Here is a 49,783-nt window from a genome sequence, read left to right on the forward strand (position 1 = left end):
CCGCACTCCGGCCTGCGCATGCTCTCGCCCCGAGAGTACCTCTGCCGGACTGCCTAAACCCACCCCGCTGCCTGTCCGGTCAAACAGGGTGCACTCCACATGCGCTCAAGACGATGGGCGTGACGGTGGCGTCGAGTCACCTGTCAGCCTGACCCAAACGTCACGTTTGGCCTAGCAATGATTATTTTTCGTGCATAAAAATTCCGGATTATGGTTGTTTCATGGGTGATCGGGCATTATATCGACAAAATCTGGTTTTACTGATGTGCTGTAGAGAAAAGCCAAGCTTTCAACAGCGTTGAACTGCGCGCGAACGCAAGGAGCGCGATCATGCATTGGTCTGCTGTTCTTCTCGCCGTCTACGCTGCCGGTCTCGTCGAGTTCTGGCGCCTCTGCAGGACCGCGCCACTCGTGTGGCACGAAGACAGCTTTCCCCTACCTGAGGCGCCTCAACGCGACTCAGGACCGGCGTCGCTCTTACCCTCTGGCAACACGCCGGCCCGCCGCTGCCCAGGACCAGAGTCGGTCCGGTAGCCAGTACATCCGGATCGCTGTTGTCGCGGTGCTCACCATGACGCAGAACAGGTGGGCAGCACCAGTAGGGTTCGACTAGGCGTCTCCTCAGGCTTGGCGTAGTCGTACCAGAGTGGGTTGTCGTCCTGCATGACGGTGCCCATTGAAGCTAAGGCGCTCACTTGCTTCCGCGTTGTGCGAGAACGGCAGGGACGGTGCGGAGCATGATGGCGAGATCCCAGCGCAGGCTCCAGCGGCTGGCGTAGTCCAGATCCAGAGCGACGCGCTCGGCATAGGTCGTGTCAGAGCGGCCCGAGACCTGCCACAGCCCGGTCACACCCGGCGGCACGGCGAAACAGGTCGGGAAGGCCCCCCCGTAGCGGGCGACTTCGGCCGGCACGATCGGGCGCGGGCCGACCAAGCTCATCTCGCCGCGCAGCACATTCCAGAGCTGCGGCAGCTCGTCCAGCGAAGTCTTGCGCAGTACGTAGCCGATGGCGGTCACACGCGGGTCGTCACTGAGCTTGTGCGTGGCCTCCCACTCAGCCCGGGCCTGAGGATTGGCGGCCAGATGCGCCGTCAAAACGGCGTCGCCATTCGTCACCATCGAGCGGAACTTCAGGCACCCGAAACGACGTCCATTGCGACCGAGCCGCATGTGATGGAAGATCGGCGACTCGAAGTCCCCCGCATAGATGAGTGCGGCGATTAACAGCATGGCCGGCAGGAGCAAAAACAGCGCGGTGGCCGCCACCGCGATATCGAGCCCGCGCTTAGCCGCCCAGCTCAGCCGTCTGTCTTGTGGGAGCGCACAAATCGCAGGCACGAAAGCTTCGGTTGCTTGACTAACCTGTCCGGTGAATTGGACTGCAATCCGTTCGGCTATGGCGGAAACGTCTTGCGCCGCACCCACAGTGGCGGAGCCAGGAAGAACAGCCTGAGGTTCCATAATCCGCCCCCTCAAGATGGATAACGGATGATCGGGAATAGGTGCCCTGCGCGTTCGTTAACAGAATATTGCGCATAAAACAACGCTCTAATTATTGTTTCCGCCTCCATTATCAGCATTCGCGAGCGAAACCTTAGGTTGTAAAACTGGCGAAATCAAAATATCGCCGCTCAATGCCCGAATGGATTTACAAGGTTGCGAGCATATGCTGACTTAGATAGGAACCAGCGCACGAGGTGCAGCGGTGTTTATCCTGCTCTTGTGCGCTGCATTCGTGATTGGTGCGATTGGCTTAGCAATTGGCTTCAACTGGGATTGGGTTGGCGCCTTGACAGGTGCTCAACTTGGCGCAACGCTGGGTATCGTCGTTGCGGCAGTACTTAGTACGCGATGGTAAGCGTACAGCGCGTCAGCCTGATAGAGCCTGTAGAGTCTAACGCTACGCTTTCGGCTCGACCGGTGGCACAGTGCCGCCACCATGCCGATCCGGCCCGAGCACCGCTTCTTCTACCCCATCGACTGGGCGCAGCTCTCCGCCCTGATCCGGTTCGGCCGGGCGAAAGGTTGCTGTGAGGGGTGCGGGCGGCCGCATGGGCGAATGGTCTACTACCTCGGAGACGGCCGCTGGTGGGACGCAGACGCGGGTCGATGGCGGGATGGTTGGGGTCGCCGGATCCGGATCGCGGCAGAGGTTGAGGTCCTCGGTCTAGCCCGTCGGACGCGGGTTATTCTCGCCGCTGCCCATCGGGATCACGACACCTCGAACAACGCAGATGCCAACCTCGCAGCGTTCTGCCAGCGCTGTCACATGATCCACGACCGGCCGGAGCATCAGAGGCGGCGGCGGCGCACGTTGTTCCGGCGGAAGGCGCTGGGTGACCTGTTTGGTGGCCCCTACACCTGAACAGGCCACCGTGAGGGCGCCCTGAGTGTTCCTCAACACATCGGGCCAGAGAGCTTGAGCATAGATCTCCCTCAACGACGGCAGCTGCCGCCCATCCACTGGAGATCGTCATGCCCCTCTCATCCCGCCTCGTCCTCCTCAGCGGTATTGTCGTTCCGGCGGGTGCCCTGCTCGTCGGAGCGTATGTCGCTCTCGTCAGCCTCGCGCTGCCGATGCATTTCGCTTAAACCACTAGGTGGCAGCTGATCCGGAGCAGTGCCGCCCTGGGGTATGCTGGCCGATTGAGGTAGCCCTGGAACGTCAAAGGCCGCGTTACGATCGTCCGACCGTCGAGCGTGGGGGAGTCGATGAAGGTGTTCCAAATCCGTCAGAGTACTACAGGCACGATCCTCTGGACCGGCTCAGCGGCCGATCCGTTCGCTGCCCTCGATGCCATGGCCCACGCGGCGGGCTATTACGATCACAGCGATATACCCGACCACTTGCGGGACGGCGGCCTGCACGTCGAGGAGATGCGCACCTAGCACGTCGAGACCGCGCCCAGCTGCCTTATCGGCCAACCGCCAAGGCATCCGTCACCGGGCGATTGACCAAGGCATGCCGCTTCGCTTGATGCAGAATGATGCGGGCCGCAGCACGTGCGTTGGCCGCGCGTAGGACACCTTGGGGGCTGCCATCGCGCAAGGCGCGCCACGCCATCGTGCGGAACCACCGGATATTGGCGATGGCCACAGTGCGATGACGCGTGTTCGGCCCGCGCTGCCGTGGGCCGGCTGAGTCTGTAATCGGCATAAGATTTATCCTGGACGGCAATGATACGCCTGCCCGCGAACTGATTACGTGTTCGCACGTCCGATTGTGATAATCAATACTTTGTTCGAGATGAATGCAAAATAATCAGCACGCCTATCGGTGTGCGATTACATCCGACATTAGTGCGGTGGCATGGGCCGCACGAGCCACGTCACGGACCCGAAGGCCCCCAACCACGACCCTAGGGCCGCGAAGGCCACGTACACCGCATTCTCCGTGTAGCTGATCACAGCGAACGCGGAGAGCAGATACCAGCATGCCGACCAGTTTGCGGCCGGGATGCGCCTACGGGCGGTCACGGCCGCGTTGAAGAAAACATAGGCTGCATCTGTGACGGCGGTGGCGCCGACGACGCCTACCGCGATCAGGGGATCGATGTTCAGCATAAGGCGCTCCCAGGGCTTCCCAGGGGATCTCAGCTACATCGGCAAAATCCGGCAAGCGCTAGGCTGGCAAGACCTGCTCGCTCCCTCGATCTGCGGACTGGGCGGGGGAGGGTCTGAGCTCACCAGCGGTGGGCCGATACGCTACGTGGCCCACGAGCCTGGTGCCTGGGCTCGGTTAGGGAGCCGTCATCAACGGCGGCGCACCAGCAGCCCAGGCCACGGCCGCCGACATCATCAAGGGCATCTGACTATTCGCGTCCCAATAACCTGATGAATGGGTCGGGGCATACGCCCGAAACTGCATTCACCCAGCGCATGCCACTCATCCGGCATCTGTTATGCCGGAGAGCGCCGTGCGCACCCACATAACCCTCATCCAATGGTGTTCTGTAATGACTTTCTTCCTCGCCGCCGCTGGCACACTGAGCCCCAATGCGCGGGGTGACAGTCTCCAGCCCCCGACCGCGTGCGCTAGGGCTTCGCGGTCATTCTGAACCGAGCAACGACTTGGGAGGTGGCCATCGACGGCATGTGCTCCTGACCGTACCTCGATCACGGAGCAATGACGTGGAAATCTTCGACCCTAGGACTGGGCGCATCGTGCGCATTCCGGTCCCAAAGCCACCGCCGCCGAAGCCGGACACAACCCGACCGCAGATACGAGGCGGTAACTTGGCCGCCGAATGATCGCCCTTGGCCGGCGGTAAGCACTCGCGCTTCCGCAACTCACCGGAGCGAGAGAATGACGCCAGCTGACCAGAACCAGCGCGCCGAGCTGACCATCTGGCAGAGCCGGCATCCGGCTTAAGCCGAAGACGGCCGTACCCACACGACCCTGCGCGAGGCGCTTGTCGCTGAAGCCCAGGTCATTGAAGTCTAGGACGGGCAGGCCTGGATCAGCACCGAGTGCGGCAAGATCCTGTCGCCGCGCTGGATCCGGGCGACGGTGGCCTCGGGGCGCCTGCAGTAATCCCGGGCAGCCTCACGCGACCAGTGTCCCGCGGTTGCGCACTGCGTCGGGCAAACGATGCGTTCGTTTCACCCGGGCTGCTACGCGCAGGAAGGTCAGGAAGTTCTCAGCCTCATCGAGGCTCATGCCGCTGACTACGGGGTCGCGGTCCTGCACGACCATGTGCGTGCCGTCGCCGGCGAGCTTCACACTGATCCTGGACATAGAGCTTCTCCTTGTAGGAGGCCCATGAGCGCGCCGGATAAAATGGGTGCCTCAACTGCACAACCATACGGCCAGCGTTTTGTTCGCAGCCGCGATTTCCATTGCCGGGGGCGTGGTGGCCCTGGCGCTCTATCCCGATCGGATTGTAGATGTAGGGCGCCTGAGCGGGCTCAGGATCGCAAGGCTGAAGTCCGCGCAGCGCGCCGCGCCGGTCGCGATCGACGGACCCGCGTAAACACGAAGTAGGCAGCCAGGGCTACGCCGTTGATGCAGAGCGCCCATCCGTAGCTGTTGAGCGCTTGCCCGTACATCGGCCGGCCAATGGTGCCAAAGCCGACGCATGCGCCGAACACGGCGAGACCCGCGAATAGGAGAGCGAAGAACAGCATAACCATCCTCCACCAAGACAAGGTGAAGCACCTACAGGTCGAAGCGGCGGACGAACTCACACGGCGCGTACTGCACGCCCTCGTCGTCCGCGATCAGCACGTTAGTATAGCCGTTGCGGATCAGCTCGGCCACCTTTTCCAACGCGCCGATAGCTGTGTCGCAGTCGATGAGGATCGGCCCCCTCATGTTTAAGCCGATGATGATGAAGGTCATATCGACCTCCGTCCGCTTGGTGCGCCCCGCGGCTCAAGATACGCCTCTCCGCGGGCTTTCGCCATCGCGTTTGGCTGCAGTCGACTAGGGGCGATGGCAGCGGTCTATCGCGAGACATCGCCTAAGCTTGGCTTCCAGCCCGTCCAGCTCGTGCACACCCCATGAAGCGGATTGCCATGCGCCCGAGGTACCATGTGTCTCCATTCCGGCTTCGATAAAGTTCTCGTCGCTCGGTCATGGACATGCACCTGCTTCCGCTTGGCGCAAGGTACGCCAACGAGAAGAATTGCGGGAGTGTCCGCATCTCGAACAGCGCATATTGGTTGGGCGACTGGGCCCAGACAACATCTTCTGTGGGGCAGTGATGACCGAGCTTGAGCGGGTCGAACGCGAGATCGCCACCCTGCAGGAAAGCGTCCGAACTTCGACCCGGGCGCTCAGCGACCCGAACCTGTCAGTTGAAGGCGCGAACCGCGAACGAGCGAGCATCGAGCTTTATCAGCGGCATCTCGGCTATCTGCTCACGAAGCGCGACGATCTGCAGGCCCTGAGTGAGGATTAGGGGCTGTTGCTCGTCGGCTCCGTGGCATCGCCTCCGACTGGACGTTACTCCGCGCTTTCGAGCGCCTGCGACAGGCCCAGCCACCCCTTCACCTTCGCGGACAGGAAGCCAGAGCGCTTCCTCACCCGTTCGACCGGACCGCGAGCTGCATCAAGCCGGCTCGCCGCCTCATCCACGCCGAGCGGATCCGCTTGTCGCCCGATGGCGAGCGCGCCCTCAAGGGCTGCGAGTCCTTGATCGAACGGGAATTCGATCGTGAAAGCGTCACTCTGCTTGAGGTGATCGTCAATGTAGCGCTCCCGTTCGCGCTCGACCTTAGGTGTGTCCACGCAGGCCAGCCGCGTCACAAATGGCAATAGGCGTTGCCGCTGCGTCTCTGTCGCATTGTCGTTCAACTGCATCGCTAGCCCACAGATCGGGCGCGAGAAGCAGGCTGGCATAGCTTTGATTGAACCGACACGCTGATAGGGGAAGCCGCATGCCACGATTGCGGCTTCGTTGATGCAGGTGCCCCCGTCCGGTCCAGGGAAGCGATGTGATCCCGGAAGAAGCTTCCAATTCAGGATGTGATCGAAGTTGCTCATGGTGGCTAACTCCGTAGCCGCCCCCGCACCGAGCCTCCTCTTGTGTGATTATACCGTCAACCGCGTCCGTTGTTCGGGCGCTGCCGAGCTTGCCGGCCTATCAGATCCGCATGGCCAAGGGCGTGAAGCAATCCCCCCAGGATCGGGGTACTGTCCTATTCGACATTGTCTTCGAGGATGGCACCCGCGCCTCGAACCGGCGCGTGCCGATGGAGATCCTGGGCGGCTTGGACGGCGATCAACCGGCCCGTGAACTTATCGAGCAGCAAGAAGCCGAGATCGCCCAGAAGGCTGGTCGGCCGGCGCGAGCGATCCAGAGCCTGACGCGGGCCGCCAAACCAGAGCCGAAGCTCGTGCGAGATTAGCGCGTCGCCGAGCCGACGGAATACGGCTAAGCTTACTTTCCGTGCGCGCGTGACGTGGATCACATAAATATTCGACCAGACCTTTATCTATCCAATTATCGAAGCGGATAGGCCGCTCGGCGATACATTGGAGAGCATGATGATCAGTAAGACATTCAAGTCGGTGCTCGCTGCCGCGGTTATCGCGGCTCCAGTCGGCATCTTCGCGGCGACCGATGCGTCCGCCTTTGGCGGCCATTTCGGTGGCGGGGGGCACTTTGGCGGAGGCAGCCACTTCGGTGGCGGTCACTTCGGTGGCGGCGGTCACTTCGGTAGCCGGGGCTTCGGAGGCCGTCATTTCGGCGGTGGCTTCGGCGGCTATGGCTGGGGACCCCGTCGCCTCATCTACGTGGGTAGCACCTGCGGCTATGGCGCTCACTACAGCAACTACTGGGGCGGCTGCGTTCCGAACGACTGAGCACAGACCTCGCAGTCGTGCGACATGATCGAGCCGAGCGTTTCGTGAGAGCGCTCGGCCTACTCGCCCGCGGATCCCGACCGCCTCAGGATTGCCGTGCCAGCTTAGGCTGGCCCTCCACGCCCGTCGCAAGCTCGCCCCCACAACAGCCCGGCCGGGCGTGGGGTTTGTGTCATTCACGGTCCCGTTACCGGGGTATACATCAGCAGCGTCGGCGGTGGGATGGATCGCTGACCTTCCACGCTCGCCCGGAGATATGCCCCTCAGCTGTCGGGGCGGGCGTGGGTGCATAGTTTTTGCTTTTGCTTCGCGTCGGGGCTCCCCCTCGGCCGCCACGCCCGCCCAGACGTTCCCCCCACCGAAGGGCGGGCGTGGATGCTGAGGACCATCTTGGCGAGACGAAAATCGCTAGGGTCAGGACAGAACGCGCAGCTCGGGTTCGCGGTTGGGCAAAGCGGCCGGCATCAGCGAACCCCTGCCAAGTCGAGGAGGGCAGCGCCGGCCGCCGCGATTATATTGCCGCGACCGCCCCAGCGCATCGGGGGAACCTGGATCACGGTTGCGGCAGGCTGCTCGGCCGGCACCTCGGGCGGGGTGGTCTCGGCGGCTTCGGCCTCGCGGTCCTGGTCGCCACCGCGCATGTAGACAACTTGCGAGTAGGTGACGTTTTCGGGCGAGGCCAGCGAGGGCTTTGAGCCGCCGGTCTCGTCGTGGTCGACGCCACCGTCCATGCGATCCAGCACGGCGATGATCCGGTCCGCCGCATCCAGGGCGGTCTGTGCCGCCTCCTCAAGGCTGGCGCGTAGTTCGGCCCCGGCCAGCGGTGGCAGAGCTTCCGGGGCGGTCCGTTTCGGACGCGGGGTGAATTGGAGCACGTCGCCCATGGAGTCAGGTCTCAGGGTGTGAAGGGAAAGGCCCGGCGGGGACCGGCCGGGGCGGTACGCACGGAAGGGGAGAGCTGGGACGGCAGTCAGACTTGAGCCTGATTGTTTGGGTCCACGGCCGCGAGCAGAGCCAAGAGGTAGTCGCCGCAGAATTCCTCCTGCACCTTTGCCCGCCAGTCGGCGCCGAAGGTGAGTTCGGCCTGAAGCACCACGTAGCGGGCGAGCGCGGCCCGCCCTTCGGCAGTGGTCGGCACGGCTGCCCAGACAGCCGCGCGGGTGGCCCGTTGCTCCCGCTCGATGGCCGCCTCGCGGGCCTGCTCCGCGTCCGACAAGCGGCGGCCTTCCACGCTGGCGGCGAAAGCAGTCATGGCGGCCTCGGCGCGGCGGCTGGCGTCGATGGCCGACAGCACCGGGTCGGGGGCCGTCTTCACAGGGTATTCGTCGGCGTAGGCCAGCGCGAACAGACCGGCGGTGTTCAATTCGTGCTCGATCTCGGCCATGCGCAACTCGCGCTCGGTCGCCAGCGGGTAGAGGCGGGCGCATTCGGCCGGGGACAGCTCTCCGGTTTCCAGCGCCTTGCTGATGCTGTCGAACGTCCACCATTCCAGCGGCGTGCGCTTAAGCTCGGGGTACTCATTGGCGAATTGGGTTCGGATGGTGTGCTCATGGCAGGCAGCGAGCCATGCGGCCTTCGCCTCGTCACTTCCTGGCGCGAGCAACGGGACGGCCGAGCGATCGGGTGCACTGAGGCTGGCGCGGAGGCCGGCGGCCCGGTCCTTGAGGGCGTGGCGGCCGGAGTTGCGTCGGAACAAGTTAGACAGCTTGAGAGAGGGCATGTGCCCCTCCTTCCTGATGTTGGAGAACGAGAGGGGCGGTCAGGCGCGAGCGAACCGCGGATCCGTGGCGCGGGGCTCAAGCCACAGGTGGATGGCGCTGCTGTTGGTGATCTTCTCGTTGTAGAGCCCTCGAATGCGGTCGCGCGTCTCGGTGGAGGCGCCGTCCGTGGCCGGGTGGATGAAGGCCCATTCCGCCCGCTCGGCGTGGTACTCGACCCGGCCGCCGGCCTCCTCCCACGCGGACAGCCATGCCGGCACGTCGAAGCCGGACTCGCGCAGAGCTACGCCCGTGATGGCCGCCGCGCTCTGCAACAGAACCGTGAAGGGGGAGCCACCCTCGTACCAAGCCGTTGCGCCCAGGGCACGCGTGTGGACGGCCAGCCCTTCAACGGTTTGGGCCGGAGTGCGCCACAGGAGCGTGCGAGCGCGGCCTGCGGTTTGCCTCGCACCATCCCACTCGTCGCGCAGGGCTCGGATCCGGAACTGCCGTTCCAACTCAGCGTGCCGGGCATCGTAGGCGGCGGCAGCCGGCAGGAGCGAGCGCCAGCGACGAATGCGATGCGGGGTCTGCCCGCCTTGGCCGAACAGGGCGACGGCGAGCTTGATTGCACGATGCAGCCCCTCGGCGGTCCACCCATGGTCGGGGTTCAGGCGCGTATCGCGATGCACGAGATGCGTCGGGAGCCGAACGCCACGGCCGATAGGCGAGAACATGCCGAACCGATGGGCTTCCCATGGCGTCATCAGCAGTTCAGGCGGGAACGGGCCGAGCGCTGCACGGAAGGCGGCATGCGCGGCCGTACTAGCATCCTCGACAGCCTTCTCGGCGGCATCGGCGCGGGCGCACAGCGCCTCGATGTCGAACAGGTCTTGGTTGGGGTGCAGCGCCGCAGCGGGGTTCGGAGGAGCCAGGGCGAGCGCCGGCAGGGGCGCGGCCGCTGCGACGGTCCCGGAGACGACGGCTCGGCGGCTCAGACTGGCGCGGAGGTCGGCAGCGCGGTCGCGCAGGCTCGGGGCCTCGGGGTCGCGGCGGATCAGCTTCTTGAGGGACAGGCGGAAGGGCATTGCGGGATCCTCAGGTGAGGGCGCGGGCTCCCGGCCCGCTCGGGTTGCGGGCGGGTCAGAGCAGCGAGGCGAGGCCGGTCAGGACCATGCAGCCGCCGATGATGGCGGTCGCGGCCAGCAGCTCACCGGCGGCGTCGAGGAAGCGCAGGGACCGGCTGTGCGCGGTGTCCGGCCGGACCGGGGCGACGGCCTCCCACGGCTCGATCGCGCCAGGCTGGGCCTCATCGGGAAGCTGGCGATAACGGCGGTCGACCGGGACGCGGACCGGCTTGCTGCCGACCGTGAGGCGGACTGGGGCCGGCTGGCTGAAATCGGGGATACGGACGTGCTTCATCGTTCGGGCTCCGGTGAGGGCTCGTGGCTGTGGGGCGGTGGTGGCGAGGGGAGAGGCGGGCGGCGTCTACCCGGGCGAGGCGCGGGCGAGCTGCGTCACGTCGAGGGCGACGGCGCCGGGACGCTGGGCGACCTTGCGGAGTCGACGGCGTGCCGCACGGAAGGCGCACGGGTCGTCGGATGCCTCGGCGCGCTGGCGGTAGTAGGCGACGAGCGCCACCCCCGCCTCGGGCGTCGTGGGCGTGAGGGCATGCAGCTCGGCCCTGGCAGCGGTGCGGGCCAAGGTCAGTCCGATCCGGTAGGCGCGCCAGTCGGCGGGCAGCGGCAGGCCGGCAGCCTGGATCTCGCGGGCGAAGCGTCCGGCCTCGCGGTGGGCGGCATCTGCGGACTGCGCCCGGCGGATGGCAGCCGGGAACGGATCAGCGGCGGCAGGGGTGGCGCGGTAGGCGGCGAGCGCCAGGGCGGCGCCGAGCGCTGAGCGGCGGGTGAGAGCGGCGGTCACGACGCGAGCCCACTATCGAGAGCCCAGCGCGGATGATCGCCGTCCTGCCCGTACAGGTCGGGCAGAAGCACCCACAACCGATCATCAATCCGGTTCAGAAGGTCATCGGCCACGTTGTATGCTGCGGACCGCAGGGCCTCGTCGGTGAACTGGTCGGCATCGGCGCGGCCGTCTCCATAGACGTAGTTTGCCAGCGCCATCCCGAGCACCGCGCCGCCGATCTCGGCCTGCGTGGCGGGCGACAGCATGTGCCACGCATCCGTCAGGGAGAACGGTAGCGGCAGGCGGGACCAGAACGCGGCGTGATCGGGCAGCCGGGCGGTGTCGTCGCCGCGAAGGGCAGGAGTGGCAAACTTCGCCACTCCTCCGGTCTGGGTCGCGGTGGCGGCAAGGAGGCCGGCAGCGAGTGCGCGGCGGTTGATGCGAGCGGACATCAGACCGCCTCGCCGAGGTAGCGCCGCACAATGGGGAGGTCCCGCACGAGCATGATGCTGCTGGCGCCGAGAAAGACGGGCGTGAGCCACGCGAGGAACACGACCTGATCGGGGGTGAGGTTGGAGAGCATGGCGGCAGGCCTCAGTGCGCAGCGGCGCGGTGGGCGGCCTTGGCGACCTGCCAAGTGGCCTTGAGGGCGGAGGATATGGCCTCGACGCGGGAGACGCCGCAGCGCTCTTGAATGCCAGCGGCGGCCTTGCAGGCGGCGGCCATAATGGCGGCGCGGTCGTAGCGGCCGGAGACGACGAGGGGGCGGGTGCGGGTGCCGAATTGGATCAGCGCGCGGGCACCGAGCATGCCGGCCGGGATGGTCGGGCGGCTGTCGCGGCCGGCGCGGTCAATGCGGGTCCAAGAGACGGTGCGGTGGGACATCGGGTGTCGTCCACGTTGTAGCGGTTGCTACCACCTGTGGACTTGTTATAATACCCATGCCTTGGTGTAGTCAACAGGGCACTGGGTATAAAACCAACTGAGGGTGTGATGCTTTCGACCGGCAATCAGCTCCGCGCGGCTCGGAGCCTCGTTGCGATGGATCAAGTCACGCTCGCGGAACGCTCTGGCGTGAGTGCCAACACCATCCGGTCAATGGAGGGGAAGGGCGCGAACATGCTGACAAGCGGGCTCGACACAGTGAGGGCCGTCCAGTCCGCGCTTGAGGCAGCCGGCGTCGAGTTCCTGAACCACGGGCGACCTGGCGTGCGTCTGCGCGGCGCGGATCAGCCGTGAGCGACGATGCCGAGGCGCGCGACAAGCTCGTCGCGAACGAGCGCCGGAAGCTGTCAGCGACCTACCTGAATGGCCTCGCGGTGGCGGTCTTCGCCGTCGGCGGCTTCGCGCCGTTCATCTCAACGGTTCTGGCGTCGGGCGGCGGCGCGCAGAGCCCGCTTCTCGTCCTGGCGGTGATGGCGGTTTGCTGGATCGTCAGTGGCGCCATACATTCAGCCGCTCGGGTCTCATTGAAGGGTCTTCAGCCATGACGACCGCCCAACTGCTGCTGCTGCTCTCCGTGCCGGCCGGCGCCGCCGCCCTCGCCGGGTGGGTGCTGTGGCTCAATCGTGGCGTCGCGACATTGCGGGCGTCTGAACCCGCGGACCGCGCAAACGTGCGGGTCGACGTCCGGTAAGGGGCGGCTTGCCAACAGGGCCATACCGCCCGGCATGCCCCATACCTTCAAAGGGGGTCGCGGTTCGCTACTCCCCTAGCGTCGGCCGGGCGGCCACATCATTGCAGCGCGCCCGGCCTGACGCTACTCGGCGGCGACGGCTATTTTGGACGAGCTGAGCGGTAGCGAACGTTCATCGAGCCAAGCCCCGAGCCGGCGGGTGAGAGCGCTCAACGGGGTGCTGACGCCCACCCGCGCGTCCTGATGCGCAAGGTCGATCTGTTCTTGGTAGTCGATGCTATCGAAAGCGCGGAACAGCACGTCCCCGGACTCACGCCACATGGGCCGCTGAGACAGAACTTCGGCCAGGGCCCGGATGAGGACGCCCTTCAACATGTGCGCGTTGCCGTCGCCGGTCTCGGTCACGCACTGAAGCGCGGAGATCGTCACCTCGTCGCCGTAGGTTGTGATTACAGCCTTCAGGGACGACACGGCGTTTACAGCGTTCGGCGGCAGGTCCTTCTTCGACATCTTGTTGCGAGGGATCTTCACACCTGCGCGCTCGGCTACTTCCGCGACTCGCTTCGCAAAGCTGCTCCCGGCCTGTAGCTCGGCGTGAAAGATGTTGTTCTGGTAGAGCCGCGCGATCTTAGAGTTGATTGCTGCGAAAGCCGCAGCCTGCTTGGCCCGATCGGCCTGGACGATGCAGCAGGGCACCTTCTTGATGTTGTGCAGGAAGGCGGCCGTGGTGCGGTGCTGCCCGTCGATTATGGCGTAGAACCCACCCTCGACGGGGGCGACGATCACCGGGGTGAACTTCGACCAGTCGAAAGCATCCGCGATGGCGATGATGTGCCGCCATGCGAGGCTGCCCATCGCGCGCTGGTAGCTGTCATCGACAACCAGCAGGTGCGTCTCGACCCAGCTCATCATCGGCGCCGGCCCTGGGTTGAGCGGCGACAGCTTCAGCCTCTCGTGGTTCGGGATAGCCTTGGCCGAGATCGAGCGGAAGTCGGCCTCGCCGGTCGCATCGGACGGCAGGACGGAGGTGTACTGTTCCATGTGCGCTCCTGACGGGAGCGGTGGTAAAGCCACGGCCGCTGGGGAACGCTGCGGTCAACTCGGCTCCGCTCCCAGGCAGAGCTTCCTTCGAGCCTGGCTACATGCCAAATCCGGATCCAGCTGAAATGGGCACGGTAGGATCCCTGCTTTTACACCGGAGTGATCACTGCCTACTCCACGGTGCGCCACTTCACGGGCGGTAGGGCCTTGCCAGGCGTCGTCGCGTCCCGCTGGTAGAAGGCCCTACGGTCGCTGGTCACGACCTCGGCGACATCGTCAATAGCGTCGATGATCTTCTCGGTAGCCTTGTAGAGCGGCCCCTGCGGCTTGGCGCGGGTCAGGACCAAGATGCAGTGCTGGCGCCAGCGTCGGACCTCCTCCAGGAAGGCGACCTCCTCGGCCCGCACGAAGACGCCTCGTCTCGCCATAGCCCATCCTGTGATCCACGGGCAGGATCTGGAACGGGCGCAGAACATAGCGAGGTGGGTGGCCGAGAACGCCGGCATCAACCGGCTATGTGTCATGGGCAGGCGCGAACAGAGCAACACCCGTTGACGGACCGTTAACTATCCGGGGTCACGCTGCCGGCAGCGATCCGTCTAGGGCCGAGCGACGGCAGAGTAGCACCAACCTACACGCCCCTGGTCTGGGTGCGGCCTCGCCGTCGCAGTCGCGCTCGCCTAGCGCGGGCCGCTACTCTCGGATCTGACGCCGTGCATGAGGGTCGCCAGATAGATGGCGGATGCGATCACGGCGCAGGCTATGACGCCGAGGGCTTGAGCTGTTGGTAAGGTCATACCGCCAACCATACCGTCCGGTTGTGGCGAGCATGTTGCCGGATATGAGCAGGGCATTCACGAGCTAGCGATATGGCATGCCGGGCTCCACGACGGGCCTCTAGGTAACTGCCATGCTTTGGTCCTGCCTAATCCTCATCACCGAACAGACGTTCGTCCCCGCGCAGTGGGAGCGCGCCTCCGTGCGGAAGGAGGCGCTCTTCGAGTGGTTCTTGCTCGGTGTCGTGGGCGTCATCGTCGGCACGGGGGCTCTCGTGTTTTCGATGGGAGCAATCGAGATCAGCGGCATAACCCACTGCGTGGACTGGCAGCGAAGGCACGACCTGGTGAGGCCGGACGATGGGCCGCTACCGCCCCTTGCCCCTGAGCGCCCCAGCCCTCAGCTGCTCAAGCACCATGCTGCCGCTCCCGGTCGAACGGCCAGGATGTAGAACGATGGGGAGTGCCAGTCCGTCCAATCTGGGCCTGGACGCACTGGCATTACCGACTGGCATCCCGATCCGAGACCCAGCCGAGGACCGCCGTTGAGGCACAACTAACCGCCATCCCCGAGGCTTCGTCCCGGGCCGCGTTGCGTACTGGCCTCAGCCTTGAGGAACGGCACCAAGCCCCGTCAGCCCGTGATCAGATCGGGCGGCAGGGCCGACAACCCCGCGGTATTCCGATCGGCGGCAACGATCTGTTAACTATAATGGCCGAGGTAGCTGTCAGCGATCGGCTGGGGGCTGAGCGTCGGAAGAGCAGCACCACTATCCAAGGTGCGGTCTCATTGGCGCAGTCGCGACAAGCCCGCACCTGGAACACCAGGGCGGGCTTCTATCGTCATACCAGGGGACGGGCCCTACTCACCTCAGGTGAGCGCCTGCGGATGCGGCGACGGCGTGCCAGTGTAGGTGTCCGGCTTTAGCGGACAGCCCCCGTGCGATTTCCGATGGGAAATCGACCGGCGAACATCGGGCCTGCTGTAGGTGCCCAGGATCATTACCCGGCCGTGACAGGCGGGGCAGCGCTTCAGCGCGGCAGAGTGGGCGACCGCGGCTTCGTTCAAGCTGACGGCTTGCCAGAAGCCGTCGATCTTCACCTCGCAGGTAGGCGGCTCAGCCACCGGCATGCTCTACGCCGTCAGACTCGGATTTCTTCAGCCGATAGGCCACCTGCCCTTAGGTGATCCGGGATGTCGCCGTGGTCGTAGTACCCGGCTTCGTGCGCCATGGCGTCGAGAGCGGCGATCGGGTCGGATGCTGAGCCGGTCCAGAGGATTGCGCCCGTCGCGGCCTGACGGATCTGGAACACCTTCATCATCGGACCCTCAAGCTTCGGCGTATGGTTAAGCGCGATCGCCGTCGCTCGTTCCGAGGCCGTTTGCCGAACGAGGGTGAGCGACGGTGCATACGATCCTCACGATCGCGCGGGCTGACGCCAAAATCGCAAACCATTGATTTAGGTTGCACACAATCGATATGGATCATGATGCGGTCCGGCGAGGCTATCGAAAGGGTGCACGTGGATCGGCGTGTTTTTTCCAGAGCAGATGGTAATCTTGAGGGAAAGGGGCTTCCGGTCCCCACATCTGATGCCGTGACGGAGCTGATCGTCGCCTTGTCCATCTGCGCAACGTCACTCGACCTACTGGCCAACGAGGTAGTCCAGTGTGCTTCGCATTCGGACGACCCTGTTGCGCGACACGACCTGTTGGCGGCCGCACGAGGCCAACGCATCCGGGTTCTAGAGGTACAAGGCATGCTCGCCGTTCTGAGCGGCGCCTTCGTTGATCGATATGTCGCGGATAAGCAGCCGTGACGGACTGCGCTCGAAGGATGGTTGTAGCGGCGTCAGACGGGTGCTGTGTGCCTGCCTATGATGCCTGGTCTCAATGTAATCGTAGAGCCTGCAGCGCCCTACGCACCAGTCTTTCTCCGCACGGCTTCGCAATGAAATGGGCGGCGTCAGGCAAAAGCGCTGCTTCCTCCCGAGTGCACCCTGAGCAAACGATTATCTTCGTCTCCGGCCACCGCTTGCCAGCAGCATGGGCAAGATCACAGCCGTCCATCGCACCGGGCATGTTCACGTCGGTGTAGAGAAGGGCGACATCCGCATGCGCCTCCATGTGGTGGAGTGCGCCTTGAGCATGCTCTGCTTCGAGCACCTCAAAACCCATCGCAGACAAAATGTCAGCCGTGACGAGACGGGTGAATTCGTCATCGTCGGCAAGCACGGCGAGGGGGCGCGATCCTGACATGGATCGAGAATGCGCCCATTCGACGCGCGTTGCAGCTTAACCGCAGATTTATTTACGTCTGTCGCTGGGAACAGCTTCAGCGTCGTGAGCTCGGATATAAGCCGACACTGACGCCCCTTTTGAATTTTGTATGCAGCTTGGAATGCGGCAGTGGGCCATGCGTTATCAAGCATGGCCATTCCCGATCGCTCCGCTCGCACCATCGTGACGCTGAAACAGCTGGTCCGAGAGCTCAACGTCCCGGTTGAGGCGTTCCTCCGGGCGCCAGCAGAGGGCGAGGCAGGAGATCTGCTAACCCTCGTGCGCCTTTGGTCCTCGATACCGGACACACAGGGGCGTCGTCGGGTCCTCAGCGTAGCGCGTCAGGAAGCAGAGCGATCCGAGGGCAAGGAGCGCGCCTGAGCCGTCCCAATCCACGTTGGGCAACCCCGCTTCTGGCCGCATAGCCCGGCAGTGAAGCTTGCCGTAGCCCGTGGGATGGCTTCCAGTTTCGCACCCACCATGCTCCCCGACGCCGCCGCCCTGTGGCGCAGCGCGCTTGAGGATCTGTCCGAGCACGCCTCTCCCTACCGGTATCTCCTCCCGGCTCGGTGGGCGGCGCTCCGGACGAACGCCATAGCCTTCTGCGAGAAGTTCGGAGCCGAGGCCCACCGGCACGGCTGGACGGCGCCGGAGCTGTTCGCGGTGCATCCGGAGCACGGCACCCTACGCGTGGACTACTGCGGGGTTCTGATGGTGATGAGCGACCCAGCCCGAGGCGTTGAGGAGCAGCGGATCCTGTTCGAGCGGCTGACCGGCTACCGGAACAAGGTCGGCCAGCAATGGGGCATCCCGGTCTGGGAGTTCGCCAAGAAGGGCCACTAATGCGTGACAAGGGGAGCGCTCCGCGGGCCCAGCCGTTGCCCCAGGATGCGCACAGCCCTTGTCGTCCTGATCATGCTCGTTCGCTTCGGACCCGACCTCGTATACGCGGCGGGCGACACGCTCCCGCATCCGGATCCGTCGCGCCAGACGACGGCACCCAAGTGGGTCGTCAGCCCGCCAGCGGTGGTGGTGATCCGGCCGCCGCACTGACGACGCTCACGGCCGCTGGTTGCCTTTCTGGCGCTTCGCCCGCCGCTCCGCCAACAGCGCTTTGAAGTCGATGATCTCGCTCTCGGGCAGCTTCGCGGCGCGCCTACGCCCCTGCGTAGGTTGAGGCGGGCATTCCACCCGTCTCTGCTGCTCTCGAAACCGGGCGATGTCCTCGGGGTCGAACCGCTTGCGGATCCGCTTCTCGCCCAACCCGACCGCGATGTAGGCGATGTCGCCGCGAGCGACGTGATCATCGAAGGTCCACCTACCGATCCGCAGGAGCTTGGCTGCCTCGTCGGCGGTGAGGAGATCGGACTCAATCATCCTGGGACCGGGAAGCCCATGATGACGGCGGTCATCACCATCGTGCGGCGCAGACCGGGCGTGGTCGCCTCGTCCGCCAGCAGCTTCTTGGCCTGCGGGTGCATCTCTACGGCCTTGGCCACGTCGGTGCGGCAAACCTGAGGCGGCGAAGCGAAAGATCATTCGGCGTCGGGGCTATCCAGATGCAGGTAGGTCGGATCGAACTCCGCAGCCGCCTTCAGCCCCTCCCAGTCGTTCACCATCAACCGCCTGTTGCGCAGTGTGATCAGGCCAGCAGCTTTCAGCTCCCGCATCGTGCGGTTCACGTGGACCGATGTGATCCCGAGCGCGTCGGCTAACTCGGTCTGCGTCATGGGCAGTGAGCAAGTCCGTTCAGGCGCCAGCCCGACAGCGTCCAGGCGCGTGATAAGCTCGCAGAAGAGGTGGGCCATGCGGGCGTAGGCTTCGCGTCGGCCGATGTTGAGCATCCACTCGCGGACGATGGCCGCATCGATCAGCGTCGAGCGCCAGAACGTGCTTACCAGCCTCGGCTGCGCCTTGAACAACGCACGCAACGCGTCGTGCTCGATAAAGCCGATCCGGCAGGGGCTGACCGCAGCAATGCTGTTGTCGAGCACCTTCAGGTGCACGCTCTGGAGATCAGGCAGGTCACCGGGAACGTGGTAGGCCATGACTTGGCGCTTGCCGGAGCGGGTGGTCTTGTAGACCGCGACGAAACCTTCCAGCACGGTAAAGCAGCGGGACGGCAGATCACCTTCCCGCGCAATGTCCTGGTTGGCATCGAAATGGGCCATGTGCATGGACAAGGCGCGGAGCGCGGCTCGCTCTTCCAGCGACAGATTGAAGAGACTGATGCTTTCCGCCTTGTCCACGAATAGATGCGTGTGGGGTTGGTGGAGAAGTCCGGTTACCACGTTCCCGTCCCAAGCGTGCGAGCGCAATGCCTTCAGCCACTAACCGTAACCGCGCACTGTTCAATTATGTTGCGGCGGCTGACGTGTCCTTCAATCCGAGCCGAGCGCAGATCCAGGCTTGTGCCTCCTCGATGTCGGAGAACAGGGGACCGGATATGTCGGTGACCGGCCCAAAGCCGGCCTCCAGGAACCACTTGCCGGCGTTTGCTTCATGCTGGTCGGAGAGACGCACGAGGATCGCGACCAGCAAACCCTCGTGGAACACGAGCTGGCTCTCCTGATCGTCACTGCCCGTTGCAACCTGCACGGGCTGAAGGCGAAGGCTCATGCCGCGTCTCTCCCGCCCAGATGAAGGTAGTTCGACTTGAACTCGGCTAGCGCCTCCAAGCCGGCCAGATCCAGGATCTTCAACTGCCGCCCTGACAGCTCAATCAGCCCGCGCGCCCTCAAGCTCCCGAGCATGCGGCTGACGTGCACGCCGGTCAGGCCGGTGGTGTCGGCCAGATCCTCCTGGCTGATCGGCAGTGGGTAGCCGTCGCCGGCTGTTCGGTTCACAGCGCGCAGACGCAGCAGCAGCTCACACATGAGGTGCGCGATGCGCTCCTCGGCGGAGCGACGGCCGACGTTGACCAACCATTCGCGCAGCGTCGCCTCGTCGACCAGCGTGGCCAGCCGCAGGGCATACGTTATGCCGGGGTGGTCCTGCAGGAGCCCCTGGATGGTGGAGAGATCGATCCGGACCACTCGGCAGGCCGATAGCGTGCCGATGGCGTGATCCATAGCCTTGAGCATGGCCACGTCGAGGTCGCAGTAATCGCCCGGCACGAGGTAGGCCATGATCTGGCGCGCGCCGTTGGCCCTGCGCTTGTAGCGGCAGGCGATGCCGTCGAGGATGAGGTAGACGCCGTCCGGCCTGTCGCCTTCGCGGATCAGGTCCGTGCCGGCCGGGACCAGATGCGGCTTAGCGCTGATCCGCTCCAGCACCGCACGGTCATCATCGGCGAGGGGGGCGAGGCTCTCCAGCTTCAGGATCAAGGGGTTGTCGGTCCGCCTAGCTGGGCGCGATATGCCGCCTCCGGCACCAGCTTTGTCGTTGTTCTGCATCGCCCCTCACCAGCTCGTGCGTAAAGTTGCCGAGTGGCGAGTGAGGCAGTCAGTCCCATGTTCCGCGGCTGACGCGGCACCGACGCGATCAGTCAGCCGTGGAACGAGCGTCCGACACCCAGCTCTCCGTTCGGAAGGTGTAATCTAGATCAACGCTCATTCACGGCCAGTGCGTCTACCTAGCACTCCATCATAGTCTAATAGTGCACAAACACGTTCAAGGCCTGATTTCTGAAATCAGGGAGTGTACCGATGTGGCTGCTGCGGCAATGCGGGCCTTTTGCTTGCTGTCGTCTCAGAGCAGAGGCAACCGTCCTCACAGTCGTACAGGCTCTTTGACCCCGTCTTCGTCGCCCGTGTTCGAAGCAGATGAACTCGCCTTGTGGATCGACAGGCGACCTTCCATCCGCGCGATCTGGTGGCCAAGCCGACGAAGCACCTGCTCGTTCTCGTCCAGCCGCCGCTCAATGACGGATATGCGCCGCGACAAGCGCTCCTCGGTCGCGTGCAGCTCGCCAGCGAGCCGCCGTTCGAGCGCTTCGGTATCGGCCGGGAGCCGGCGCGGCCATGTCAGCATGAGTGCCCCCTAACTTCCAGCGGTGTCGGCCTCAGAGCTACGTCAGGGAGCTATGGCGAGCGCCCGCCCCGTCCATCGCTGGTCTCTGTGTCTCTCAACTGGTGCAGAATAACTGAACCGGAACATCGTTCTTTGGACCCAGATTACGGCTGGTCAACAGGGAGAGAAATCGATGGTCGATGTCACACAGATCCAGGAGCATGCCGAGGTGCTTGGCTCGGACGGGAAACACGTCGGGACCGTCGATCACATCGACAAGGGCGAAATCAAGCTGACCAAGAAGGACGCAGCCGCGGGCGGTCTGCACCATTTTATCCCGGTCGATTTCGTACGAGCGATCGAGGGTGGAAAGGTTCATCTCGACCGACCAGCGGATGAGGTCATGCGCGAGTGGTCGACGTCCTAACACGTCCGCCTCGATGGCGGACGGAAGCTTCAGAAGCCGACCGGGCGGCGGGGCTCGACGCCTCGACGTTCGGGGCGCACAGCCTACGGGCTGGCTACATCACGACGGCGGCTGATCGCGGGGCGGACCTCGCGCGGATCATGGACCAGTCGGGCCACCGGGATCCGCGGACCGTGGTGGGCTACATCCGCCGCGCCAACGCCTTCAAAGGGCACTCAGGAAGCGGGTTCTTGTAGAACGACCTCATCTCTCTGCCTCAGGAGATCTCCAATGGCGTCGAGCCAGCACACCGTAGACGCGATCCTCGAACAGGCCGCTGGCGCCGGAGCCGTGACGGCCAAGAAGATGTTCGGCGAGTATGGGCTCTTCCTCGACGGGAAGATGGTCGCCCTCGTGTGCGACGACCGCCTGCTCGTGAAGCCAACCCATGTGGGCCGCAGCCAAATCGGCGCCGTTCGAGAAGAAGCTCCCTATCCCTGCGCAAAGCCGTGCTTCGTCGTCCACGGCGAGCGTTGGGACGAGGCCGACTGGCTCGCCGAGTTGTTTCGGGTCACAGCCGCCGGTCTACCGATGCCAAGGCGAAGCAGGGGAAGCGATCGAAATGATGCACAGCCCTGATCTGGAGCGCGTGGCGCACGTCATCGCCGACAACGTAGTCTCGGCCGTCATACGTGATCCGCAGTCGCCGCTGCGGGACACCCCTTCCGCGCGGGAAGCGGCCGCAACCGCGATCATGGTCGAGGTACTGCGGATATTGCCGACTGAGGACAGCGACCGGCTCGCGCAAGCCTGCAACCGTGGGCTCGGCGAGTTGATGATAACGGAGGCGTCGGGCCCTGTAGTTACGGCGGTCAATCCCGGCGATGGATCGGTGACGATGCGACAGGGATAGCCGGTCGTCGGCTACATCCATCGCGCCAACACCTTCATCTAGGCACACAGCGGAAGTGCGCTTCTGTGCTGCGCTGAGATCGTCTCAATGTTGGATTGGCAGACGTCCTACAACCAATCCCGCCTCATCTCTCACGATCAGCACCCAGGACTGATCCGGATTGGCTTCGATCACCTCATCGGCCATTTCGGCGATGACACTTCGCGCCTCAGTGAGCGCCTCATCGAGGTCCGCAGCCTCAACGCTCTCGTCATCCAAAATCGTCTCCACGCCGTTCGACACATCAAAGAAAAAGCGCGGCGCCACGGCTAGGCTCCCTGATGCACGGTCGTCACGAGAGCGAGCGGTTCGGCCGCCTACGTATTTTGACTTCATGGTAGGAGCGTTGCTGCGAAAGGCAAAGGCATCCGATAGGCCAAAGGGGTACGTATTTAAGCTTGTCAACACTATAAAAAAGTGTCCTATTCAATGCGTCTGCGCGTCTGCGTCCCCAAATCACGCTAATTTAGAGTGATATATTGAGTTGATAACAAACAACTTAGGGGGATAAAAATGCTTATGATATTCGAGCAGCTTCCGGATGTGAGTGAGAACGAGAAGGAGGTTAGCAAATATAGACTACATGCTCATATTGCTGGAATGATTGCGAAAATCCAGCGCGGAAGATTGCCCATTATAAATAATGACAAGGGAGATTTCGATCCGGGATCACCCTAGATCACGTATTATGTTTCAAGTGAATACAGAAGATTAGTTCAGGTATTGCAGCTGCTACTCCGCTTCTGCTCACTGCGCTTAGGCTGGCCCGCGCCGTAGCTAGAGCGTGCGGTGGCGTTTCATCAGTGCTCGGTAACGAACCGCACAGCCCACTCGTCGGCGGACAGCTCTGGGCCGGCGAGACACAGCACGCCGTTGCTGACCGCGGCCTCGATCGTCATGACAGCATCTCCTCTCGGTGCATGACGGCGGTTGCCCATTCCATGCGGGTCGGGTCGACCGCCTCGCGGGCTTCGAGCTGCCGCAGCACGCCGATCATGCCCTCCAACTCCTCGTCGGTCATGCGCTCCGGGCCCGGCTTCAGGTCAGGGTAGCGGCTCTCCAGACGCATCATGCGGGCTTTCAGAGTCGTGGACACAGCCGGGCCTCCATTTCCAGGTAGCTCTCGCGGACATCGCGCTCGTGGGATCGGATCTGCGCGATCAAGGCACGGTGCTCCGGGTCGGTCTCGGCATCCCACTCGGCCATCAGCTCATCGATGCCGCCGGCCGCGCCGGCCATCCGGTGCAGTCGACCGAACAAGGCCAGTTCGACCTCCTCGTAGGTCATGTGGTCGAACTGGCCGGTCCCGTGCTTCGTCTCTAGGCGGATCAGGCGGGCCTCGAGCGCTTTCAGGTTCATCGTCCTCGCGCCTCCAGTGCGGTCATGCGTCGATGCAGTTCGGTCGCCTCAATCGCCCGCACATGCACGTCGAGGGTTTTGGAGATCTCGGCCGCCTCGGCGGGGGTTAGCTCGCCCGCAGCAACCGCAGCTACGATGGCGCCCGTGGCTTTCGGTAGGTCATCCGTGGTCGCGATCGGCGGCAGAGCGAAGGCGATCGGCCTGTCCTTGCGGGCCGGCAGGATCCGTTCAAGGCAGAGCCGGAGGGCCACCGTGTCGCCCTCCTGGGCCAGTTCGATGGCCTTGCGGGTCAGCGCCGCCGCCTCACCATCCAAAAGGGCTTCAAGGGCGAGCGTGGTCGCGTTGCGGGTGCCCTTGGCCTTCCCCGCCGGGTTGCCGGACTGCCCCGGCCGGAATTTGCCCCCGCTGCTCATGGCCTATCCTACCACACACTCGTCATAGCTGCAGTCTATCGTCTCACGTTCAATATGCTCACCTGCAAATGCAGCCCAGATGCAGATCGAAGGTGCCGCTGCCATCAGCCCCGTAGCGCCTCGGCAGGTCCTCGAAGGGTGGCTGCGGCGGCCTGCTGGCGGACCTCGTTGGCGTCGTCTCAAGCCTCGATGCAGAGGGCTGCAGTGAGCGCCATCTGGCGGGCGGCCTCGATGCCGCCGAAGGCGGCTTGCTCTCGACGGGTCATCGCTGAACCTCCGCGGAATGGTTCCGCAGTGCAGCGTGCCGCATCGCACCGCACGCTCTCGGCCGGTCAGGCATCTTCATTGCAGACGGTTTCAGGAGGCCTCGCCCAAAGGCCACCGCGCAATGACTGGAGTGCACGACATGGTCCTGAAGGGCTTTTCCTACGCGATGATCGGTGCCTTCGTGGGCGGCCTCGCGATGACGGTCGCGGGTTCGGCTGTGGTGCTGTTCGGCCTGTAAGCCCACCAGGATGCCGGCGCCTGAGAGGGTGGCCGACGATGAGTTTCCTGACAGCGGCGGGTGCGATCCCCGCCGCTTTCGTGTGTTCGGCGAGAGCCCGATGCGAACGGCCAAGCCATCGGGTTGATGAACGAGCGGACCAGAACTAATTCAGCGCCCTTGCCGCACTCTGCTGTCATCCGGTCCGGCAAACCCGGTCCGAGGGTTCAAGAGGTTTGGTCATGATGCGCACCAAGATGCTGGGTCTAACCGCATTAGTCGCAGCAGGGCTTACCACCGCCACGGCAGCGAACGCGGCGCCTGTGGGGTACGGCCTAGCCAATAATGGAACGCTGATCGAGCGCGTGGCCGGTGGCTGTGGTCCCGGCTTCCACCCCAACCCGTGGGGGCGCTGCCGTCCCAACGATCGTGGGTGGGGCTATGGTGGTCCCCGCGGCTACTACGGCGACCGGCCCGGTTATGGGTATGGCCGGGGCTACGATCGCGGGTACGGTGGGTACGACGGGCCGCGCCGGTTCTACGGCGGGTACTAGATCTCGGCCATGGGCCGGGGCGTCAGGTGTTATCTCGGCAGCCCTGTCCAAGCCTCGCAGATGAAGGTTATGCGCCGCTCGGCGCGGGCAGGGTCGGCTTCCGCAACCTGGCGCAGCACGGCCTCCATAGCCTCGGAGCCGCGAAGCGCTGCGGCAGCCTCACCCTGTCGGCGCATAGCCGAACGGTGAGCCTTCATCGCCGGCCCAGCCTTCGGCCCGGTCTCAATGGCCTCCATTGTGGTGACCAAAGCCGACACGACCGGAGCGACCTCGCGCCACGTCGGTATTGGCGGTTGCTCGGGCTCCGCCTGGGGCACCTGACTTGGCGGTGGTAGGGCGAAGTTGGTGGTCAGCGGGCGCTTCATACCGGGGCTCCTGCGGCGCTGGCAGACAGCGCGTCTAGCTCGGCCTCGAATTCGGCCATCTCCGCGTCGGTGAAGGCGACGGCGCTGCACCACTGGTAGTGAACCGCGAGGGGCATCGCGTAGCTCGGCACCCTGTAGGAGCCGAGCGCATCGCGGCGGGTCTCGGTGCCGACATCGACGATCAGCCCGGCCTCGAGCAGATTGCGTAGCGTCTTCATGGAGCAGGATGGCGGCTCGCCGCAGCCGATGCGGTCGAGGGCGCGGCGCTCGGCCGATGTGCGGCCGGGATGGGGCATGCGGGGCTCCGACATCAGCAGGCCTCCGGCTGGGCGGCGATCTCGGTCTCGGTCAGTTCCGCGGTGCGCAGGACGGCCGGCCCCACGAAGTCGGCGACGGCGCGGCCTTTGTCGTCGTCCGGCAGGCTGGCGATGATCTCCAGGCCGACGGTGGATCCGAGCAGCAGGACATGCAGCCAGCCGACAGGCTGATCCGTGCGGCGAGCGAGAACAACAGTCAGTGATCCGACGCGCCCATAAACGGCGATCTCCTCATAGAGCGCCGTCGGGGCGGGCTTCTGCAGCCGAGTGGGCAAGGTTACGACGTTCGACATGACGGCCCTCTTATTAGGCTGCAGATCGGGCGAGGGCGGCGCGCAGCCGCTGCACCTCGCCCTTTGACGGCGACGTCGCGATGATCTGCGCTGGCCGTTCATGGCTGGCGACCTCGACCCGCACCCGGGCTTTCTCTTCGACCGCCGACTTGTACTGAAGCATCCAGTAAGCGGCTGCCGGTTCCCGACTCGCCTCGGTCTCGCTCATCGCGTCCTCCTACAGGTTAGGGGAGGGGCAGGTGAGATTGCAGGTTCGAGGCAGAGCGCAGGTAGTGCTCTTTGCCATGCCATGCCGTCGGACCGTGAACGGAAATCGAACGTCGGCCCATACATGCCGATGAGAGTCGAGCAATTCCCCATTGTTTTGAGACATTTGGGTTGAGGGAATTATCTTGACATGGTAGGGGTCACAGGTTCGATCCCTGTCGCGCCCACCATCTAACCTACGGAGGTTGGATGGTTTTCAGACCGGAAGCGGTCATCGGCTCAGTTCTCTCAGGTTCAGCGAACCTGAAACGGGTTCAGCGGACCTCATCGGCAGGTTCGCGTGGCCACTGCCCTAACCGTCCTCGAACCCGGCACGGCTGCCGAGATCGCCGATCAGGAGATCGACGCCGCGGTCGACCCGGTGCTGGCCGACCGCGTGTCCGAGGCGCGGACTTCGGACAAGCCGGCTTGGAGGCGCAGCGTGGTCCGGACTGGGATCCTGCTGGCGCATCCGATGAAGGGATGACCGAGTGATCCTGCCTCCGCTCCGCCGCACAGCAGCCGACGCGCAGAAAGTCGCCGCCATCGTCCACGCAGGGCAGACGGATAAGGCGGGCAGGCCATATGTGGAGCACTTGGCGCGGGTGGCCGCTGGCGTCCTCAGGCTATCCGAGGGGTGCCCGTTCTGGTCGGACGAGGAACGGGATGAGGCGGTGCAAGCCGCGTGGCTGCACGATGTTGTTGAGGACACGAGCTTCGGCTTTGCTGGCTTGGCCAAAGAAGGCTTTAGCGACAACGTGCTGACCTCCGTCGCCATGCTGACGAAGCCGGGCGGGACGGTCACCTACGCGGCCTGGATCAGCAATATCGCGAAGGTCGGAACCCTTCGAGGCATCCTCGTCAAACTTGCCGACCTCGAAGACAACAGTGATCCCGAACGGCTGGCCCTCCTCCCGGAAGAGACCTGTCAGCGACTCCTCCGCAAATACGAACCGGCCAAAGACGTCCTACGAACAGCGGCTCGGGCAAAGGGGTGGCAGGCGGCATAGCTGGCGCGCATGCCGAACGCTCCCTCGCCTCGAGGTGCCCGGCCGCACCGAGCCATCCGCCAGCGCGCCCGCCGCGCCGGCATTCCCGGTCGAGCTCGGTCTGCGCATACACGCGCCTGGCGACCGATCGCCCTGCGATCAGCGAATGGCGCCGGACCCTGAAGCGGTGGCGCTCCGCGGCGGCACCGCACAGGTCCTCACCCTTTCGGCCCGGTCCCACAACTTGACTTCGGGAGGGCACGGCAGCGTTCGATCCAACTGCGCCGCCAGGACCGCCGCCAGCGCTTCTCCAGAGCGTCCGCTCGCTCGTCGTCCGGCACAGCCGCACGACCGCTTCAATTTTCCTGGGCTTCGCGAAGCACAGCGCGGACCTGTCCAGCCGCAGCAGCAAGCACGGTTCTTCGCACGGATCCGTCCGGGCCATCCTCCACAGAGGATCCAAGCCTGTAATTGATACGGTTCTCGACCGCGTGCAGCAATTCGCGAGCGGCGTCGTCTTCGATGCCGCGCAGCGTCTGCGCGAGATCGAGATATGCGCTTCGCATCAGGCCAAAGGCCAGGCGCGTCGCGACTTCATCCGCACTCGGCATCGTTTCAGTCATGGCGTGCTCTCTACAAAACACGCTCCCCAGAGATCGAATTCTATAAACTCTCGATATAGGATTGTAAATACAGATTTAGACACGACTCCGCAGCCGGAATGCAGATCTCTCCGCAGGCGGAAATTTAACATAGGACAATGATCAAACGAGGCGGCAGCCACGTCCATTTCCGGGGTTCGCGCAGAGGGTGATCGGCCCTTCACCCTGACGAGCGGTGAACGGCTCGCGGCCTGCGCACGAGCCTCTCAGCGCTGGCCTGCCGGTTCCGCGAGCGAAGCCGGACCGTCCGGAACGATGCGCCTCGGCGGCGCATCGGACCAGTTCTGGCCTGGCTGGGGCATAGCCCAAGCCAGAGCTGCAATAGCGGCAAGGCTGAAGCCAACGCAGAGCAGCGCCGCCCCGATAGGACGGGCGAGTGCGCGCTGACGCCATGCGCGCTCCACCAAAACGTAACCAGCGCTCCAAGTCAGGATCGCCAGCAGCGGGAAGAGACCGAGCAGCATCGCGTTCATCGCCTGCCCACCTAGTGACCGGCGAGCTGCAGGAAGGCGAGGAGATCGAGCGCATCGTGCGGGGGCTGCGTCAGGCCGCCCCGCTCGCTGGGCGCTTCGCCCGTCACGGCAATTCGGTGCGCGGCGGGATCTTGCCACGCCACCGTGCTCACGGTCCCGAGAGATGCGAGCCAGAGGCACGTCAGCCCGCAAAATATCTTCCAGCGCCGGGACCTGTGGTCGCTGCATTCATGAGCCAGAACATCGCGCGGTGCGGCCCGGTTCACGGCGGTACAGCCACTGACCATGGTATCCTCCATCTCGCCCGGCGTATTCGGGGCGCCGATGAAGGGGTAAGAGGCTCGATTTACACGACGATGTCTTGTTTGTTGCGACTGAAATCCGGATTACTGGGATGCTCTGCCGCTGCGCCTGTTCCGCTATCAGCGGTGGCTCAAGGCTGTGCGGGGGCGGCATGATGCTCGCCTCTTCCGTTCAGCATGGTGAGGCGACCGACGGCACGAAACGCGGCTGTCTCGTCGTCCGTCCGGACGGACGTATGGACCAATACCAGCGACCAAGACCGCAATGGCCGCGCAAGTGATCGGGTATGCGGCAGACTTTAAGATTCAGCCTCGACCTCGTCATCGCCGCCAGTCGCACCGACTGCTGGCCCCGGCCGATAGGCGTCCAGCGCCGCATAGGCATCGGTATCGGTTAGCCCCAGCCGCTCCATGTCGGTCAGGAGCGCCAGGATGTCGGCGTCAACCGGCTCGCCGGCCTCTTTGCTCTCGATCAGGGTATTGACCAGTTCCAGGTCGTTGATGGACGTCGCGCTCGGTTCATTCGGATCGGGGAAGGCCATGGTCGGTCTCTCACAGGATAGCCCTCAGACCTAGGTCACCCGCCTGTGCCCGGCCACACCCCGCACCGGTCTCATTACCTCCCCGGAGCAGCAATATCGGCCGGTTCTACCAGCGCAGGAGGTTTGCCGGGGCCAGCAGGCCTCCCCGCCACCGAGGCCGCGGAGCAGTGTAGGGCCAAGCCGATCTCAGACGCTGATGTCGACCACACGCTTCTGCGGTGCGAGACGCGCCTGGCCATCGGCCTGCGTCGCGATGCCGGCAGGCGCAGGCTCGGGCACCTCCATCGTGACGGTATGGAGGCCCCTGCGATGTTCGAGCGCGGCATCGGCTTGCGCCGATTGGATCATCCCTGTCGCCGCCAAGGGTCCAACGGTGTTGATCGAGGTGGTGATCGTCATGGCTCGGACCTCCTCGCGGAGGATCAGATCATGGAATCGATGATCAACCCGTTTTGCCAATGCATTCAAGTTGAGTGGTTCCCGCGATCAAGCGGAAACGCTGCCGGCCGTCCTGTGCAAGACATCGCCCGAGCTGTCGCCGGGGCGGAGCGTCATCAGCCCGATGCTGGCCGATACGACCGCGAGCATCAGCAGCAGAAACAGGGCCTCTCGCAACTCCGCCGCGTGTCCCTCGGCGTCTCGGAGGGCAAACGCCCCTACGGCGAGCACCGCGATCAGCGCGACCGGGACGACGAGAACGATGGGCATCGGGCGCTCCTGGCGAGCACATAACGATAGCTTGAACCACAAGTTGCCAGGCGGAGCGAGTTTTGATGCATCCCCGCCCCGAAGCTCCTCCTGCCACCGATTGAGGACGAGTTCCTCGCCACGACGGTGCAGCCTGGCGCGAGCGTCCCCTTCGGCGGGGCGATCCGCGAGGATAGCGCCGCTGCCCCGCCAATGGCCTCAGGGATCCAGTCGGCCGAGCGACTCCGCTCGTCCGCCCTGTCGCGGCGTCGGTGGAGACCGAGGCCGCTACGGTATCGCGGCCCGGTCGAGGGCCGCGCGGCGCAGCCGACAAGCGGCATCCCGGACGCGGCCCATCCGGTCCCGTCGTCCGTCCGGCCGCAGGCGGTCACAGGTCACCGCCGCTGCGTCCAGCGCGGCCGAGGCGGCCGCCATGAGGGCCAGCGCCGTCGCCGAACCGACCGAGATCAGGAAGAAGATCGTTGCGATGACTTGCGGAGCGGTCATGGCGCACCTCCTCGGGTGCCTTGAGATGATGGTCGACACTTATGGCTGCCGCGGACGGGATTGCGTGCGGACGAGCACGGGCCGTGCTGGGTCGAGCGAGCCACGTGGGCGCCGCGACGCCCGTCATCGCGGCCGTAGCGGCGCGCGCTCCGTACAGGAGGAGAATCTTAGCTCCATCTTCCGGCCGTCGCGCGCTACGACTTCGCAGGGCTGGTTCAGGAACAGGGCTATCGAGATCAGCCGGACAGCGCGCGGCGGCATCGCCTCCGGCTGAACTTCGATCCGCGCACCGGAGGTCCTGAGTTCCCAAATGAGACAATCACAGCATTCCTGCGGATCCCCAAAGAAGATCTGCCCGGTCTTGAAGGCCGGCCTCCAGGGCTCTTCCGAGCGGTTCTCGGCCATCGCGATCTCCTGAAGAACCGAGCGTTTCAACCTTTAACGACGCGCTGAATTCCAGTTCATTCCGGGCGCGATTTCCGTATCAAACAACACATCCGGCAGCGTCCCGACCGTGTGGGCCCGGCTACGGAAGGCCCACCGATCGACCTAGCTGTGCCCGGCCCGGCGCAGGCCGCCCACGGCGTTAATAATCCAATATCCTCCCGCAGCGGGATTAAGCTTTTGTTAACTATTATAAACAGTTTAGTCGGATCAGAATTCTATCGACAGGGAGCAGGGGATCCGTGAGCGAGCTGCAGAGGCTTCTGAACGATCCTCGGTTTCGGCCCGCAGACAGGACCAAGCGCAACGCCGGCGGCACGGCCGAACCCGATCTCGGCAACGTCCTGCGCGTCGTCGCGTCGATGCACCCACGGGCCGAATGTCCGAAGCCCTCGGCCGCGCCGCAGGATTGGGACGCGCTCATCCACCGGGTGCAGGCTGCCGCCCGCCAGGCGCGCGTGATTGAGGCCCAGGCCCGCGAGCGGGAGGCGCGCATCGAGCAGGTGCTGGATCAGGTCCGGGAGGAGATCCATGCCTCCAACGAGCGCGCCCGGATGGCCGAGATGCAGGCGCGCGAAGCCCAGCTGCGCGCCGAGGCGCAGATCATCGCCGCCGAGGAGCGCGCCAAGGCCGCCGAGGCTCGCGCCCGTGCCGCCGAGGACCGTGCCCGGCAAGCCGAGGAATGGCTGGACCGTGTCCAGCAGGCGATCCTGTCCGAGTTCTCGGACCTCACCGAGCAGGCTGCGGCATGAGCGGCGCTGCCCGCGCGCGGACCGAGATGACGGAGCCCCACCCCTTGGCCCATCCCCTGGCTCATCCGGTCGGGCCGCGTGAGGACCATGTCGCGCCGATCGACCGGGTCGTGGCGCTGTTCTCCGGCGCCGCTTCGGCCGCTCCCGCAGCGCCCGCGGACGAGGACGACTGGTCGGCCTCACTGTCCGCCGTGCGCGGCGTCGCGGCGCGGGTGCGCGCCCTGCAGGCGGACGCCCGCGATTCCGTCCGGGAGGCGCAGAGTTCCGTGCGTGCGGCCGAGACGGCGCGCCGCGCCGCGGAGGAGCGGGCTCGCCACGCCGAAGCGCTCCTGCAGGCGGCGCTCGCGCGGGCCGAGCAGGCCGAGGCGCAGGCCCGCGCGGCGGCCGAGCGGGCCGAACGGGCCGAGGCCCAGAGGGTGGAAGCGCGGGCGTGGCTGCGCCGGATGCACGAATGCCTGGTCAACGAGTTCGGCGCCCTGTCCCGGGCGGCGGATCAGCCCTGAGCCGGCTCGCAACGGCGCCCGAATGTCCGCCGGGCTACGCCGAGGCCGGCGGAGCCATGACGTCGACCGCGTGCTGCGCCCAGGCATAGGGCTCGGTGCGGCCGTGATACACCGCGATCTCCAGCTGCAGGATCCGGTATGCAGGCCTCGGACAGGTCCGGCAGCAGATCGCGCCCGCCGTCGACGAAAGATGTGATCTCGGGGAGCGGGCGCGCCTCGCTGTAGGTCACGACGACGTCCTGCTCGGCTGGAGATCGCGCGGGTTGATACAGTAGCGCGCGGGCATCCGGTCAGTCTCCCCCAACCGATCCACGGTGCGCCGCCCTAGAACCACCGTGCAACACCCCGATGAAGAGCGCCGGACGCCGCGAGCCAAGCCGGCCGCGCCCCGTGCGGTGCAGGTCCTGCATATTTTGCCACGGCTTCTGCAATTACGATCACTCGCCTTAATCCAACGAAAACAATTCTCAAGCCAAAGAAACCTGATCTCGTTGCCTCGACATCGTCCGCCTGGCAGGATCGCCGTGACCCTCAGCCTCGTCCTCAGCACGTCCCTTCCGCTCCTCACCGGGGCGGTGGCTCTGTTGTGGGCCGGGTTCGTCGCTCCGGAGCGGGAGGAGCATCCGGACGTGCCCAGCGCCCGCGACCTGCGCACTTGATGAGCGCCGGGAGCCGGCCGAGCGTCCCCTCGGGACGCGTCCGGGATCGACGCGCGGGCCTTGCCAGGCCATGCTAAGAGGCGCCCTCGGCCGGACCGGCCGCCCTGTCGGCGGAGAACGGCCCGAGAGGCTCGACACCCTGTCCCGGACCGCTTTCGGGGGAGGCGCCCGGCGCGCTATGACGCAACGGACGCCCTCGCGGCGAGGGCCGGCTCACGGAGGCTTTCCATGGATCTCGGCTTGAGCGGACGGCGGGCGCTCGTCTGCGCGTCGAGCAAGGGTCTGGGCAAGGGCTGCGCCCTGGCCCTCGCCCGCGAAGGCGTCGCGGTGACCATCACGGCCCGCACCGCCGAGACGCTGGAGCGGACCGCCGCGGAGATCCGCCGTGAGACCGGCGCCGCGGTGACCCTGGTCGTGGGTGATATCGCCACCGAGGCCGGCCGGGTCGCCGCACTGGCCGCCTGCCCCGAACCCGACATCCTGGTCAACAATGCCGGCGGCCCGCCCCCCGGCGATTTCCGCGACTGGGACCGCGACGCCTGGATCCGGGCGCTCGACGCCAACATGCTGGCGCCGATCGCGCTCATCAAGGCGACCGTCGACGGGATGATCGCCCGCAAGTTCGGCCGGATCGTCAACATCACCTCCGCCGCCGTGAAGGCGCCGATCGAGCATCTCGGCCTGTCGAACGGCGCCCGCTCGGGGCTGACGGGCTTCGTGGCCGGGCTCGCCCGGAAAACCGTGCGGCACAACGTGACGATCAACAACCTGCTGCCGGGCCCCTTCGACACCGACCGGATCCGCAGCAACGCCGAAGCCGGCGCCGCCAAGGCCGGCACCTCGGTGGAGGCGTTTCTGGAGGCCCGGGCCCGCGACAACCCGGCCGGCCGCTTCGGCCAGCCCGACGAGTTCGGCGCCGCCTGCGCATTCCTCTGCAGCCGGCAGGCGGGATTCATCACAGGCCAGAACCTGCTGATGGATGGCGGCGCCTATCCCGGCACGTTCTGACACGGACCGGGCCGCCGGGCCTTGCGCTTGCATGGGCGGCCCGGACCATGACGCGGTGAGGATCATGAGCATACGCGAGACCGTCGAGGCGCGGCTGGCCCGCGTCGCCGAGGGAGACCCGGCGGTCTTCACCCGGCTCTACCCGGCCGAGGCGCGCGCAGCGGCGGACGCCGCAGATGCGCGCCGCCGGGACGGCATCTCCCTCGGCCCCCTCGACGGCGCGATCGTCTCGATCAAGGACCTGTTCGACGTGGCGGGCGAGACGACGCGCGCCGGCTCGATCCTGCTGGCGGACGCAGCGCCGGCGCGGGCCGATGCCCCGGTGGTCGCCCGCCTGCGCCGGGCCGGCGCGGTGATCCTGGCCAAGACCAACATGTCCGAATTCGCCTTCTCGGGTCTCGGCCTCAACCCGCATTACGGCACCCCCGGCAACGCCGCCGATCCGGCGCGCATCCCCGGCGGCTCATCCTCGGGAGCCGGGGTCTCGGTGGGGCAGGGGACGAGCGACGTCGCGATCGGGTCGGATACGGGCGGCTCCGTCCGGATCCCGGCCTCGCTGAACGGCGTCGTGGGCTTCAAGCCCACCGCCCGCCGCGTGCCCCTGGAGGGGGCCTTCCCGCTGTCGTTCTCCCTGGATTCGCTCGGGCCCCTCGCCCGGACGGTGGCGGAATGCGCGGCCGCCGACGCCGTACTGGCTGGTGCGGAGCCCGTGCCGCTGGAGGCGTTCCCCGTCGCGGACCTGCGCATCGGCGTTCCGCGGGGCCTGCTGTTCACCGAGACGGAGCCGCTCGTGGCGGAAGCCTTCGAGCGCGCGCTGGCCTGCCTGTCCCGGGCCGGCGCCCGAATCGTCGACCACCCGATCGACGATCTCCTCACCGCGATGGACGTGGCCCTGCCGGACGGCTCCCTCGCGGCGATCGAGGCCGCGGCGATCCACGCCGACTGGCTGGACGGCGAAGCCGGCCGCTACGACCCGCGGGTCCACCGCCGCATCGTGGCCGGCCGGACCGCGACGGCGGCGCGCTACATCCGGACGTTGCGCAGCCGGGCCGAGCTGATCGCCGCCTTCGACCGGCATCTCGCCCCGATCGACGTGCTGGCACTCCCGGCGACCGCCATTACGGCGCCGCTCACCGCTCCTCTGGAGGCGGACGACGCGGCCTTCCTGGCAGCCAATCGCCTGATGCTGCGCAACACCGCCTTCGGCAACTTCTTTGACCTCACCGGCCTGTCCCTGCCGATGCCCGGCCTGTCCCGGCCGGCGGGGCTGATGCTGCTCGCCCGGCACGGGCAAGACCACCGGTTGCTGGCGATCGGGACCGGGGTCGAGGTCGCGCTGGCCGGCTGAGGCCCGGCTGGCCGTCACGCTGGGCCGATGCCATCCGGCGGCCCGATGAGCCGTGCTGTGCAGCAGCGCCCCCTCCCGAGCCGTCGCCGACGCGCCGGCTTCGCGGCACTACCGCGTGGAGAGCGACGCGAGCGGGATGATCGAGGTCGGATATCGGTGCGGTCCCAGAGCCCACCGCGACCCGCAGGGTCGGTGCGTCCTGAATGTCCGCCCGTTCTACGGCCCAGGTCCGGCCGTCTACGGACCCCGCTTCTACGGGCGCGAGCGCTTCGATCGAACCTGCACCGACCGCTGACCCCGCGATTGCCGCTGGCATCCCATAGCGCTACCCAGACTCGCGGCGGCAGCGCTGCTGCCGCCGCGATGCCGTATCCGGAGACCTGTGACGATGCGCGCCCTGCTGACCACCCTCGCAACCGTGATCGCCCTGACGACGGCGGCGGCGGCGCAATCCGTGCCGGAGCCGCCCATTCAGAGCCCGCAGGACGCAGCCTGCCGTGAGCAGGCGCGGGCCCAAATCTTCAGCTACCCGAACCCGAACAATCTCAGCCTCTACGACCTCGGCTCGCAGATCTGGCACCTGTGCATGGCGTCCTATCACGGCCGCGGTCCCAATCCCGGCCGCACCGAACAACGCTTCTAGGGCGGCGTCGGACCGCGTCACCGCCGCCGGGACGGCAGATCGTGATCATCGGCGGCGTCCTGGCGGAGGAGACGCGCGCTCTCAGCGCCAACGACCCGCCGCGGGCTATGCGAGCAGGGCCCGCTTTGGAGCGGGTCGAGGCCTGCCCCGGCGATGGTTCGTCCCCGGCTCCCGGCCCTGCGAGTGCCCGCCCGCGATTGGGCCACCGCATTGCCGGGCCGCGCGCCGTGGTGCACCCTGCCGGCGATTCTCGGGCTCGGACCTCGCCCCGAGCCGCCGCCCCGGAATCGCGGGACCGCCTGCGCCGGGCGGCGATCCCGGGACCCGACAGAGTCGGCCGGCAGGGAGCCGTCGCATGAGCGCAGCCACACACTCGACGGTCACGGACTGGGATGCAGGCCGCGCCGATCACGCCGCGATCCGGGCGATGCGCGTCGATCTCGCGGCCGCCTACCGTCTGATCCATCGCCTCGGCCTCGACGACAGCATCTACACCCACATCTCGGCCCGGCTGCCGGGGGGCGGGCACCGGTTCCTGATCAACCCCTACGGGATGCGCTTCGAGGAGGTGACACCGGAGAACCTCGTCACGGTCGACATCGACGGGCGGGTGCTCGAGGATCCGATGGGGCTCGGCATCAACCCGGCCGGGTTCACGATCCACAGCGCCATCCATGCGGCCCGCCACGACGCGATCTGCGTGCTGCACACCCACACGGTGGCGGGCGTGGCGGTTTCCTGCCAGGAGGAGGGGCTGCTGCCCCTGAACCAGTGGTCCATGCAGTTCACGGGGCGGGTTGCCTACCACGCCTACGAGGGCATCGCCCTCGACCTCGACGAGCGGCAGCGGCTGGTGGCCGATCTCGGTGACAAGCCCGTGATGGTTCTGCGCAATCACGGATTGCTGACCTGCGGGCGCACGGTCGGCGAGGCGTTCCGGCTGATGCACAACATGGAGCGCTCGTGCCGGGCGCAGCTGGCGATCCAGGCGGCGGGCGCGCCGGTGATCCGGCCCTCCTCCGCCATCGCCGCCAAGACCGCCGGGCAATACGCCGCCGGCTACGACCGCGTCGCGGTCCAGGGGGCGCCCGACAACGAATGGGCAGCGTTCAAGCGGATGCTGGCGCGGACGGATCCGGATTTCGCGCAGGGGTGAGGGTCCCGAAGGGGCGCGCCGCGACAGCCTTCGAACCGACGAACGCGCGCCGGCCCTCGACCGCATCCTGAGGTACCCGCGCCAGCGGGCCTCGACGGAGCCCGCCAGAAGGCGATGCGGCCGCCGAAGGGCTCCGTCGAGGCCGGGCGATCTCCAATCGCCCGGCACCCGAGGATCCGGGAGAGCGTGGGCGGTCCCTGGTCGGCCTGCCCCGGACTCGTGCGATCAATCTGTTCTCGCACGAGGCCCGGGCTCGTCGCGCCTCGCATAGACTGCCAGCCCCTCACCCCTCGGCCCCGGCCCCGCTCGCGCGGTAGGTCTGCTTCAGGAATGCGATGAAGGCCCGGGTTTTGGCCGGCACGAAGGCGCGGCTCGGGTAGACTGCGAAGATGCCCGCCGAGGCCGCCGCCGTGTAGGCGGGCAGCACAATCTCCAAGAGCCCGTCGCGCAGTTCCGCATGCACGTCCCAGGTGGACCGGAGCGCGATCCCGAGGCCGCCGATCACCGCCTCGCGCACAACCTCGTTGGAATGGGTGCGCAGGGGACCCGACGCGCTCACCGTGCAGGGTCCCTCCGGTCCGATGAGCCGCCAGGGATTCTGGTTCTCGGTGGCGAGGCAGACATGGCCGCGCAGATCCTCGAGGCTCTGCGGCCGCCCCGCCGCGTCGAGGTAGCTCGGCCGCGCGCAGAGGACCCGCCGCACCGGCGCGAGGCGCACCGCCGTCAGCCCGGAACTCTCCAGCGCGCCGACCCGGATCGCGAGGTCGTAGCCGCGCTCGACGATCGACTCGAAATCGTCACTCAGCTCCAGGTTGAGTACGAGGTCGGGGTGGAGGGCGAAGAAGGCCCGCAGATGCGGGACGATGTGCAACCGCCCGAAGGAACTCGGTGCCGTCACACGGAGCGTCCCGCGCGCGCGCGTCGCGTTCTGCGACACGAGGCTCTCGGCCTCCGCAATGGCGTCGACGATCGGGGCGATCCGCTCGAAGAAGGCCGCGCCGATATCGGTCGGGGCGAGACGTCGCGTGGTGCGGTGCAGCAGGCGCACGGCGAGCCGTTCCTCCAGCCGCTTCAGCCGCTTCGAGACCACTGCCACCGATAGGCCGAGTTCCGACCCGGCCTGGGTGAGGCTGCCGGTCCGGACCACGCGGGCGAAGATCTCGAGATCGCTCTGGTCGTGCATTCTCAACGCAGCGGAAAAAATCAAACTCCTTTTGCCGCCTTTTTCGCGGGTGCCAAGGGGTCTATCGAGGGAAATCAAAAAAATTTCACGGGCCGTTCGACTTTTTCTGACGGTCCGTACCCATCGCATCCCAGAGGATCGCCATGTCGGATCTCGTCGTCGCTGAAGACCTCCGCACCTTCCTGTCCGAGGAGGCGCTGCCCGGCACCGGCCTCTCGGCCGATCGATTCTGGTCGGGCTTCGCGGCGATCGTCCGCGATCTCGCACCGCGCAACCGGGCGCTGCTCGACCGGCGCGACGACCTGCAGGCCGACATCGATTCCTGGCACCGCGACCATCGGGGCCGGCCACACGATCCGGCCGCCTACGCGGCCTATCTCACGCAGATCGGCTACCTGCAGCCGGAGCCCGGTCCTGTCCGGGTGACCACCGAGAACGTGGATGCGGAGATCGCCGAGATTGCCGGCCCGCAGCTCGTCGTGCCGATCTCGAACGCCCGCTATGCGCTCAACGCCGCCAATGCCCGCTGGGGCAGCCTCTACGATGCCCTCTACGGCACCGACGCGATCCCGCAGGACGGAGACCGCGCGCCCGGCACCGGGTTCAACCCGGCCCGGGGCGCCGCGGTGGTGGCCAGGACCAAGGCGTTCCTCGATGCGACCGCGCCGCTCAGCGTCGGCTCCTGGGCCGATGCCGTGGGCTTCTCGGTGACCGGCGGCCGCCTGGCTGTGGACCTGGGCGCCGGACGCAGCGCCGGCCTGACCGGCGCGGCGGCGTTCGCCGGGTTCACCGGCACCTCCGAGGCGCCCACCGCCCTGTTGCTGCGCCACAACGGCCTGCATATCGAGATCGTCATCGACCGCACGAGCCCGATCGGCCGCACCGACCCGGCCGGCATCGCCGATGTGGTGCTGGAGGCTGCCCTCTCGACCATCATGGACATGGAGGATTCCGTCGCCGCCGTGGATTCGGCCGACAAGGTCGCGGTCTATCGCAGCTGGCTCGGCCTGATGCGCGGCGATCTCGCCGCCAGCCTGTCCAAGGGTGGCCGCACGATCGAGCGTCGGCTCGCCGAGGATCGGACCTACACGGCCCCAGACGGCGGGCGCCTGACCCTGCCGGGCCGCTCGCTGATGTTGGTCCGGCACGTCGGTCATCACATGTACACCGACGCCGTGACTCTCGACGGCGCCGAGATCCCCGAGACGATCCTCGACGCGGCGGTGACCGCGCTGATCGCCCTGCACGATCTGAACGGCACCGGCCCCTTGCGCAACAGCCGGACCGGCTCGGTCTACATGGTCAAGCCGAAGCTGCATGGTCCCGACGAGGTCGCCTTCGCGGTGGAGCTGTTCGGGCGGGTCGAGGCGCTGGTCGGGCTGGCGCCACGCACCCTCAAGATCGGCGTGATGGACGAGGAGCGGCGCACGACGCTGAACCTCAAGGCGGCCATCGCGGCGGCGGCGGAAAGGCTGTTCTTCATCAATACCGGCTTCCTCGACCGGACCGGCGACGAGATCCACACCTCGCTCGAGGCCGGTCCCGTGGTCCGCAAGGATGCCATGAAGGCGACCGCCTGGATCCAGGCCTACGAGGACGGCAACGTCGATGCCGGGCTGGCCTGCGGGCTGCCGGGCCACGCCCAGATCGGCAAGGGCATGTGGGCCGCCCCCGACCGGATGGAAGCGATGCTGGAGGCCAAGGGCGCCCATCCGGAGGCCGGCGCCAACACCGCCTGGGTGCCGTCCCCGACCGCCGCGACGCTCCACGCGCTCCATTATCACCAGACCGATGTCCGCGCCCGCCAGGCGGCGCTCGCCGGCCGGACGCCCGCGTCCCGCACCGCCATGCTGACCCTGCCGTTGGCCGAGGGTGCCTTCGCGGCGGAGGCGGTGCGGGAGGAACTCGACAACAATTGCCAGGGAATTTTGGGCTACGTGGTCCGCTGGATCGACCAGGGCGTCGGGTGCTCCAAGGTGCCCGACATCCACGAGGTCGGCCTGATGGAGGACCGCGCGACGCTGCGGATCTCCAGCCAGCACATCGCCAACTGGCTGCGCCACGGGATCGTGGACCGGGAACAGGTCGCCGAGTCCCTGCGGCGGATGGCGGGTGTGGTCGACCGGCAGAACGCGGGCGATCCGGCCTACAGGCCGATGGCCCCGGGCTTCGACGGGCCGGCCTTCCGGGCCGCGGAGGCCCTGGTCTTCGAGGGCGCGCAGCAGCCGAACGGCTACACCGAGTTCGTCCTGCACCGATTCCGCCGGGAGGCGAAGCGCCTGGGGGCCTGAGGCCGGTCCCGATCCGGTTCCCGGAGCGCGCGATGCGCTTCGGGACACGTCCTGACGGTGTCGGCGCCCGGTCAGCCTATGCCGGCAGGTCGGACCGAGCCACCGCGTCAGCGACATCGTCCTCCTCGAAGCCGGATCCCCTCAGCGTCGCTTGCGCGTCATCACGTAGACCAGCAGATTCGCCACCGCCCGGTAGAACTCCGCCGGGATCGCCTGGTCGACCTGGACATGGTCGTACATCGCCCGGGTCAGGGCCTTGTCGACGACGACCTCGATCCCGTTCTTCTCGGCGACCTCGCGGATACGCAGGGCGATGAGGTCCGCGCCCTTGGCCAGCACAACCGGGGCGTCGTTCTCGCTCTGGTCGTAGCGGAGCGCGATCGCGTAGTGCGTCGGGTTCGCCAGGACCATCGTGGCGCGGGGCACCGCGGCCATCATCTGCTTGCGCAGCCGGTCCTGCGCCAGTGAGCGCAGCCTGGCCTTCACCACCGGATCGCCCTCGGTCTGCTTGAACTCGTCCTTCAGCTCCTGTCGCGACATCCGCAGATCGCGCTGCCAGCGCAGGCGTGACCAGACCAGGTCGCCCGCCACCAGCGCGATGGTCGCGACGCTGACGGCCGAGATCAGGCGGACCGACAGGGTCAGCAGGAACTCGGGCAGGCCGATCGGGTCCACAAACATGACGTTCACGATCTCGTGCCGGTCGGCGCGCAGGACCATGAAGGACATGCCGCCGACCGCCAGGAACTTGAAGATACTTTTCCCGAACTCGACGAAACCTTGCTGGCTGAAAATCCGCTTCCACCCGCTGGCGGGCGAGATGCGGGACCATTGTGGCTGGATGCGATCAAACACGATGCGGGGCGCGTTCTGAAAGATCGAGGCGGCGATCCCGGCGACGAGCAGGATCACCAGCACCGGCAGCAGAAACCGGCCCATCTCCAGGGCCAGGGCGTGGACGAGGCGCGTGGCGTCCGGGCTTGTCTCGACGCTGAAGTTCCGCGGCTGCTCGAGGAGCAGGGTGAGCCGCTGCACGAACGGAGCACCCTGATCCCGCACCACGAAGACGAGGAAGATCAGCAGGCCCATGATCGAGGCGAAGACCGGCGCCTCGCGTGAGAATGGGGTGTTGCCCTGCGCGAGCGCATCGCTGATCTTCTTCTCGCTCGCCGCCTCGGTTTTGCTCTCCTTGTCGTCCGACATCGCGCCGCGTCGCTCTCGGGTGTTCTCCGCCGAGCGGCGAACCGACGCGGCGACGGGGTGCGTGTTGCCACACGGGCGAAGGATCGGGCCGGACCGCCGCGCGACCGGTTCCGGCTCTAGCGGATGTAGGTCTCGTCCATATCGGCCGGGCTGAGTTCAATCTCGCCGCGGGCCGCCATCTCAAGGGCCTGATCGGTGATGAAGCGGCGGGCCTCGAGCACGTCCCGCTGCGTGGCCGGCTCGCCGCCCTCGAGCTCGTGCTCCACGAGGCGCCGGACGCGGGCGGTCAGGGCCGTGAGCACGACGTTGCGCAGCGGTGCACTCGTACCCTTCAGCGCGAGAAGGACCTTCTCGTGTGGGATCTGATCGAACAGGGTCGTGCGCGCGCGGGGCGTAAGATGAATGATGTCGTCGAAAGTAAAAAGCAGGCTTTTCAGGATTTCCGCCGATTTCGGGCGCGACTGCGTGAGATTATCCAGCACCTCCTCCATGCTCTGGCGCTCCATCTTGTTGATGATGTCGGCCATCCGCGAATGGGTGTCCGCCGCGGCGTTGCGCGCGAGGTTGATCATGAAGTCTTCGTGAATCGTCTGCTCGATCATCTTCATCGTGGTCTCGACGATCGGCTTGAATGTGAGCATCCGCCGCATCACGCCGTTGCGCAGCGGGGCTGGCAGCTGCGCCATCACCTTGGCGGCGCAGGCCGGCTTCACCTTGGACAGGATCAGCGCCACCGTCTGGGGGTGCTCCTGCCGGGAACCCTCGCGGAGGAGGGGGCTCTGCGCCGCGAGATCTTCACCCTCGGTCAGGTCGGCGACCTGAAGAAGTTCGAGGCCCTGGCCATCCAGTACCTGCGCCGCTACCCGCACTCGGTCTATGCCGGCAATTTCCGGCAACGCCTCGGCTTCCAGCTGACCCAGTTCAACGTCGGCGAGGACCCGGCGCGCCTCACGGCGATGAACCGGATCCTGAGCGAACTCGACCCCGAGAGCCGGCGGGACCTGTACCTGCTGATTGCCCGGACGGCGATCGGGCAGGGCAAGACGGCCGCGACCCTCCTGATCGCCGACAGGGCGCTGGCGCTCTGCGCGCCCGGGAGCCCGGAAGCGGCCCGGGCCCGACTATACCGGGCAGCGGCCGAGATCGTGAATCTGGCAACATTCAAGTCCGGGCTGCTGACGCTGAGGAACCTGGACCGGTCCAACCTGCCCGCCGGCGACCTGCCCCTTCTCGCGACGGCGCTATCAACGGCCGAGGAGATCGGACGCGGTCTCGGGGGCAGATCACTTACCCCCGAGGCGGAGAGCGCATCCCCGCGGGGCATGCGAGAGGCGTCCGCCGACAGGCCCGACAGCCTGATTCCCAAGGCTCAATCGACAATCGACCACGTCGATCTGCTCCTCAGCAAGGCGCGCCCGTGACCTCGATCACCGCCACGGTTCAGAAATCCATCCCGAAGCTCGATCGGGATGTGGCATCGCCCAATCCAGAGGCTGATCCGCAGGCTGCGCCGGAGGCGTCGCCGAAGCGCGGTTTCGAAGCTGTCATGCGGGCGGCCGCCCGCGCCCCTTCAGCTGCCTCCGCCGATTGGGGTGCAGACGAGGCGGAGGGGACGGACGAGCCCGACTCGATGGCCGGACCCGGAACAGGGTCGGGGACCGTCCTGGCCGTGCCGGCGAGCGACGGTGCCGCAATCCTCGCCGGCATGCTGAGCGCGGCACGCGCGGCCGAAGCTCCGGCCCCGGCCGCACCAACCGAATCCGGGGATGGAATCCAAGGGCCAGCCGGAGCAGCACCGCCCGGTTCCGGGCTCTCCGCTGCAGCCGGGATCGCCGGCGGCCCGGCGGGGTCTGGACTGGACTTCGATGGCGCCACCGATGCGGGGATCGGAGCGGCTGCGCGGGCGGCCTCCGCGCCCCTCGTGCCGGGCGACGAAGCGGGCCTCGGACGCGCACCGGAAGTCGAGGTGGTCGACCGCGCCATCCACTTCGCGCCCGTCCTGTCCCGCGCGATGCCGGCCGCTCCGGTACCCGCCGTCACCGCACCGGGTTCGAGCGGGCCGGCCATCGCCGCAGCGGCAGCAGCCGCGCCGACACACATCGATGCCGCAGCGGGTCCGGCCGTCCGGACCGGATTGCCCGACCTGGCCGCCGCAGCGGCGCCGAAGGTCCCGCTCCTGACCCGGATCGAGCCTGGCCTGCGCCTCGGAGATGGTGCGGCCGGAAGCGGTGCGGTCGAGTCGGACCGAGCGGACGTCCCGGAACTGGAGGACGGCCGCGCGATCGTCAGAATGACAGAACCCGGACATGCCAGGGATGCCCCGGCCTCAGCCGGCCGGCACGCTCTGGCGGACTATCCCGTCTCCGGCCTCCGGGCCGGGGACGGGGCCGAGCCGGGCTCCCCGCTGCTTGGGCTACCGACGATCGTGTCCGCGATCGCGGACGCGATCGACCCTGCAGCCGCCCAGAAGCCGGAACCGCGGATCCACGCTGACCCGACGGTCAGGCCACCTCCGGACGGGCCGCTGCGCATGCTCAGGATCCAGCTCAGGCCGGAGGAACTCGGAACGGTCACGGTGGAGCTGCGGCTCGCGGACGGCCAGCTCGAGACGCATCTGCGCGCCTCGCGACCGGAGACGGCGGCTCTCCTGCATCGGGACGCGGCGATCCTCACCGACCTGCTCAAGCAGGCCAATTACCAGGCTGCCGTAACCGTCGAACCGGCTCGACCGGCCGAGGCCGGGAGCTTTTCAGGAGAGGCCCCGCCACAGGGCCAATCCGCCTTGACGGATGGCGGTGCCCGACCGGGCGACGGTGGGGACAGGCAGCGGCAGGCTGACCAGCGGCCGGCGACCGACAGACGCGACGGGGAGCGGGTGGATGAGACGGTACGTCCTCGCGACGGCGGCGTTTATCTGTAGCGCCGTCCCGGCCACCGCGAATGTGTGCGAGGCCGAGATGGGCCGCGCCTCGACCCGTTACGGTGTCCCCCTCGGCGTCCTCTATGCGGTCGGCCTCACGGAGACAGGCAAGCGCGGCTCCCTGCAACCCTATGCCATGAACATCGCCGGGGCGGCCTATTTCGCGACCGGGCCACAGGATGTGCTCGCCCACTTCACCGAGGCGCGCCGCAGGGGGGTGCGCCTGATCGATCTCGGCTGCATGCAGATCAATCACCACTATCACGGCGGCAAGTTCGGCTCGGTCGAGGCCATGATCGACCCGCACGCGAACGTGGATTACGCAACGCAATTCCTGCGGGATCTGAAGCAGCGCGAGGGCAGCTGGACCATGGCCGTGGCGCGCTACCATGCCGGTCCGCACAACAACGCCGCGCAGAAGATCTATATCTGCCGGGTCGTGGCGAACATGGTCGCGACGGGCTTCGGCCAGTGGACACCGGCCGCGGCGCGCTTCTGTCGGTGATGCTCCGGGGACGGCGGGAATGCGGACCGGCGCGGCTCAGGGAACCAACGGAAAGACCCGTGTCTTTCGGCAGAGGCGACCCGCCGCCTGCCGATCATCAAACCGGAAAGCGGTCTTCGTCCGTTTACCGGCCTGGAGAAGCCGCATGATCGTCGCCCCAGACCCGCCGCAGGGGCCATCCGGGAAGACAGCCCTGCTGATCGCCCTCACCCTCACGGCCGTTGCCGCCGCCGCCTACGTCCTGATCCACATGGACTAACCCGGCCGGCCACCGCGACGGCAGGCGTTCGACACAGGAGAGGGCGGCGAATGGAGGCTCCGCGCCGCCCCTACAGGGTCCGACAGGTCCCGTAGCTGACCTTCACCTCTTGGCGCTCCTCGGGGTTGAGCTGCGCCTCGACGAAGTTCATCCTGTTCAGATCGATCAGCAGGAAATAGACACCGTTCTGACATTTGATCGCGTTGCGCGGCGTGCGCTCATTCAGCCGCGGCGAGGCGGGCTGACATTCGTAATAGTCGGAGCGTCCCGCTGAGATCACGGTGAGCAGACCGCCGCTGGAGACCACCGAGAACGTCCGGGCCTTGCGGGGCTGCGGCTTCGCCTCTTCAGAGGTGGCGGCATCGAGCCTGACCGACGCTTCCTCTGTGCACGTCATCGGACGGCGCAGCTGGGAGATCGAGGGCGTGATGCTCAGCAGGAGGAGCGCACCAGCGAGCGCTACCCGTTTCGCGATCATCGGCGAAGGACCCGTGATTCGTGGGTAGTTTCTACCGACAAGCTAGGCCGTTAGCTCGCGGTGTAAATGCCGCTCGCTTAGATGGATAGGCCGATCAACAGATTTGAGGCCCCTTCCATTGCATGGTTCCAATGATTACGGATCGGATCCGGCTCCTCCGATGACCGGCGACCCGGCTTTAACGGCGGCGAACAGGGCTCTATTCCTCCACCGCATCCGGATTGTCGTTGGCGGCCGTAGCGGAGTCGCGGCGCGCCGCGATCTCCGTGCCGATCTCCATGAGCAGCAGCCGGGACAGGAGCCGCATCGTCGTCGTACCATGCGCGGCCAAGAGCTGATGGGCCGCAATCGCCGCCTCCACCATGCGGTCAAAACCGTCGTCGTCGGACATGGCGGGGCAGTAACCTGGTTGAATGCCGAGCATACAACTTAAAGGCAAGGATCCGGTTCGACTGACGGCGCAGAAACAGGATTCCCCATGATCCCGACCGTCCAAGCCGACGCTCTGCTGGGGAGACTGGCCCAGGCACTCGGGAGGCCGGCCGATATATTCGTCCAGGAATTGGGGTCCGAATCCGGAGACTCGTCCGGACTGGATTGCGACGTGCTGCCGGCCCTGGAACTGCCCCGCCTTTGGGATGCACTGCGGGAGCCGCGGAGCCGGCAACGGGTGCTGGCGGCGGCCCGGCAGGAGGCCCGGAACCCGCACGCGATCCGCGCGGAGGAGGCAGCCGGCTGATCGGAACGCGGTCGCGCGGCCTCCCTCAAAGCGGGGCGATCAGATCACGCGTGCTCGATCAATGGCCGACAGCCAGCGGCGCGGGCACAGCCGCGAAGGTCAAGGCCGTCGCGGGGAGGGCGGGCGTGGCCGGCTTGTCCTGCTGACCCGGCTTCTCCTGCTTCTCCAGCTTGACCGTTTGCCTGTCGCGCTTCTCATAGAAGGCGTTGCCGCCGGCGACGGCCACGTAGTGCATGTTTGTGTAGGGGAAGCGGTGGCCCGCGGTGTGGAAGTACATCGCCTTCCCGACCTTCGGGTGGCGCTCGCCGGCCAGGACGGCGTCGGCGGCATCGGCGACCTTCAGCAAGTCCTTCTCCTGCATTGGCTTTGTGAGCACGCCCGGCGCGAATTGTCCCGGCTGCCCGACCACCGCGCAGATGCCGCCCGGGAAGATCGCGTTCTCGAGCCGGTTCATGACCACCGTGCCGACGGCGACCAGCCCGTCGCTGTCGCTCCGATTCGATTCGAAGTACATGGCGCGGCCGAGACAATCGCGCTCGGCGTCGCTGACGGCCATCGGCGGCTTGCGGTCGGGGATCGATCCCGTCGTGAGCACCGGCGACGCGGTGTTGCAGGCCCCCAGGCCGCCGGTCGCCGCCAGAACGATCAGTGCAGAACCGACCTTCGTCCTCTCGCTACCCTGCATGCATCCGCGCTCCGTGCTCCTCCAGCCTGACCCGTCGGGCGGTGTTCCGCTCCGACCGGACGAAGGCCAAGCTTGACGGCACGTTCGCGGCGAGGATGTGGCGGGGGCGTCCCGTTTCGGGACCGGCCTGGCCCCGGGAGCCTCAGTGCTGGCCCTGGCCGGCGGCCAGGATAGTCACGCCCACGGCGATCACCCCGATGCCCGCCAGCATCGTCGGGTTGATCGCCTCGCCGTACAGCCACGCACCGCCAAGCGCCGCGCCGATCATGCCGATTCCCGACCAGATCGCGTAGACGACGCCGATCGGCAGCATGTCCATGCTGGTCGACATCAGCCAAAGGGCAGTGCCGTATCCGAGGGCCACGATCACCGTCGGCCCCGGGCGGGTGAGACCCTCGGCGGCCTTCAATGCCAGGGTGGCGGTGACCTCCGCGCCGATGGCGAGCCCGAGGATCAGGTACGGATTCATGGCGCGGCGAACTTTCAGGCTGCACAGGCTGGTGAGGCGGGCGACTGAGGCGTGTAGAACCAGGTTCGAATCGGACGCCCGAGCAGACGGAGAGGCGTGGGCCGGCCGAACTCTGCTTCGAAGCGGCCGCAGGACATCGGCGGCCGCGGCCCGATACAAGGCCACAGATCCATGAACATTTCCGAACCGGCGCCTCGGACTTTCGCGGGCAACGAACAAGGCGCGCCGCGACCGGACGCGGGGCACAGGGGGCTTTCGTTAATGCCTCCTGATCATGGTGGCGGCGCGCCGTCCCGCCGCGGGGTCGGCGGTGCGACAGCGACGATCCAGAGCGACACAGATCCAGCATGACCGCGTCCTCGGCGACCCCGGATTCTCCGGCCCGCACACGCCGGGGCCGCCGGTGGGGCGTGATTGCGACAGCCGGCGGTGCCGCCGTTGCGGGCTGCGCCTGGACCGCCGCCGCGCTGATCAACGTCCCCGACCCCGTCACCCTGACGGCGCTCGCGGTCATCGAGCCGTCGTCGGTGGGCACGTGGTTCCCGAGCCGGATCGTCCAGGCCCCCGCACGGGCGAGCGACCTGCCGGCCCGGCCGCGCCCGATCGTCGACCGCGTCCCTTGGAAGGGAAAAGCGGTTCCGCTGATGACGGTGCTGGAGGCGACCCACACCAATGCCTTCCTGGTGGTGCAGGACGGCGCCCTGATCCACGAATGGCAGCGCGCGGGCACCGGACCGGACACGCTGTTTCCGTCGTGGTCGGTGGCGAAGTCCATCGTCTCGCTGCTGGTCGGCGCCGCAGTGGCGAGGGGCCAGCTCGCCGAGACCGACCGCGTCTCGGCCCTCCTGCCCGACCTGAAGAACGGGGCCGTCTTCGGCCAGATCACCGTGCGCAATCTCCTCGACATGGCGAGCGGGATCGCGGTGCCGGAGAATTACGATCCCCGGCATCCCCTGACCGGCACCGCCGGGATGTACCTGACGCGCGACATCACGGCCTTCGTGCGCGACAACGCGCATCTGGCGTTCAAGCCCGGCAGCAAGGGCCGCTACCGCAGCATCGATACCGAGCTGCTCGGCCTGATCCTCGCCCGGGCCGAGGGCAAGCCGCTGGCCGACATCCTCTCGGAGCGGATCTGGAAGCCGATGGGCGCCCAGGCCGACGCCACCTGGAACCTCGACCGGCCCGACGGCATCGAGAAGGCGTTCTGCTGCATCAACGCGACGGCCCGCGACTTCGCCCGCCTCGGCCTGCTGGTGGCGGATCAGGGCCGGTCGGGCGCCAACCGCATCATACCGGCCCGCTGGATCGAACGGATCATGACGCCGGCCCGGCGCGACGTCGACGGCTGGCAGTACTCGGCCCAGTGGTGGCATGCGCCGGGCGGCGAGGACGACGACATCTCCGCGATCGGCGTCTACGGGCAGTACATCTACGTGAACCAGAAGACCGGCACGGTGATCGTGAAGCTCAGCGACCACGGCGCAGAGCAGGACGAGATCGACACGCTGACTGTGATGCAGACCATCGCGACCGATCTCGCCAGCGGTCGCACCGCCGCCGGCAGGGACCCTTGAGCGGGTGGCCGCGACCGGGACTTGATCAGGCCTCCGTCGGGCCGCCCCCCGGCACGGAGGGCTCCCGGACGACCGGGGTCAGCGCCGTCAGGCCCCGTACCCGCCAGTTGCGCAGGAGCCGCCACCCGACCCGCTTCCACGCGATCGACGGCACCGGCGAGGCCGGATCGACGAGGGCGCTGAGCGCCCGCGTATAGTCGAGCACCAGGCCGGGGGTCCACGTCATGGAGCGGGCCCCGTTGCGCAGGAAGGCCGCAGCCCAGAATTCCGGCGTGGTCAGCGCCGCGGCGAGCTGCCGCCAGGGATGACCGCCCCGGCTGAACGCACCCTCGACGGCGATATCCAGCGCCCGGGCGACCGTGGTGGAGCAGTTGCGGCTGATGAAATTGTAGGTGGTGTCGACGCTGTAACGCGCCCAGAACGCCCGCAGCCGGGCGGCGTCGATGCCGTTCAGGGTCACCGCCACGGTCGCCGGGCACCAATCCGCCACCTCCGCCGCGTGGGAGGGTAGGAAGCGCCCGGGCACGTCGTTCTCGGGACCGGCGCGCAGGCTCGAGCGCAGATTGGTGGGCGAGCGGTCGATCTCCACCGCGGGATAGTGGCTGATATAGAGGTCGTCGCCCTGCTGCAGGGCGGCGTGGCCGGTGGAGAACCGCCCGGCCTTGTCGACGGAGGCGACGTAGCGCCGGAGCAGCCGCTGGCCGGCCGGCGTGGTCGCCTGCCCGGTGGGGGTCCAGACATAGACCGTCAGGCTACCGGCCTCGGCGTCGCTGACGGACACGGCCGGCTCGGCGGTGCCCAGGCGGCGGGTGC

Annotated in this window: 76 protein-coding genes and 1 pseudogene (1 of these 77 cut by a window edge); 30 read left to right on the forward strand and 47 right to left on the reverse strand. The window is 66.7% G+C overall.

Annotated elements, in window-relative coordinates; genetic code table 11:
- Positions 1–691: 691 nt before the first annotated feature.
- Positions 692–1,462, reverse strand: a complete 771-nt coding sequence (locus CIW48_RS15350; protein ID WP_149311550.1) for a sugar transferase — start codon at positions 1,460–1,462, stop codon at positions 692–694.
- Positions 1,463–1,940: 478 nt separating this feature from the next.
- Between CIW48_RS15350 and CIW48_RS33970 the strand changes: the two genes are divergently transcribed.
- Together CIW48_RS33970 and CIW48_RS33255 are read left to right on the forward strand one after the other, a co-directional pair.
- Entirely contained in the window at positions 1,941–2,366 is a 426-nt protein-coding gene (locus CIW48_RS33970) for a hypothetical protein (protein ID WP_149311551.1), read from the forward strand.
- Positions 2,367–2,713: 347 nt separating this feature from the next.
- On the forward strand, positions 2,714–2,890 hold the full coding sequence (locus CIW48_RS33255) for a hypothetical protein (protein WP_173009274.1): 177 nt from the start codon (positions 2,714–2,716) through the stop codon (positions 2,888–2,890).
- Between the two features lie 408 nt (positions 2,891–3,298).
- Here the strand turns inward: CIW48_RS33255 and CIW48_RS15365 are convergent, their stop codons facing one another.
- The 4 genes from CIW48_RS15365 to CIW48_RS15385 form a co-directional block, all read right to left on the reverse strand.
- Complete coding sequence (locus CIW48_RS15365) at positions 3,299–3,565, reverse strand: hypothetical protein (protein ID WP_149311553.1); 267 nt, start codon at positions 3,563–3,565, stop codon at positions 3,299–3,301.
- Positions 3,566–4,547: 982 nt separating this feature from the next.
- A complete protein-coding gene (locus tag CIW48_RS15375) occupies positions 4,548–4,739 on the reverse strand; it encodes a hypothetical protein (RefSeq protein WP_149311554.1) in 192 nt (63 codons plus the stop codon).
- 170 nt (positions 4,740–4,909) lie between these two features.
- Positions 4,910–5,128: a hypothetical protein gene (locus CIW48_RS15380; protein ID WP_149311555.1), complete on the reverse strand. Its 219-nt coding sequence runs from the start codon at positions 5,126–5,128 to the stop codon at positions 4,910–4,912.
- 31 nt (positions 5,129–5,159) lie between these two features.
- Positions 5,160–5,342, reverse strand: coding sequence for a hypothetical protein (locus tag CIW48_RS15385; protein WP_149311556.1), 183 nt, complete (start codon positions 5,340–5,342; stop codon positions 5,160–5,162).
- A 364-nt stretch (positions 5,343–5,706) separates the two neighbouring features.
- Between CIW48_RS15385 and CIW48_RS15390 the strand changes: the two genes are divergently transcribed.
- A complete protein-coding gene (locus CIW48_RS15390) occupies positions 5,707–5,904 on the forward strand; it encodes a hypothetical protein (protein ID WP_149311557.1) in 198 nt (65 codons plus the stop codon).
- Positions 5,905–5,948: 44 nt separating this feature from the next.
- Here CIW48_RS15390 and CIW48_RS15395 read toward each other — a convergent pair whose 3' ends face one another.
- Positions 5,949–6,488, reverse strand: coding sequence for a hypothetical protein (locus CIW48_RS15395; protein ID WP_149311558.1), 540 nt, complete (start codon positions 6,486–6,488; stop codon positions 5,949–5,951).
- 110 nt (positions 6,489–6,598) lie between these two features.
- Between CIW48_RS15395 and CIW48_RS15400 the strand changes: the two genes are divergently transcribed.
- Entirely contained in the window at positions 6,599–6,853 is a 255-nt protein-coding gene (locus tag CIW48_RS15400; RefSeq protein ID WP_149311559.1) for a hypothetical protein, read from the forward strand.
- Between the two features lie 139 nt (positions 6,854–6,992).
- Positions 6,993–7,310, forward strand: coding sequence for a hypothetical protein (locus CIW48_RS15405; protein WP_149311560.1), 318 nt, complete (start codon positions 6,993–6,995; stop codon positions 7,308–7,310).
- A 464-nt stretch (positions 7,311–7,774) separates the two neighbouring features.
- Here CIW48_RS15405 and CIW48_RS15410 read toward each other — a convergent pair whose 3' ends face one another.
- From CIW48_RS15410 to CIW48_RS15440, 8 genes are all read right to left on the reverse strand, one after another.
- Positions 7,775–8,194 carry a hypothetical protein gene (locus CIW48_RS15410; RefSeq protein ID WP_149311561.1) on the reverse strand — a complete coding sequence of 140 codons (420 nt, stop codon included), beginning with the start codon at positions 8,192–8,194 and terminating at the stop codon, positions 7,775–7,777.
- Between the two features lie 86 nt (positions 8,195–8,280).
- Positions 8,281–9,030 (reverse strand): hypothetical protein, encoded by a 750-nt coding sequence (locus CIW48_RS15415; protein ID WP_149311562.1) that lies wholly within the window; start codon positions 9,028–9,030, stop codon positions 8,281–8,283.
- 39 nt (positions 9,031–9,069) lie between these two features.
- Positions 9,070–10,095, reverse strand: a complete 1,026-nt coding sequence (locus CIW48_RS15420) for a hypothetical protein (RefSeq protein ID WP_149311563.1) — start codon at positions 10,093–10,095, stop codon at positions 9,070–9,072.
- Positions 10,096–10,150: 55 nt separating this feature from the next.
- The gene (locus CIW48_RS15425) at positions 10,151–10,429 is read right to left on the reverse strand and encodes a hypothetical protein (protein ID WP_149311564.1); all 279 of its coding nucleotides are present in this window, start codon (positions 10,427–10,429) and stop codon (positions 10,151–10,153) included.
- 66 nt (positions 10,430–10,495) lie between these two features.
- A complete protein-coding gene (locus CIW48_RS15430) occupies positions 10,496–10,930 on the reverse strand; it encodes a penicillin-binding protein (RefSeq protein WP_149311565.1) in 435 nt (144 codons plus the stop codon).
- Positions 10,927–11,364 carry a hypothetical protein gene (locus CIW48_RS15435; protein ID WP_149311566.1) on the reverse strand — a complete coding sequence of 146 codons (438 nt, stop codon included), beginning with the start codon at positions 11,362–11,364 and terminating at the stop codon, positions 10,927–10,929. Before CIW48_RS15435 ends, CIW48_RS15430 begins: the two co-directional genes overlap by 4 nt.
- Complete coding sequence (locus CIW48_RS34530; protein WP_281407349.1) at positions 11,364–11,495, reverse strand: hypothetical protein; 132 nt, start codon at positions 11,493–11,495, stop codon at positions 11,364–11,366. Before CIW48_RS34530 ends, CIW48_RS15435 begins: the two co-directional genes overlap by 1 nt.
- A gap of 11 nt (positions 11,496–11,506) precedes the next feature.
- Positions 11,507–11,797: a hypothetical protein gene (locus CIW48_RS15440; RefSeq protein WP_149311567.1), complete on the reverse strand. Its 291-nt coding sequence runs from the start codon at positions 11,795–11,797 to the stop codon at positions 11,507–11,509.
- Between the two features lie 189 nt (positions 11,798–11,986).
- Between CIW48_RS15440 and CIW48_RS15445 the strand changes: the two genes are divergently transcribed.
- The 3 genes from CIW48_RS15445 to CIW48_RS33260 are packed head-to-tail and all read left to right on the forward strand — an operon-like array spanning position 11,987 to position 12,548.
- Positions 11,987–12,151, forward strand: coding sequence for a hypothetical protein (locus tag CIW48_RS15445; protein WP_348645129.1), 165 nt, complete (start codon positions 11,987–11,989; stop codon positions 12,149–12,151).
- Positions 12,148–12,402, forward strand: coding sequence for an amino acid transporter protein (locus tag CIW48_RS15450; RefSeq protein ID WP_149311569.1), 255 nt, complete (start codon positions 12,148–12,150; stop codon positions 12,400–12,402). The genes CIW48_RS15445 and CIW48_RS15450 overlap by 4 nt, the downstream gene beginning before the upstream one ends.
- Positions 12,399–12,548, forward strand: a complete 150-nt coding sequence (locus CIW48_RS33260) for a hypothetical protein (RefSeq protein WP_173009275.1) — start codon at positions 12,399–12,401, stop codon at positions 12,546–12,548. The genes CIW48_RS15450 and CIW48_RS33260 overlap by 4 nt, the downstream gene beginning before the upstream one ends.
- A 123-nt stretch (positions 12,549–12,671) precedes the next feature.
- On the opposite strand, the gene CIW48_RS15455 is transcribed toward CIW48_RS33260, so the two are convergent.
- From CIW48_RS15455 to CIW48_RS15475, 5 genes are all read right to left on the reverse strand, one after another.
- Positions 12,672–13,589 carry a ParB N-terminal domain-containing protein gene (locus CIW48_RS15455; protein WP_149311570.1) on the reverse strand — a complete coding sequence of 306 codons (918 nt, stop codon included), beginning with the start codon at positions 13,587–13,589 and terminating at the stop codon, positions 12,672–12,674.
- Positions 13,590–13,759: 170 nt separating this feature from the next.
- Positions 13,760–14,017, reverse strand: coding sequence for a hypothetical protein (locus CIW48_RS15460; protein ID WP_149311571.1), 258 nt, complete (start codon positions 14,015–14,017; stop codon positions 13,760–13,762).
- A gap of 1,219 nt (positions 14,018–15,236) precedes the next feature.
- Positions 15,237–15,497: a hypothetical protein gene (locus tag CIW48_RS15465; protein ID WP_149311572.1), complete on the reverse strand. Its 261-nt coding sequence runs from the start codon at positions 15,495–15,497 to the stop codon at positions 15,237–15,239.
- Between the two features lie 11 nt (positions 15,498–15,508).
- A complete protein-coding gene (locus CIW48_RS15470) occupies positions 15,509–15,688 on the reverse strand; it encodes a hypothetical protein (protein ID WP_149311573.1) in 180 nt (59 codons plus the stop codon).
- A 568-nt stretch (positions 15,689–16,256) separates the two neighbouring features.
- The gene (locus CIW48_RS15475) at positions 16,257–16,625 is read right to left on the reverse strand and encodes a response regulator (RefSeq protein ID WP_149311574.1); all 369 of its coding nucleotides are present in this window, start codon (positions 16,623–16,625) and stop codon (positions 16,257–16,259) included.
- A 477-nt stretch (positions 16,626–17,102) separates the two neighbouring features.
- Between CIW48_RS15475 and CIW48_RS15480 the strand changes: the two genes are divergently transcribed.
- Positions 17,103–17,489: a hypothetical protein gene (locus tag CIW48_RS15480; protein ID WP_149311575.1), complete on the forward strand. Its 387-nt coding sequence runs from the start codon at positions 17,103–17,105 to the stop codon at positions 17,487–17,489.
- 45 nt (positions 17,490–17,534) lie between these two features.
- A complete protein-coding gene (locus CIW48_RS33265) occupies positions 17,535–17,699 on the forward strand; it encodes a hypothetical protein (RefSeq protein WP_173009276.1) in 165 nt (54 codons plus the stop codon).
- A 6-nt stretch (positions 17,700–17,705) separates the two neighbouring features.
- On the opposite strand, the gene CIW48_RS15485 is transcribed toward CIW48_RS33265, so the two are convergent.
- The 6 genes from CIW48_RS15485 to CIW48_RS15505 all read right to left on the reverse strand — a co-directional run bounded on the left by CIW48_RS15485 (position 17,706) and on the right by CIW48_RS15505 (position 20,618).
- Positions 17,706–18,023, reverse strand: coding sequence for a helix-turn-helix domain-containing protein (locus tag CIW48_RS15485; RefSeq protein ID WP_149311576.1), 318 nt, complete (start codon positions 18,021–18,023; stop codon positions 17,706–17,708).
- On the reverse strand, positions 18,020–18,145 hold the full coding sequence (locus CIW48_RS34535; RefSeq protein WP_281407350.1) for a hypothetical protein: 126 nt from the start codon (positions 18,143–18,145) through the stop codon (positions 18,020–18,022). The genes CIW48_RS15485 and CIW48_RS34535 overlap by 4 nt, the downstream gene beginning before the upstream one ends.
- A gap of 36 nt (positions 18,146–18,181) precedes the next feature.
- Positions 18,182–18,895 carry a Crp/Fnr family transcriptional regulator gene (locus CIW48_RS15490; protein WP_246695257.1) on the reverse strand — a complete coding sequence of 238 codons (714 nt, stop codon included), beginning with the start codon at positions 18,893–18,895 and terminating at the stop codon, positions 18,182–18,184.
- Between the two features lie 106 nt (positions 18,896–19,001).
- A complete protein-coding gene (locus CIW48_RS15495; protein ID WP_149311577.1) occupies positions 19,002–19,265 on the reverse strand; it encodes a hypothetical protein in 264 nt (87 codons plus the stop codon).
- Entirely contained in the window at positions 19,262–20,041 is a 780-nt protein-coding gene (locus CIW48_RS15500; RefSeq protein ID WP_149311578.1) for a Crp/Fnr family transcriptional regulator, read from the reverse strand. The genes CIW48_RS15495 and CIW48_RS15500 overlap by 4 nt, the downstream gene beginning before the upstream one ends.
- Before the next feature lie 316 nt (positions 20,042–20,357).
- Positions 20,358–20,618 carry a hypothetical protein gene (locus CIW48_RS15505; protein WP_149311579.1) on the reverse strand — a complete coding sequence of 87 codons (261 nt, stop codon included), beginning with the start codon at positions 20,616–20,618 and terminating at the stop codon, positions 20,358–20,360.
- A 172-nt stretch (positions 20,619–20,790) separates the two neighbouring features.
- On the opposite strand from CIW48_RS15505, the gene CIW48_RS15510 reads away from it, so the two are divergent.
- The 3 genes from CIW48_RS15510 to CIW48_RS15525 all read left to right on the forward strand — a co-directional run bounded on the left by CIW48_RS15510 (position 20,791) and on the right by CIW48_RS15525 (position 21,916).
- Positions 20,791–21,024: a DUF2171 domain-containing protein gene (locus CIW48_RS15510; protein WP_149311580.1), complete on the forward strand. Its 234-nt coding sequence runs from the start codon at positions 20,791–20,793 to the stop codon at positions 21,022–21,024.
- A 270-nt stretch (positions 21,025–21,294) separates the two neighbouring features.
- Positions 21,295–21,642 carry a TfoX/Sxy family protein gene (locus tag CIW48_RS15520; protein WP_149311581.1) on the forward strand — a complete coding sequence of 116 codons (348 nt, stop codon included), beginning with the start codon at positions 21,295–21,297 and terminating at the stop codon, positions 21,640–21,642.
- Positions 21,626–21,916, forward strand: a complete 291-nt coding sequence (locus CIW48_RS15525; protein ID WP_149311582.1) for a hypothetical protein — start codon at positions 21,626–21,628, stop codon at positions 21,914–21,916. The genes CIW48_RS15520 and CIW48_RS15525 overlap by 17 nt, the downstream gene beginning before the upstream one ends.
- 84 nt (positions 21,917–22,000) lie before the next feature.
- Here CIW48_RS15525 and CIW48_RS15530 read toward each other — a convergent pair whose 3' ends face one another.
- From CIW48_RS15530 to CIW48_RS15545, 4 genes are all read right to left on the reverse strand, one after another.
- Positions 22,001–22,222 (reverse strand): hypothetical protein, encoded by a 222-nt coding sequence (locus CIW48_RS15530; protein WP_149311583.1) that lies wholly within the window; start codon positions 22,220–22,222, stop codon positions 22,001–22,003.
- Positions 22,223–22,850: 628 nt separating this feature from the next.
- Complete coding sequence (locus CIW48_RS15535; RefSeq protein ID WP_149311584.1) at positions 22,851–23,051, reverse strand: hypothetical protein; 201 nt, start codon at positions 23,049–23,051, stop codon at positions 22,851–22,853.
- Entirely contained in the window at positions 23,036–23,314 is a 279-nt protein-coding gene (locus CIW48_RS15540; RefSeq protein ID WP_149311585.1) for a hypothetical protein, read from the reverse strand. The genes CIW48_RS15535 and CIW48_RS15540 overlap by 16 nt, the downstream gene beginning before the upstream one ends.
- Entirely contained in the window at positions 23,311–23,727 is a 417-nt protein-coding gene (locus CIW48_RS15545) for a DUF5681 domain-containing protein (protein ID WP_149311586.1), read from the reverse strand. The genes CIW48_RS15540 and CIW48_RS15545 overlap by 4 nt, the downstream gene beginning before the upstream one ends.
- 726 nt (positions 23,728–24,453) lie before the next feature.
- Between CIW48_RS15545 and CIW48_RS33975 the strand changes: the two genes are divergently transcribed.
- Positions 24,454–24,765, forward strand: coding sequence for a hypothetical protein (locus tag CIW48_RS33975; protein WP_149311587.1), 312 nt, complete (start codon positions 24,454–24,456; stop codon positions 24,763–24,765).
- 361 nt (positions 24,766–25,126) lie between these two features.
- Here the strand turns inward: CIW48_RS33975 and CIW48_RS15560 are convergent, their stop codons facing one another.
- The 3 genes from CIW48_RS15560 to CIW48_RS15570 are packed head-to-tail and all read right to left on the reverse strand — an operon-like array spanning position 25,127 to position 25,948.
- On the reverse strand, positions 25,127–25,441 hold the full coding sequence (locus CIW48_RS15560; RefSeq protein ID WP_149311589.1) for a hypothetical protein: 315 nt from the start codon (positions 25,439–25,441) through the stop codon (positions 25,127–25,129).
- Positions 25,441–25,740, reverse strand: coding sequence for a hypothetical protein (locus CIW48_RS15565; RefSeq protein ID WP_149311590.1), 300 nt, complete (start codon positions 25,738–25,740; stop codon positions 25,441–25,443). Before CIW48_RS15565 ends, CIW48_RS15560 begins: the two co-directional genes overlap by 1 nt.
- A gap of 13 nt (positions 25,741–25,753) precedes the next feature.
- Positions 25,754–25,948 carry a hypothetical protein gene (locus CIW48_RS15570; protein WP_149311591.1) on the reverse strand — a complete coding sequence of 65 codons (195 nt, stop codon included), beginning with the start codon at positions 25,946–25,948 and terminating at the stop codon, positions 25,754–25,756.
- 339 nt (positions 25,949–26,287) lie between these two features.
- Here CIW48_RS15570 and CIW48_RS15575 point away from each other — a divergent pair, with 339 nt between their 5' ends.
- Positions 26,288–26,473 (forward strand): hypothetical protein, encoded by a 186-nt coding sequence (locus CIW48_RS15575; protein WP_149311592.1) that lies wholly within the window; start codon positions 26,288–26,290, stop codon positions 26,471–26,473.
- 4 nt (positions 26,474–26,477) lie between these two features.
- The gene (locus CIW48_RS15580; RefSeq protein WP_149311593.1) at positions 26,478–26,996 is read left to right on the forward strand and encodes an HD domain-containing protein; all 519 of its coding nucleotides are present in this window, start codon (positions 26,478–26,480) and stop codon (positions 26,994–26,996) included.
- A 335-nt stretch (positions 26,997–27,331) separates the two neighbouring features.
- On the opposite strand, the gene CIW48_RS15585 is transcribed toward CIW48_RS15580, so the two are convergent.
- From CIW48_RS15585 to CIW48_RS15615, 7 genes are all read right to left on the reverse strand, one after another.
- Entirely contained in the window at positions 27,332–27,598 is a 267-nt protein-coding gene (locus CIW48_RS15585) for a hypothetical protein (protein WP_149311594.1), read from the reverse strand.
- 245 nt (positions 27,599–27,843) lie between these two features.
- Positions 27,844–28,110 (reverse strand): hypothetical protein, encoded by a 267-nt coding sequence (locus CIW48_RS15590; protein ID WP_149311595.1) that lies wholly within the window; start codon positions 28,108–28,110, stop codon positions 27,844–27,846.
- A gap of 601 nt (positions 28,111–28,711) precedes the next feature.
- Positions 28,712–28,954 carry a hypothetical protein gene (locus CIW48_RS15595; protein ID WP_091776278.1) on the reverse strand — a complete coding sequence of 81 codons (243 nt, stop codon included), beginning with the start codon at positions 28,952–28,954 and terminating at the stop codon, positions 28,712–28,714.
- A 186-nt stretch (positions 28,955–29,140) separates the two neighbouring features.
- Positions 29,141–29,353 carry a hypothetical protein gene (locus tag CIW48_RS15600; protein ID WP_149311596.1) on the reverse strand — a complete coding sequence of 71 codons (213 nt, stop codon included), beginning with the start codon at positions 29,351–29,353 and terminating at the stop codon, positions 29,141–29,143.
- An 87-nt stretch (positions 29,354–29,440) separates the two neighbouring features.
- Positions 29,441–29,662, reverse strand: a complete 222-nt coding sequence (locus tag CIW48_RS15605) for a hypothetical protein (RefSeq protein ID WP_149311597.1) — start codon at positions 29,660–29,662, stop codon at positions 29,441–29,443.
- Positions 29,663–29,929: 267 nt separating this feature from the next.
- Positions 29,930–30,148, reverse strand: coding sequence for a hypothetical protein (locus tag CIW48_RS15610; protein ID WP_149311598.1), 219 nt, complete (start codon positions 30,146–30,148; stop codon positions 29,930–29,932).
- Between the two features lie 123 nt (positions 30,149–30,271).
- Positions 30,272–30,553 (reverse strand): hypothetical protein, encoded by a 282-nt coding sequence (locus CIW48_RS15615; protein WP_149311599.1) that lies wholly within the window; start codon positions 30,551–30,553, stop codon positions 30,272–30,274.
- A gap of 281 nt (positions 30,554–30,834) precedes the next feature.
- Here CIW48_RS15615 and CIW48_RS15620 point away from each other — a divergent pair, with 281 nt between their 5' ends.
- The 8 genes from CIW48_RS15620 (at position 30,835) to CIW48_RS15650 (ending at position 36,661) form a co-directional block, all read left to right on the forward strand.
- A complete protein-coding gene (locus tag CIW48_RS15620) occupies positions 30,835–31,344 on the forward strand; it encodes a hypothetical protein (RefSeq protein WP_149311600.1) in 510 nt (169 codons plus the stop codon).
- Positions 31,341–31,847, forward strand: coding sequence for a hypothetical protein (locus CIW48_RS15625; protein WP_149311601.1), 507 nt, complete (start codon positions 31,341–31,343; stop codon positions 31,845–31,847). The genes CIW48_RS15620 and CIW48_RS15625 overlap by 4 nt, the downstream gene beginning before the upstream one ends.
- A gap of 524 nt (positions 31,848–32,371) precedes the next feature.
- Positions 32,372–32,506, forward strand: a complete 135-nt coding sequence (locus CIW48_RS34540; protein ID WP_281407352.1) for a hypothetical protein — start codon at positions 32,372–32,374, stop codon at positions 32,504–32,506.
- 228 nt (positions 32,507–32,734) lie between these two features.
- Entirely contained in the window at positions 32,735–33,514 is a 780-nt protein-coding gene (locus CIW48_RS15630; protein WP_091776302.1) for an SDR family oxidoreductase, read from the forward strand.
- A gap of 64 nt (positions 33,515–33,578) precedes the next feature.
- Positions 33,579–34,862 (forward strand): amidase, encoded by a 1,284-nt coding sequence (locus tag CIW48_RS15635; RefSeq protein WP_149311602.1) that lies wholly within the window; start codon positions 33,579–33,581, stop codon positions 34,860–34,862.
- A 52-nt stretch (positions 34,863–34,914) separates the two neighbouring features.
- The gene (locus CIW48_RS15640) at positions 34,915–35,157 is read left to right on the forward strand and encodes a hypothetical protein (RefSeq protein WP_149311603.1); all 243 of its coding nucleotides are present in this window, start codon (positions 34,915–34,917) and stop codon (positions 35,155–35,157) included.
- Positions 35,158–35,250: 93 nt separating this feature from the next.
- Positions 35,251–35,505: a hypothetical protein gene (locus CIW48_RS15645; RefSeq protein ID WP_149311604.1), complete on the forward strand. Its 255-nt coding sequence runs from the start codon at positions 35,251–35,253 to the stop codon at positions 35,503–35,505.
- Positions 35,506–35,860: 355 nt separating this feature from the next.
- A complete protein-coding gene (locus CIW48_RS15650; RefSeq protein ID WP_149311605.1) occupies positions 35,861–36,661 on the forward strand; it encodes a class II aldolase/adducin family protein in 801 nt (266 codons plus the stop codon).
- A 283-nt stretch (positions 36,662–36,944) separates the two neighbouring features.
- Here the strand turns inward: CIW48_RS15650 and CIW48_RS15655 are convergent, their stop codons facing one another.
- Entirely contained in the window at positions 36,945–37,844 is a 900-nt protein-coding gene (locus CIW48_RS15655; RefSeq protein WP_149311606.1) for a LysR family transcriptional regulator, read from the reverse strand.
- A 143-nt stretch (positions 37,845–37,987) separates the two neighbouring features.
- On the opposite strand from CIW48_RS15655, the gene CIW48_RS15660 reads away from it, so the two are divergent.
- On the forward strand, positions 37,988–40,135 hold the full coding sequence (locus tag CIW48_RS15660) for a malate synthase G (RefSeq protein WP_149311607.1): 2,148 nt from the start codon (positions 37,988–37,990) through the stop codon (positions 40,133–40,135).
- Between the two features lie 141 nt (positions 40,136–40,276).
- On the opposite strand, the gene flhB is transcribed toward CIW48_RS15660, so the two are convergent.
- Complete coding sequence (flhB, locus tag CIW48_RS15665) at positions 40,277–41,338, reverse strand: flagellar biosynthesis protein FlhB (RefSeq protein WP_149311608.1); 1,062 nt, start codon at positions 41,336–41,338, stop codon at positions 40,277–40,279.
- A 116-nt stretch (positions 41,339–41,454) separates the two neighbouring features.
- Positions 41,455–42,087, reverse strand: a pseudogene (locus CIW48_RS15670) (FliG C-terminal domain-containing protein); the annotation flags it as partial.
- Here CIW48_RS15670 and CIW48_RS15675 point away from each other — a divergent pair.
- The 3 genes from CIW48_RS15675 to CIW48_RS15685 are packed head-to-tail and all read left to right on the forward strand — an operon-like array spanning position 42,082 to position 44,763.
- Positions 42,082–42,759 carry a hypothetical protein gene (locus CIW48_RS15675; RefSeq protein ID WP_197739352.1) on the forward strand — a complete coding sequence of 226 codons (678 nt, stop codon included), beginning with the start codon at positions 42,082–42,084 and terminating at the stop codon, positions 42,757–42,759. The pseudogene CIW48_RS15670 and the gene CIW48_RS15675 sit on opposite strands and share 6 nt — an antisense overlap.
- Entirely contained in the window at positions 42,756–44,258 is a 1,503-nt protein-coding gene (locus CIW48_RS15680) for a flagellar hook-length control protein FliK (protein ID WP_149311609.1), read from the forward strand. The genes CIW48_RS15675 and CIW48_RS15680 overlap by 4 nt, the downstream gene beginning before the upstream one ends.
- The gene (locus CIW48_RS15685; protein ID WP_149311610.1) at positions 44,218–44,763 is read left to right on the forward strand and encodes a transglycosylase SLT domain-containing protein; all 546 of its coding nucleotides are present in this window, start codon (positions 44,218–44,220) and stop codon (positions 44,761–44,763) included. The genes CIW48_RS15680 and CIW48_RS15685 overlap by 41 nt, the downstream gene beginning before the upstream one ends.
- A gap of 329 nt (positions 44,764–45,092) precedes the next feature.
- On the opposite strand, the gene CIW48_RS15690 is transcribed toward CIW48_RS15685, so the two are convergent.
- On the reverse strand, positions 45,093–45,500 hold the full coding sequence (locus CIW48_RS15690; RefSeq protein ID WP_091776416.1) for a hypothetical protein: 408 nt from the start codon (positions 45,498–45,500) through the stop codon (positions 45,093–45,095).
- 199 nt (positions 45,501–45,699) lie between these two features.
- Positions 45,700–45,891, reverse strand: coding sequence for a hypothetical protein (locus tag CIW48_RS15695; RefSeq protein WP_149311611.1), 192 nt, complete (start codon positions 45,889–45,891; stop codon positions 45,700–45,702).
- 87 nt (positions 45,892–45,978) lie between these two features.
- Between CIW48_RS15695 and CIW48_RS15700 the strand changes: the two genes are divergently transcribed.
- A complete protein-coding gene (locus CIW48_RS15700; protein ID WP_149311612.1) occupies positions 45,979–46,239 on the forward strand; it encodes a hypothetical protein in 261 nt (86 codons plus the stop codon).
- Positions 46,240–46,297: 58 nt separating this feature from the next.
- Here the strand turns inward: CIW48_RS15700 and CIW48_RS15705 are convergent, their stop codons facing one another.
- Together CIW48_RS15705 and CIW48_RS15710 are read right to left on the reverse strand one after the other, a co-directional pair.
- Positions 46,298–46,924 carry a cell wall hydrolase gene (locus CIW48_RS15705; protein WP_149311613.1) on the reverse strand — a complete coding sequence of 209 codons (627 nt, stop codon included), beginning with the start codon at positions 46,922–46,924 and terminating at the stop codon, positions 46,298–46,300.
- A 142-nt stretch (positions 46,925–47,066) separates the two neighbouring features.
- Positions 47,067–47,393 carry a multidrug efflux SMR transporter gene (locus CIW48_RS15710; RefSeq protein WP_149311614.1) on the reverse strand — a complete coding sequence of 109 codons (327 nt, stop codon included), beginning with the start codon at positions 47,391–47,393 and terminating at the stop codon, positions 47,067–47,069.
- A 347-nt stretch (positions 47,394–47,740) separates the two neighbouring features.
- Between CIW48_RS15710 and CIW48_RS15715 the strand changes: the two genes are divergently transcribed.
- On the forward strand, positions 47,741–48,970 hold the full coding sequence (locus CIW48_RS15715) for a serine hydrolase (RefSeq protein ID WP_149311615.1): 1,230 nt from the start codon (positions 47,741–47,743) through the stop codon (positions 48,968–48,970).
- Between the two features lie 25 nt (positions 48,971–48,995).
- Here CIW48_RS15715 and CIW48_RS15720 read toward each other — a convergent pair whose 3' ends face one another.
- Positions 48,996–49,783 carry the 3' portion of a DUF4105 domain-containing protein gene (locus CIW48_RS15720; protein ID WP_149311616.1) on the reverse strand. 622 nt of this gene lie beyond the right edge of the window, so only the last 788 of its 1,410 coding nucleotides appear in the window; the start codon falls outside the window, past its right edge — the gene reads right to left on this strand; it ends in the stop codon at positions 48,996–48,998.

It is taken from the genome of Methylobacterium sp. P1-11 (assembly GCF_008329595.1).
GTDB lineage: Bacteria > Pseudomonadota > Alphaproteobacteria > Rhizobiales > Beijerinckiaceae > Methylobacterium.

Excerpts from the sequence above, each read along its gene's own strand:
- CIW48_RS15585 (WP_149311594.1), bottom strand. The coding sequence starts at position 27,598 with ATGACTGAAACGATGCCGAGTGCGGATGAAGTCGCGACGCGCCTGGCC.
- CIW48_RS15635 (WP_149311602.1), top strand. The coding sequence starts at position 33,579 with ATGAGCATACGCGAGACCGTCGAGGCGCGGCTGGCCCGCGTCGCCGAG.
- CIW48_RS15545 (WP_149311586.1), bottom strand. The coding sequence starts at position 23,727 with ATGAGCAGCGGGGGCAAATTCCGGCCGGGGCAGTCCGGCAACCCGGCG.
- CIW48_RS15605 (WP_149311597.1), bottom strand. The coding sequence starts at position 29,662 with ATGCCCATCGTTCTCGTCGTCCCGGTCGCGCTGATCGCGGTGCTCGCC.
- flhB (WP_149311608.1), bottom strand. The coding sequence starts at position 41,338 with ATGTCGGACGACAAGGAGAGCAAAACCGAGGCGGCGAGCGAGAAGAAG.
- CIW48_RS33975 (WP_149311587.1), top strand. The coding sequence starts at position 24,454 with ATGATGCGCACCAAGATGCTGGGTCTAACCGCATTAGTCGCAGCAGGG.
- CIW48_RS15485 (WP_149311576.1), bottom strand. The coding sequence starts at position 18,023 with ATGATTGAGTCCGATCTCCTCACCGCCGACGAGGCAGCCAAGCTCCTG.
- CIW48_RS15420 (WP_149311563.1), bottom strand. The coding sequence starts at position 10,095 with ATGCCCTTCCGCCTGTCCCTCAAGAAGCTGATCCGCCGCGACCCCGAG.
- CIW48_RS15615 (WP_149311599.1), bottom strand. The coding sequence starts at position 30,553 with ATGGCCGAGAACCGCTCGGAAGAGCCCTGGAGGCCGGCCTTCAAGACC.
- CIW48_RS15660 (WP_149311607.1), top strand. The coding sequence starts at position 37,988 with ATGTCGGATCTCGTCGTCGCTGAAGACCTCCGCACCTTCCTGTCCGAG.
- CIW48_RS15465 (WP_149311572.1), bottom strand. The coding sequence starts at position 15,497 with ATGCCGGTGGCTGAGCCGCCTACCTGCGAGGTGAAGATCGACGGCTTC.
- CIW48_RS15380 (WP_149311555.1), bottom strand. The coding sequence starts at position 5,128 with ATGCTGTTCTTCGCTCTCCTATTCGCGGGTCTCGCCGTGTTCGGCGCA.
- CIW48_RS15410 (WP_149311561.1), bottom strand. The coding sequence starts at position 8,194 with ATGGGCGACGTGCTCCAATTCACCCCGCGTCCGAAACGGACCGCCCCG.
- CIW48_RS15385 (WP_149311556.1), bottom strand. The coding sequence starts at position 5,342 with ATGACCTTCATCATCATCGGCTTAAACATGAGGGGGCCGATCCTCATC.
- CIW48_RS15655 (WP_149311606.1), bottom strand. The coding sequence starts at position 37,844 with ATGCACGACCAGAGCGATCTCGAGATCTTCGCCCGCGTGGTCCGGACC.
- CIW48_RS15510 (WP_149311580.1), top strand. The coding sequence starts at position 20,791 with ATGGTCGATGTCACACAGATCCAGGAGCATGCCGAGGTGCTTGGCTCG.
- CIW48_RS15560 (WP_149311589.1), bottom strand. The coding sequence starts at position 25,441 with ATGTCGGAGCCCCGCATGCCCCATCCCGGCCGCACATCGGCCGAGCGC.
- CIW48_RS15500 (WP_149311578.1), bottom strand. The coding sequence starts at position 20,041 with ATGCAGAACAACGACAAAGCTGGTGCCGGAGGCGGCATATCGCGCCCA.
- CIW48_RS15395 (WP_149311558.1), bottom strand. The coding sequence starts at position 6,488 with ATGAGCAACTTCGATCACATCCTGAATTGGAAGCTTCTTCCGGGATCA.
- CIW48_RS15645 (WP_149311604.1), top strand. The coding sequence starts at position 35,251 with ATGCGCGCCCTGCTGACCACCCTCGCAACCGTGATCGCCCTGACGACG.
- CIW48_RS15520 (WP_149311581.1), top strand. The coding sequence starts at position 21,295 with ATGGCGTCGAGCCAGCACACCGTAGACGCGATCCTCGAACAGGCCGCT.
- CIW48_RS15455 (WP_149311570.1), bottom strand. The coding sequence starts at position 13,589 with ATGGAACAGTACACCTCCGTCCTGCCGTCCGATGCGACCGGCGAGGCC.
- CIW48_RS15715 (WP_149311615.1), top strand. The coding sequence starts at position 47,741 with ATGACCGCGTCCTCGGCGACCCCGGATTCTCCGGCCCGCACACGCCGG.
- CIW48_RS15390 (WP_149311557.1), top strand. The coding sequence starts at position 5,707 with ATGACCGAGCTTGAGCGGGTCGAACGCGAGATCGCCACCCTGCAGGAA.
- CIW48_RS15590 (WP_149311595.1), bottom strand. The coding sequence starts at position 28,110 with ATGAACGCGATGCTGCTCGGTCTCTTCCCGCTGCTGGCGATCCTGACT.
- CIW48_RS15405 (WP_149311560.1), top strand. The coding sequence starts at position 6,993 with ATGATCAGTAAGACATTCAAGTCGGTGCTCGCTGCCGCGGTTATCGCG.
- CIW48_RS15470 (WP_149311573.1), bottom strand. The coding sequence starts at position 15,688 with ATGATGAAGGTGTTCCAGATCCGTCAGGCCGCGACGGGCGCAATCCTC.
- CIW48_RS15600 (WP_149311596.1), bottom strand. The coding sequence starts at position 29,353 with ATGACGATCACCACCTCGATCAACACCGTTGGACCCTTGGCGGCGACA.
- CIW48_RS15375 (WP_149311554.1), bottom strand. The coding sequence starts at position 4,739 with ATGTCCAGGATCAGTGTGAAGCTCGCCGGCGACGGCACGCACATGGTC.
- CIW48_RS15425 (WP_149311564.1), bottom strand. The coding sequence starts at position 10,429 with ATGAAGCACGTCCGTATCCCCGATTTCAGCCAGCCGGCCCCAGTCCGC.
- CIW48_RS15565 (WP_149311590.1), bottom strand. The coding sequence starts at position 25,740 with ATGTCGAACGTCGTAACCTTGCCCACTCGGCTGCAGAAGCCCGCCCCG.
- CIW48_RS15505 (WP_149311579.1), bottom strand. The coding sequence starts at position 20,618 with ATGCTGACATGGCCGCGCCGGCTCCCGGCCGATACCGAAGCGCTCGAA.
- CIW48_RS15700 (WP_149311612.1), top strand. The coding sequence starts at position 45,979 with ATGATCCCGACCGTCCAAGCCGACGCTCTGCTGGGGAGACTGGCCCAG.
- CIW48_RS15705 (WP_149311613.1), bottom strand. The coding sequence starts at position 46,924 with ATGCAGGGTAGCGAGAGGACGAAGGTCGGTTCTGCACTGATCGTTCTG.
- CIW48_RS15350 (WP_149311550.1), bottom strand. The coding sequence starts at position 1,462 with ATGGAACCTCAGGCTGTTCTTCCTGGCTCCGCCACTGTGGGTGCGGCG.
- CIW48_RS34530 (WP_281407349.1), bottom strand. The coding sequence starts at position 11,495 with ATGCTCTCCAACCTCACCCCCGATCAGGTCGTGTTCCTCGCGTGGCTC.
- CIW48_RS15630 (WP_091776302.1), top strand. The coding sequence starts at position 32,735 with ATGGATCTCGGCTTGAGCGGACGGCGGGCGCTCGTCTGCGCGTCGAGC.
- CIW48_RS15710 (WP_149311614.1), bottom strand. The coding sequence starts at position 47,393 with ATGAATCCGTACCTGATCCTCGGGCTCGCCATCGGCGCGGAGGTCACC.
- CIW48_RS15595 (WP_091776278.1), bottom strand. The coding sequence starts at position 28,954 with ATGGCCTTCCCCGATCCGAATGAACCGAGCGCGACGTCCATCAACGAC.
- CIW48_RS15460 (WP_149311571.1), bottom strand. The coding sequence starts at position 14,017 with ATGGCGAGACGAGGCGTCTTCGTGCGGGCCGAGGAGGTCGCCTTCCTG.
- CIW48_RS15570 (WP_149311591.1), bottom strand. The coding sequence starts at position 25,948 with ATGAGCGAGACCGAGGCGAGTCGGGAACCGGCAGCCGCTTACTGGATG.
- CIW48_RS15525 (WP_149311582.1), top strand. The coding sequence starts at position 21,626 with ATGATGCACAGCCCTGATCTGGAGCGCGTGGCGCACGTCATCGCCGAC.
- CIW48_RS15480 (WP_149311575.1), top strand. The coding sequence starts at position 17,103 with ATGGCTTCCAGTTTCGCACCCACCATGCTCCCCGACGCCGCCGCCCTG.
- CIW48_RS33265 (WP_173009276.1), top strand. The coding sequence starts at position 17,535 with ATGCGCACAGCCCTTGTCGTCCTGATCATGCTCGTTCGCTTCGGACCC.
- CIW48_RS15435 (WP_149311566.1), bottom strand. The coding sequence starts at position 11,364 with ATGTCCGCTCGCATCAACCGCCGCGCACTCGCTGCCGGCCTCCTTGCC.
- CIW48_RS15440 (WP_149311567.1), bottom strand. The coding sequence starts at position 11,797 with ATGTCCCACCGCACCGTCTCTTGGACCCGCATTGACCGCGCCGGCCGC.
- CIW48_RS15365 (WP_149311553.1), bottom strand. The coding sequence starts at position 3,565 with ATGCTGAACATCGATCCCCTGATCGCGGTAGGCGTCGTCGGCGCCACC.
- CIW48_RS33260 (WP_173009275.1), top strand. The coding sequence starts at position 12,399 with ATGACGACCGCCCAACTGCTGCTGCTGCTCTCCGTGCCGGCCGGCGCC.
- CIW48_RS15400 (WP_149311559.1), top strand. The coding sequence starts at position 6,599 with ATGGCCAAGGGCGTGAAGCAATCCCCCCAGGATCGGGGTACTGTCCTA.
- CIW48_RS15690 (WP_091776416.1), bottom strand. The coding sequence starts at position 45,500 with ATGATCGCGAAACGGGTAGCGCTCGCTGGTGCGCTCCTCCTGCTGAGC.
- CIW48_RS33970 (WP_149311551.1), top strand. The coding sequence starts at position 1,941 with ATGCCGATCCGGCCCGAGCACCGCTTCTTCTACCCCATCGACTGGGCG.
- CIW48_RS15495 (WP_149311577.1), bottom strand. The coding sequence starts at position 19,265 with ATGAGCCTTCGCCTTCAGCCCGTGCAGGTTGCAACGGGCAGTGACGAT.
- CIW48_RS15415 (WP_149311562.1), bottom strand. The coding sequence starts at position 9,030 with ATGCCCTCTCTCAAGCTGTCTAACTTGTTCCGACGCAACTCCGGCCGC.
- CIW48_RS33255 (WP_173009274.1), top strand. The coding sequence starts at position 2,714 with ATGAAGGTGTTCCAAATCCGTCAGAGTACTACAGGCACGATCCTCTGG.
- CIW48_RS15695 (WP_149311611.1), bottom strand. The coding sequence starts at position 45,891 with ATGTCCGACGACGACGGTTTTGACCGCATGGTGGAGGCGGCGATTGCG.
- CIW48_RS15685 (WP_149311610.1), top strand. The coding sequence starts at position 44,218 with ATGAGACGGTACGTCCTCGCGACGGCGGCGTTTATCTGTAGCGCCGTC.
- CIW48_RS15650 (WP_149311605.1), top strand. The coding sequence starts at position 35,861 with ATGAGCGCAGCCACACACTCGACGGTCACGGACTGGGATGCAGGCCGC.
- CIW48_RS15625 (WP_149311601.1), top strand. The coding sequence starts at position 31,341 with ATGAGCGGCGCTGCCCGCGCGCGGACCGAGATGACGGAGCCCCACCCC.
- CIW48_RS15610 (WP_149311598.1), bottom strand. The coding sequence starts at position 30,148 with ATGACCGCTCCGCAAGTCATCGCAACGATCTTCTTCCTGATCTCGGTC.
- CIW48_RS15475 (WP_149311574.1), bottom strand. The coding sequence starts at position 16,625 with ATGTCAGGATCGCGCCCCCTCGCCGTGCTTGCCGACGATGACGAATTC.
- CIW48_RS15540 (WP_149311585.1), bottom strand. The coding sequence starts at position 23,314 with ATGAACCTGAAAGCGCTCGAGGCCCGCCTGATCCGCCTAGAGACGAAG.